Origin of the sequence: Halobaculum saliterrae, assembly GCF_009831625.1 — an archaeon.
In the GTDB taxonomy this organism is placed as follows: domain Archaea; phylum Halobacteriota; class Halobacteria; order Halobacteriales; family Haloferacaceae; genus Halobaculum; species Halobaculum saliterrae.
Genome location: NZ_WUUS01000015.1, coordinates 1 through 40,877, shown reverse-complemented (window position 1 = coordinate 40,877; position 40,877 = coordinate 1). Strand labels below are relative to the sequence as shown.

At 58.6% G+C, this 40,877-nt stretch carries 49 protein-coding genes; 22 read left to right on the top strand and 27 right to left on the bottom strand.

All coding sequences use genetic code 11. The features are described 5' to 3' along the window. Both GRX01_RS18230 and GRX01_RS18225 read right to left on the bottom strand, forming a co-directional pair. Positions 1-361, bottom strand: a 361-nt coding sequence (locus GRX01_RS18230) for a nucleotidyltransferase domain-containing protein (RefSeq protein WP_233741120.1), incomplete at its 3' end; no start/stop codon positions are given. Next, positions 358-1,032 (bottom strand): helix-turn-helix domain-containing protein, encoded by a 675-nt coding sequence (locus tag GRX01_RS18225; RefSeq protein WP_159671165.1) that lies wholly within the window; start codon positions 1,030-1,032, stop codon positions 358-360. The genes GRX01_RS18225 and GRX01_RS18230, both read right to left, overlap by 4 nt. Before the next feature lie 421 nt (positions 1,033-1,453). Between GRX01_RS18225 and GRX01_RS18220 the strand changes: the two genes are divergently transcribed. After that, positions 1,454-2,272 carry a ParA family protein gene (locus tag GRX01_RS18220; protein ID WP_159671157.1) on the top strand — a complete coding sequence of 273 codons (819 nt, stop codon included), beginning with the start codon at positions 1,454-1,456 and terminating at the stop codon, positions 2,270-2,272. Further along, the gene (locus GRX01_RS18215; RefSeq protein ID WP_159671154.1) at positions 2,269-2,676 is read left to right on the top strand and encodes a hypothetical protein; all 408 of its coding nucleotides are present in this window, start codon (positions 2,269-2,271) and stop codon (positions 2,674-2,676) included. Before GRX01_RS18220 ends, GRX01_RS18215 begins: the two co-directional genes overlap by 4 nt. A gap of 73 nt (positions 2,677-2,749) precedes the next feature. Here the strand turns inward: GRX01_RS18215 and GRX01_RS18210 are convergent, their stop codons facing one another. Continuing rightward, on the bottom strand, positions 2,750-3,793 hold the full coding sequence (locus tag GRX01_RS18210; protein ID WP_159671152.1) for a hypothetical protein: 1,044 nt from the start codon (positions 3,791-3,793) through the stop codon (positions 2,750-2,752). 350 nt (positions 3,794-4,143) lie between these two features. On the opposite strand from GRX01_RS18210, the gene GRX01_RS18205 reads away from it, so the two are divergent. Next, the gene (locus tag GRX01_RS18205) at positions 4,144-5,379 is read left to right on the top strand and encodes a tyrosine-type recombinase/integrase (protein ID WP_159671150.1); all 1,236 of its coding nucleotides are present in this window, start codon (positions 4,144-4,146) and stop codon (positions 5,377-5,379) included. 33 nt (positions 5,380-5,412) lie between these two features. Here the strand turns inward: GRX01_RS18205 and GRX01_RS18200 are convergent, their stop codons facing one another. The 3 genes from GRX01_RS18200 to GRX01_RS18190 are packed head-to-tail and all read right to left on the bottom strand — an operon-like array spanning position 5,413 to position 8,231. Beyond that, a complete protein-coding gene (locus GRX01_RS18200; RefSeq protein ID WP_159671148.1) occupies positions 5,413-6,066 on the bottom strand; it encodes a hypothetical protein in 654 nt (217 codons plus the stop codon). 25 nt (positions 6,067-6,091) lie between these two features. Continuing rightward, positions 6,092-8,011, bottom strand: a complete 1,920-nt coding sequence (locus GRX01_RS18195) for a heavy metal translocating P-type ATPase (RefSeq protein WP_159671146.1) — start codon at positions 8,009-8,011, stop codon at positions 6,092-6,094. A 4-nt stretch (positions 8,012-8,015) separates the two neighbouring features. Further along, complete coding sequence (locus tag GRX01_RS18190) at positions 8,016-8,231, bottom strand: heavy-metal-associated domain-containing protein (protein WP_159671144.1); 216 nt, start codon at positions 8,229-8,231, stop codon at positions 8,016-8,018. 198 nt (positions 8,232-8,429) lie between these two features. Here GRX01_RS18190 and GRX01_RS18185 point away from each other — a divergent pair, with 198 nt between their 5' ends. Then, positions 8,430-8,954 (top strand): ArsR/SmtB family transcription factor, encoded by a 525-nt coding sequence (locus GRX01_RS18185; RefSeq protein ID WP_159671142.1) that lies wholly within the window; start codon positions 8,430-8,432, stop codon positions 8,952-8,954. Positions 8,955-9,045: 91 nt separating this feature from the next. Here GRX01_RS18185 and GRX01_RS19305 read toward each other — a convergent pair whose 3' ends face one another. Genes GRX01_RS19305 through GRX01_RS18175 form a run of 3 tightly spaced genes read right to left on the bottom strand, consistent with a single transcriptional unit; the run spans position 9,046 to position 10,338 of the window. Continuing rightward, the gene (locus tag GRX01_RS19305) at positions 9,046-9,267 is read right to left on the bottom strand and encodes a hypothetical protein (protein WP_233741119.1); all 222 of its coding nucleotides are present in this window, start codon (positions 9,265-9,267) and stop codon (positions 9,046-9,048) included. Between the two features lie 35 nt (positions 9,268-9,302). Then, on the bottom strand, positions 9,303-10,007 hold the full coding sequence (locus GRX01_RS18180; protein ID WP_233741118.1) for a hypothetical protein: 705 nt from the start codon (positions 10,005-10,007) through the stop codon (positions 9,303-9,305). After that, on the bottom strand, positions 9,970-10,338 hold the full coding sequence (locus GRX01_RS18175; protein WP_159671140.1) for an SHOCT domain-containing protein: 369 nt from the start codon (positions 10,336-10,338) through the stop codon (positions 9,970-9,972). Before GRX01_RS18175 ends, GRX01_RS18180 begins: the two co-directional genes overlap by 38 nt. Before the next feature lie 332 nt (positions 10,339-10,670). Between GRX01_RS18175 and GRX01_RS19300 the strand changes: the two genes are divergently transcribed. Both GRX01_RS19300 and GRX01_RS18165 read left to right on the top strand, forming a co-directional pair. Then, positions 10,671-10,982, top strand: a complete 312-nt coding sequence (locus GRX01_RS19300) for a hypothetical protein (RefSeq protein ID WP_233741117.1) — start codon at positions 10,671-10,673, stop codon at positions 10,980-10,982. Next, complete coding sequence (locus GRX01_RS18165) at positions 10,979-11,665, top strand: NAD(P)-dependent oxidoreductase (protein WP_267903219.1); 687 nt, start codon at positions 10,979-10,981, stop codon at positions 11,663-11,665. Before GRX01_RS19300 ends, GRX01_RS18165 begins: the two co-directional genes overlap by 4 nt. Positions 11,666-12,039: 374 nt before the next feature. Here the strand turns inward: GRX01_RS18165 and GRX01_RS18160 are convergent, their stop codons facing one another. Next, on the bottom strand, positions 12,040-13,506 hold the full coding sequence (locus GRX01_RS18160) for an amidohydrolase family protein (RefSeq protein WP_159671136.1): 1,467 nt from the start codon (positions 13,504-13,506) through the stop codon (positions 12,040-12,042). 327 nt (positions 13,507-13,833) lie between these two features. Between GRX01_RS18160 and GRX01_RS18155 the strand changes: the two genes are divergently transcribed. The 8 genes from GRX01_RS18155 (at position 13,834) to GRX01_RS18120 (ending at position 19,506) form a co-directional block, all read left to right on the top strand. Further along, positions 13,834-15,228 (top strand): permease, encoded by a 1,395-nt coding sequence (locus GRX01_RS18155; protein WP_159671133.1) that lies wholly within the window; start codon positions 13,834-13,836, stop codon positions 15,226-15,228. Between the two features lie 125 nt (positions 15,229-15,353). Continuing rightward, positions 15,354-15,947 (top strand): helix-turn-helix transcriptional regulator, encoded by a 594-nt coding sequence (locus GRX01_RS18150; RefSeq protein ID WP_159671131.1) that lies wholly within the window; start codon positions 15,354-15,356, stop codon positions 15,945-15,947. A 25-nt stretch (positions 15,948-15,972) separates the two neighbouring features. After that, positions 15,973-16,677, top strand: coding sequence for a DUF7546 family protein (locus tag GRX01_RS18145; protein ID WP_159671128.1), 705 nt, complete (start codon positions 15,973-15,975; stop codon positions 16,675-16,677). 273 nt (positions 16,678-16,950) lie between these two features. Continuing rightward, a complete protein-coding gene (locus tag GRX01_RS18140) occupies positions 16,951-17,247 on the top strand; it encodes a hypothetical protein (RefSeq protein WP_159671126.1) in 297 nt (98 codons plus the stop codon). A gap of 56 nt (positions 17,248-17,303) precedes the next feature. Further along, complete coding sequence (locus GRX01_RS18135) at positions 17,304-17,657, top strand: SHOCT domain-containing protein (RefSeq protein ID WP_159671123.1); 354 nt, start codon at positions 17,304-17,306, stop codon at positions 17,655-17,657. A 94-nt stretch (positions 17,658-17,751) separates the two neighbouring features. Then, positions 17,752-18,171 carry a DUF302 domain-containing protein gene (locus GRX01_RS18130; RefSeq protein WP_159671121.1) on the top strand — a complete coding sequence of 140 codons (420 nt, stop codon included), beginning with the start codon at positions 17,752-17,754 and terminating at the stop codon, positions 18,169-18,171. 2 nt (positions 18,172-18,173) lie between these two features. Then, entirely contained in the window at positions 18,174-18,524 is a 351-nt protein-coding gene (locus tag GRX01_RS18125) for an SHOCT domain-containing protein (protein ID WP_159671118.1), read from the top strand. 226 nt (positions 18,525-18,750) lie between these two features. Then, the gene (locus GRX01_RS18120) at positions 18,751-19,506 is read left to right on the top strand and encodes a plastocyanin/azurin family copper-binding protein (protein WP_159671116.1); all 756 of its coding nucleotides are present in this window, start codon (positions 18,751-18,753) and stop codon (positions 19,504-19,506) included. A 133-nt stretch (positions 19,507-19,639) separates the two neighbouring features. On the opposite strand, the gene GRX01_RS18115 is transcribed toward GRX01_RS18120, so the two are convergent. The 12 genes from GRX01_RS18115 to GRX01_RS18065 all read right to left on the bottom strand — a co-directional run bounded on the left by GRX01_RS18115 (position 19,640) and on the right by GRX01_RS18065 (position 29,697). Beyond that, positions 19,640-20,392, bottom strand: coding sequence for an ABC transporter permease (locus tag GRX01_RS18115; protein ID WP_159671113.1), 753 nt, complete (start codon positions 20,390-20,392; stop codon positions 19,640-19,642). Continuing rightward, complete coding sequence (locus GRX01_RS18110) at positions 20,389-21,126, bottom strand: ABC transporter permease (RefSeq protein WP_159671110.1); 738 nt, start codon at positions 21,124-21,126, stop codon at positions 20,389-20,391. Before GRX01_RS18110 ends, GRX01_RS18115 begins: the two co-directional genes overlap by 4 nt. After that, positions 21,119-21,742 (bottom strand): ATP-binding cassette domain-containing protein, encoded by a 624-nt coding sequence (locus GRX01_RS18105; RefSeq protein ID WP_321168200.1) that lies wholly within the window; start codon positions 21,740-21,742, stop codon positions 21,119-21,121. The genes GRX01_RS18110 and GRX01_RS18105 overlap by 8 nt, the downstream gene beginning before the upstream one ends. A gap of 216 nt (positions 21,743-21,958) precedes the next feature. Next, positions 21,959-22,561, bottom strand: a complete 603-nt coding sequence (locus GRX01_RS18100; protein WP_159671104.1) for an AsnC family transcriptional regulator — start codon at positions 22,559-22,561, stop codon at positions 21,959-21,961. A 96-nt stretch (positions 22,562-22,657) separates the two neighbouring features. Beyond that, the gene (locus GRX01_RS18095; protein WP_159671101.1) at positions 22,658-22,798 is read right to left on the bottom strand and encodes a YHS domain-containing protein; all 141 of its coding nucleotides are present in this window, start codon (positions 22,796-22,798) and stop codon (positions 22,658-22,660) included. Between the two features lie 350 nt (positions 22,799-23,148). Further along, on the bottom strand, positions 23,149-24,030 hold the full coding sequence (locus GRX01_RS18090) for a class I SAM-dependent methyltransferase (RefSeq protein ID WP_159671098.1): 882 nt from the start codon (positions 24,028-24,030) through the stop codon (positions 23,149-23,151). Positions 24,031-24,037: 7 nt separating this feature from the next. Beyond that, complete coding sequence (locus tag GRX01_RS18085; RefSeq protein ID WP_159671095.1) at positions 24,038-24,409, bottom strand: hypothetical protein; 372 nt, start codon at positions 24,407-24,409, stop codon at positions 24,038-24,040. A 52-nt stretch (positions 24,410-24,461) separates the two neighbouring features. Beyond that, the gene (locus tag GRX01_RS18080) at positions 24,462-24,956 is read right to left on the bottom strand and encodes a DUF411 domain-containing protein (protein ID WP_159671092.1); all 495 of its coding nucleotides are present in this window, start codon (positions 24,954-24,956) and stop codon (positions 24,462-24,464) included. Positions 24,957-25,165: 209 nt separating this feature from the next. Further along, entirely contained in the window at positions 25,166-26,167 is a 1,002-nt protein-coding gene (locus GRX01_RS18075) for a DUF63 family protein (protein ID WP_321168199.1), read from the bottom strand. Next, positions 26,164-26,388 (bottom strand): DUF7123 family protein, encoded by a 225-nt coding sequence (locus GRX01_RS19735; RefSeq protein WP_449271458.1) that lies wholly within the window; start codon positions 26,386-26,388, stop codon positions 26,164-26,166. Before GRX01_RS19735 ends, GRX01_RS18075 begins: the two co-directional genes overlap by 4 nt. A 17-nt stretch (positions 26,389-26,405) precedes the next feature. Next, a complete protein-coding gene (locus GRX01_RS18070) occupies positions 26,406-29,012 on the bottom strand; it encodes a heavy metal translocating P-type ATPase (protein WP_159671089.1) in 2,607 nt (868 codons plus the stop codon). 94 nt (positions 29,013-29,106) lie between these two features. Continuing rightward, a complete protein-coding gene (locus tag GRX01_RS18065) occupies positions 29,107-29,697 on the bottom strand; it encodes an AsnC family transcriptional regulator (RefSeq protein ID WP_159671086.1) in 591 nt (196 codons plus the stop codon). 134 nt (positions 29,698-29,831) lie between these two features. Between GRX01_RS18065 and GRX01_RS18060 the strand changes: the two genes are divergently transcribed. Together GRX01_RS18060 and GRX01_RS18055 are read left to right on the top strand one after the other, a co-directional pair. After that, a complete protein-coding gene (locus GRX01_RS18060; RefSeq protein WP_159671083.1) occupies positions 29,832-30,029 on the top strand; it encodes a heavy-metal-associated domain-containing protein in 198 nt (65 codons plus the stop codon). Positions 30,030-30,100: 71 nt separating this feature from the next. Further along, positions 30,101-32,935 (top strand): aconitate hydratase, encoded by a 2,835-nt coding sequence (locus GRX01_RS18055; RefSeq protein WP_159671080.1) that lies wholly within the window; start codon positions 30,101-30,103, stop codon positions 32,933-32,935. 86 nt (positions 32,936-33,021) lie between these two features. Here the strand turns inward: GRX01_RS18055 and GRX01_RS18050 are convergent, their stop codons facing one another. Continuing rightward, a complete protein-coding gene (locus tag GRX01_RS18050) occupies positions 33,022-33,522 on the bottom strand; it encodes a CBS domain-containing protein (protein WP_159671077.1) in 501 nt (166 codons plus the stop codon). A 184-nt stretch (positions 33,523-33,706) separates the two neighbouring features. Here GRX01_RS18050 and GRX01_RS18045 point away from each other — a divergent pair, with 184 nt between their 5' ends. Further along, complete coding sequence (locus GRX01_RS18045) at positions 33,707-33,922, top strand: universal stress protein (protein ID WP_233741115.1); 216 nt, start codon at positions 33,707-33,709, stop codon at positions 33,920-33,922. Between the two features lie 55 nt (positions 33,923-33,977). Here the strand turns inward: GRX01_RS18045 and GRX01_RS18040 are convergent, their stop codons facing one another. Beyond that, positions 33,978-34,292: an SHOCT domain-containing protein gene (locus tag GRX01_RS18040; RefSeq protein ID WP_201289651.1), complete on the bottom strand. Its 315-nt coding sequence runs from the start codon at positions 34,290-34,292 to the stop codon at positions 33,978-33,980. Between the two features lie 112 nt (positions 34,293-34,404). Beyond that, a complete protein-coding gene (locus GRX01_RS18035) occupies positions 34,405-34,965 on the bottom strand; it encodes a DoxX family membrane protein (RefSeq protein WP_159671057.1) in 561 nt (186 codons plus the stop codon). 114 nt (positions 34,966-35,079) lie between these two features. Between GRX01_RS18035 and GRX01_RS18030 the strand changes: the two genes are divergently transcribed. The 5 genes from GRX01_RS18030 to GRX01_RS18010 all read left to right on the top strand — a co-directional run bounded on the left by GRX01_RS18030 (position 35,080) and on the right by GRX01_RS18010 (position 38,922). After that, positions 35,080-35,430 carry an ArsR/SmtB family transcription factor gene (locus GRX01_RS18030; protein ID WP_321168198.1) on the top strand — a complete coding sequence of 117 codons (351 nt, stop codon included), beginning with the start codon at positions 35,080-35,082 and terminating at the stop codon, positions 35,428-35,430. Between the two features lie 3 nt (positions 35,431-35,433). Next, complete coding sequence (locus GRX01_RS18025; RefSeq protein ID WP_159671054.1) at positions 35,434-35,709, top strand: DUF7521 family protein; 276 nt, start codon at positions 35,434-35,436, stop codon at positions 35,707-35,709. A 76-nt stretch (positions 35,710-35,785) separates the two neighbouring features. After that, complete coding sequence (locus tag GRX01_RS18020; protein WP_159671051.1) at positions 35,786-36,181, top strand: hypothetical protein; 396 nt, start codon at positions 35,786-35,788, stop codon at positions 36,179-36,181. Positions 36,182-36,310: 129 nt separating this feature from the next. Continuing rightward, positions 36,311-36,508, top strand: coding sequence for a heavy-metal-associated domain-containing protein (locus GRX01_RS18015; RefSeq protein WP_321168197.1), 198 nt, complete (start codon positions 36,311-36,313; stop codon positions 36,506-36,508). A 134-nt stretch (positions 36,509-36,642) separates the two neighbouring features. Beyond that, on the top strand, positions 36,643-38,922 hold the full coding sequence (locus GRX01_RS18010) for a copper-translocating P-type ATPase (RefSeq protein WP_159671045.1): 2,280 nt from the start codon (positions 36,643-36,645) through the stop codon (positions 38,920-38,922). A gap of 321 nt (positions 38,923-39,243) precedes the next feature. On the opposite strand, the gene GRX01_RS18005 is transcribed toward GRX01_RS18010, so the two are convergent. After that, positions 39,244-40,131, bottom strand: a complete 888-nt coding sequence (locus GRX01_RS18005) for a hypothetical protein (protein ID WP_159671042.1) — start codon at positions 40,129-40,131, stop codon at positions 39,244-39,246. A 68-nt stretch (positions 40,132-40,199) separates the two neighbouring features. Further along, positions 40,200-40,496 (bottom strand): PadR family transcriptional regulator, encoded by a 297-nt coding sequence (locus GRX01_RS18000; RefSeq protein WP_159671039.1) that lies wholly within the window; start codon positions 40,494-40,496, stop codon positions 40,200-40,202. Between the last annotated feature and the right edge of the window lie 381 nt (positions 40,497-40,877).

Genomic DNA, 40,877 nt, shown 5'->3' with positions numbered 1-40,877 from the left:
GGCTGTGGTCGTACAGGTAGTCGAACGACCACTGTGCCTCCGTCTGGCGACACCCGAGTCCGTTTACCAGGAGATCGAAGCCGATCGGCTGCTGCGGCGTGAGCCGCTTCTCGTACTCGATTACTTCGGTGTCGTAGAACCATTTCTTGGCGTGACTGTCCGTTTCCTCGAATCCCTGCTGTTCGAGGAACTCGACGAAGTCAGCCTTGGAGTCCGGCGCGACGACGATATCGAGGTCCGTGGAGAAGCGAGCATTGAACGCTGAGACAGCGTAGCCGCCAACAAGAACGTACTCGTGACCCTGTTGGGTGAGCTCCTCGATCAGTTCGATGAGCGCGTCACTTCGGTTGTTGAAGCTCATGACTGTGCCCGTTCGGTCTCTCGATACGTGACGCCGAGGTCGAGGTCCTCGTACATCCGGTCGAGCATCGCCAGCCCCGACTGGAACTGGGCGTAGTTCTCGCGCATATACTCGATTGTCTCTGCTCTCGGGATCACCGGGTACCCTTCGACGTGCTCGATATCGAGTGACGTGTGTGGCTCGAGGACGATCTGCAGCGGTCCGTCCAACTCGTCTCGGGGCTGTCGTTCGAATGCGGTCGGGAGGTCGAACCACTCGAAAAATGTCTCCCAGGCGTCGACGTCCTGCTCACGAACAGCGAGGAACAGTGGATAGTTGTCGGGCTCGCGACCGACCTGGTAGCCGCCCTGAGTCCACACGTAGACGGCGTCGATCCGCGTGAACGCGAACGGCCAGTCACTGAACTGTGGGATGACGTACGTTTCCTCGATGGAGGGTGGACTGACGCCGGCGCTGGCAGCGACGAGCTCGAGCGCTGCGTCGTGTACGCGCTCGTCGACTACAGTGAGGCCGTCGTCATAGGAAACGTAGCCTGCGTCTTCAAGCCGATTGACGGCCTGTCTCACTGTCTCGTAGGGCGTGTGGAGGTGTTGGGCGACACGGCGGATGGAGTCACCACTCTCGATGGCGAGGATAGTCTGTGCCGCCGTGTCGTCGAGCACCTCATACATCTGGTGGTTACCAATAATCCGGTAACAGTTAAAAGTCTTACTCGACTGGCCGTGAAGCACGATCTCCCCACTTGTTTCGAAGGGAGTCCAGATCCCCGTGAAAACACGCGGAACGACTATAACGAATTCAACGAGCAAAACGAACAGAACGAGAAAAATGAATGGATTGAACGCATTCTGAGAAACGAACTGGTTGAGGATGAGCTGGCCGGCTCCTACTCGATGAACAGAACGAGTGAAACGAACGTAACGAATAGAACGAATGCATTGATGGCAACGATAGTGTTTGCCTCAACGAGCGAAACGAACAATTGGTTTTAACATCGTAGTATTCCTCTCACCGAGTGAAACACCCTCACCGAACCAAACGAGCAGAACGACCAAAACGAACGGAACGAACACAACGAGGTAAACGAAAGAAATGACCGACACCAACACCGCACGAATCACCGTGGCGAATCAGAAGGGAGGCGCAGGGAAAACAACTGACGTCATTCACACTGGCGGGGCGCTAGCTGCCCGGGGCTACGACGTTCTCCTGGTCGATATCGACTACCACGGGGGGCTCACCTGCTCGCTTGGCTACAACGATCTGTACTACGATACCGACCGCACAACGCTGTTCGACGTCCTCGACTTCGACCAGATGGAGTCGGTGAACGACATAATCGTCGAGCACAAGGAATTCGACATCCTCCCCGCGAGCGAGAAGCTCGCGAACAACAAGAACATCCAGACGCTGCTTGAGGCGCCGAAGAGTCGGGAACGACTGGAGATGACCCTCGACGAGCTCGACAAGGACTACGACTATATCATCGTCGACACGCCGCCATCCCTGAACGTCCTCACCGACAATGCCCTGGTTGCGACCGGCAACGTCGTCATCCCTGTCATTCCGGAGAAGCTCAACGCCAACAGCCTCCAGATTTTCGCGAAACAGCTGAGCTCCCTCGAACAGGCGTACGGAGACATCAATCGACTCGCGATTGTCTGTAACCGTGTCGAGCAGAACGCCGAGCACAGCGACACCATCGAGGAGATCAAGTCGGCGTACTCCCTCCCAGTGTTCGAGATACCGAAGCGGACCGACCTTTCCCAGTCGATTGGCAAAGGAGTGTCCGTCTTCGGCTTCGGTAAGGAGAACCAGCGTGTTGAGGATGCACGTGACCTGTTCAACGAGATCGCCGACCTGTTCGGCGAGACGTTTGAGAAGACCGCACCTGAGGAGGTGGAAGCATGAGCGATGGCTGGGGTGATGCTTCCGGCATCGAGGGCAACTACGAAGAGGAGGACGACGAGGTCGATTCCGGCGAAACGAGTGAGGTGAGTGAAACGGTGGAAACCAGTTCATCGACCGAAACGACTGAATCGACTTCAACGAGCGAAACGATCGAAACGAGCGAAACGAAGACGAACATCAAGGATGAATGGAACGGGCGAACGATCTACATTCCCGACGATGTCCTCGACGAGATGGAGGATACCTACCTCGAATCCCAGCTAAAGCTCCGGAAGGCGGGCCAGGACGAGTTCAAGAAGAACCGCCACTTCTACCCGCTACTTGTCCAGTTCGGTGTAGAAGCGCTCTCTGATGCGGATGCTGAGGAAATACAGGCACGTCTCTCAAATCTTGGGCATGAATAGCTTCCGGCGAATGGAATTCAGAATTCATTGACGCCATTCAAATAGTCGGCACGTTAGGACTGGAGTCACTTGACTACTCTTCGTTAGCGTATTCCCCCTTTCGTGCAAGGATATCGATATCTGTGACGTGCATCTCGTGATACTCGCCAAATTCTGTATCTTGGAGATCTCCCAGTTCGATTCGTCCATCAATAAGTACCTCATCCTTTCCAATGCTCTTCCGGGAAGCGTACTCGGACTCGAACTCCTCAATGGATGGCCCACAATCTTCATGCCAAAGATCCTCAAACTCCCACTCCTCCTGCTCACCTTTGTATCGATTTCGAGTCACCACAGCTACAGCCCGAACAGCAGTGCCTGGGTCGAGGCGATGTTGACGCTGCCGCTTTTTTATAAGCTCTCTTTCCTCCGGGTGCGTACTTCCTTCAGGAAGCTCCCCAACGTGTTCACACTCGTCGAAGAAATGCGAGCACGTTAGTCCACTCATTGGATTGGCGGCATTGATCTCACCAATTACGTCGACCAAATCTCCTTCAACCATCCGCTGAATTTGCTTGTCCTCATCAGGCTCGAGATCCGGAACTTCCCACGGATCTCCATGCACCTCGGTTACATCGATATCTTGGTCTTCGTGCTGATACAGCTCTACGTCTAACGTAGGATTGATGAAGTAGGTGGAAGGCGACGAACTGGTCATTAGGGTCAGAAGAGCCTCATATATGCCCTGCATCAGCCGTTCAGAAGCCAGAGGTTCCCTCACTGGGTGGACAAGGTTCAACATGTTCATCCCGAGCGATTGAGATGGGTCATCGACATCCCGCAAATCCCACGAACCTGTTGATACTCTCTCAATCTCGAACTCTCCTTCGTGACCGTCTTGGATCGGATTTCGATTATTATCGTACGCCCGCAGGTGGGTATATCGAACCGCCTCAATTCCGTAATCACGATCGAGTCCAAGTGCTATTTCGAAAGCGTCCGCGTCTGAATTGTAATTCTCCTTCTCGAAGAAAGGGGAGAACAGTTCCTTAAATTGCGTCAGTGACATCCTTTCCAGCTGCTCGGAGGCTGCCAGGAGTTCATCACGAGTTATCTCCTCCATCTCTTCATAGCTCATAGCCTGTCGTATCCATTCAATCTCTATAGAAATTCTGTTCAGAATTCCAAAATAATCTAAGCCGGCAAAGTTCTCAGCTCTCTATTGGGTCAGGGACCGAATTGCATATAGCGATATACGATATATGGGGTTCTATAAACGCCAATATCTGGTTGTAGAGGGCTCTACTCCCCATATTCCGCCAATACGCATACTTCTGTGCTTGGTTATGATTACTCCAATAATCACGACCACTTTGAAGTACCCCGCCGCCGTCGGTGAAGCACGAATGCTGCAACCGCCTCACGACGGCGCTTCCCCCGGGGTAGAGGCACCGAGACCGGGCCGGCAGGACGGTGGAGGGCCGGTGGATGCCTGATCGAGCGCTTTCGACGCCGCTCGACGACAGCTTCGAGCGCTACCTCCAAGACAAGGGGAAAGGCCGCGGTGGCGACGGCGGAAACTATCGACGGAACGCTGCACGCGAGCTCGAGCGGTTCGCCGAGTGGGCCGCCGGCGACCGCGGCGACGACGACTGGACCGGGATCGTCCCTGACGACGTCGACCGGGAGCCGACCTTCGACGATCTCGACGAACGCGTGTTCCGGGAGTACGCCCGGCATCTCGGTGGAGATCGGGGACTCAAGCAGAACACGGTACAAACCTATTACCGCTATATCTCTGCGTGGTGTGGCTGGTGCGTCAACGAGGGATATCTCGAAGCGCATTACGCGCAGCGAGCGAGTGCGATGGCGCCACTGCCGGAGGACGACGGCCGAAAGCCCGGAGACCAACAGGCCTGGACGTCCGAACAGCGCCACGCCCTCACCCGCCACGTCGACGAACGGGCCCGCGACGCCGTCGAGGCGTACACGACACTCCCGGAGGATACTGACCCCCTCGACAAGCAGCGAGGACGCTACGCGGCGCTGAAGGCGGCTCGTGACCGGGCTCTGGTGTTCGTCCTCGCGTACACAGCTGTCCGCGTTGGGGAACTCCTTCGGGACCCAAACGATCCGCGCCGGCGTGGCGTCCGCTGGGAGGATCTGTCCCTCGACGACGGGAGTATGGACGTTTACCGAAAGAAACAGCAGTGGGACGCTGCCAGTCTCCCCGATCCGGTGATTTCACCGCTGCGAAGCTATCGGCAGCTGATGGACCCGCCGACGGAGCGGTGGCCGGTGTTTCCGACGTTCGACCAACGGACGCTCGCGGAGCTCGTCCGGGAAGAGCTAGCCGAACGAGGGGAACGCCCAGAAGCAATCACTGAACGCCGTGCGGAGTACACTCGCGACCTGCTGCTGGCACTCGATGAGGACATTCGGCCGCCGTCGATCACGACGGACGGCGCACGGTCGATTCTTCAGCGACTCTCAGAGGCTGCCGAGATCGATATCGACCACCCGAAACACGACTATCTTGCTCCGCACGGCGGCCGTCGTGGGATGGGTGAGGTCCTCGTCCGCGCGTTCGGGTACACGGTGGCGGCCCGGTATCTGGATAATTCTGAAGAAATGGTTCGAGAGCGGTACTCCCACATCGAGGCGGGAGAACTCGGTGATGTCGCTACTGAGGCGCTAGAAGAGATCGATAGCGTACGGCAGTAACTTATTCCGAGTGTGAGGGGTAGACCGTCGCGTTCACACCGCTTTGACGGTGAACAGCGAGTCGTCGCTGAGGACGACCTGCACCCGGCGGTGCCACGCCTCCGCGAAGGCCGCCCGTTGCTGGTCGCTCGCCGATCCGTCGAGAATCTCCTGAAGATTCCCGATTGCAGGTCCACCGTCAGGAACGTCACTAACGTGGTAGGTCACTTCGACGGTCTCGTCCGTGTCGGTTCGCTGGAACCGGAACGTCGGCTCCGCCGTGTCCGGATCGAACGCGTCGAAGACGAGGAGGTCGCGGCGGTCGCCGTAGCCGCCGGCGAGCCCGCTGAATCCGTCGTCTGCGGTCGCGCCAGTGACGTACGAGATGATGCGGCTCATCACACCGTAGGCAGCATCGTCCCGCGGGCCGGCCGCCTGGACCTCGATGTCGCTCCGGACTGGATAGTCGTCGGGATACAGGGCGTCGAGCCCGAGCTGGACGATCCGGTAGGCGCCCGAGGCGGTCGGACAGGAGTGGCCCGCCTCTTTCACCGCGTCCGTGTAGGTGATGACGAACGGGTCGCCCGGTTCGAGGACGCCGAGGGCCTCCGCGACGGGGTCCCGTATTTCGATCAGGTCAACGTCGTAGTCGACCTGCCAATTGGTTCTAGCCTGAGTCGCGTCGGTCGCAGTCGAGTTCAATGTCATGAGTGGTGGTGATCGTGTCTGGTGGTCAGTAGCGGAGCAGCCGCATCCCGTTGAGGATGACCGCGAGGACGCTGGCCTCGTGGACCAGCATTCCCGACGCGAGGGTGACGTAGCTGGTGAGCACGCCCGCGAGGAGAACGGTCACGGTCAGGACCGCGAGCCCGACGTTCTCGAGGACGTTCCAGCGCGTCGCCTTGCTGAGTGTGACCGCGTACGGGATGCGTTCGAGGTCGTCGGCCATCAACGCCATGTCAGCCGTCTCGATGGCGGTGTCCGTCCCCGCAGCACCCATCGCGATGCCGACATCGGCTGTCGCCAGCGACGGCGCGTCGTTGATGCCGTCCCCGACCATCGCGACGACGTGGCCGTCGGCCTGGTAGGCTTCGATGACGGACTGCTTGTCCTCGGGGAGGAGTTCGGCGCGGTACTCGTCGATCCCGACTTCCTCGGCAACAGCGGCGGCCGTCCGCTCGTTGTCGCCGGTGAGCATCACCGTCTCGATGCCGGCGTCCTGAAGCGCTGCGACGACCCCAGGAGCGGCCTCTCGGAGTTCGTCCCGCAGCGCGATTGCACCGATGATGTCCCCATCACGGACGACGTGGACGACCGTCTCGCCGCGCTTCTCGCGCTCGCGGACGTAGTCGGCGACTTGACTGGGGACGTCGATGTCGCGGTCGTCCAGCAGTGCGCGGTTGCCGACGACCACTTCGTGGGCATCGGTATGGGCGATAACCCCCTTGCCAGCGACCACGTCGAAGTCGTCCGGATCGGGGATCGACTGGCGCCCCGCGTCCGTATCGTCTGCCTGGGCAACCGTCGCCCCACCGTCCGTCGCAGCGGTCGGGCGCTCGCGAGCTGCGTCGACGATGGCGTCGGCGAGGTGGTGTTCGCTCTTCTTTTCGGCGGTCGCCGCGAGTGAGAGGACCTCGTTGCCGGCGACGCCGAACCCCTCGACGTCAGCGACGGTGGTCTCGCCCTTCGTGAGAGTGCCGGTCTTGTCGAACGCGACGAGGTCGATCTTGCCGGCACGTTCGAGGTGTTCACCGCCCTTCATCAACACACCAGACCGAGCGGCGTTCCCGATGGCGGAGACGATGCTGACCGGCGGCCCAATAACCAGCGCGCCCGGACAGCCGATGACCAACAGGGTCAGCGACAGGATCGCGTTCTGCGTGACTGCATACGCGCCGATAGCCAGGGCGATGACGGCCGGCGTGTAGTACTTCGCGAACCGGTCGATGAGGCTCTCGGTCGGCGACTGGGTCTCCTGGGCCTCCTCGACGCGGCGGATGATCCGTTCGAGCGTCGTATCCGAGCCCGCACCCGTCGTCCGGATCTCTAGTGCGCCCTCCTGGTTGACCGTGCCGGCGTAGACCTCGTCGCCGTCGGCCTTGTGGACGGGCGCACTCTCGCCGGTGACCGGCGCCTGATTGACGGCACTCTCGCCGTCGACGACGGCGCCGTCGACGGGGATCTTCTCGCCCGGCTTCACGACGACGACTTCGCCCTCCTCGACCTCGCGGGCGGGGACCTCTTGGAGTTCCCCGTCGCGACGGACGGTCGCCGTGTCTGGCGTCATCTCCAGCAGTTCCTGGAGGGCCGTCCGGGTCTTCCGCATGGTTCGGCCTTCGAGGTAGCTGCCGAGGCTGAACAGGAAGACGACGGCGGCGGCTTCCCAGTACTCCCCGATGACGATGGCCCCGATGGCGGCCAGCGTCACTAGCGTCTTGATGCCGAGCGTCCGGTTGGTGACCTCGTGGTATGCCGTTTTGGCGATGTCGTAGCCACCCACGATCGTCGCCAAGACGAGGATGGCGGCGCTTGCCATCTCGAAACTCGTGAGGTAGCCCAGGCTCCAGCCACCGCCGTACAGCAGGCCGCTCGTCGCTGTGACGATGGCCTTCCGGTGTTTGCGGTAGTACTGCGTGATCGATTGTTTGTTCATGGAATTAGGCGGGCTGGGGCGTGTAGCCCTGGCTCTCGATGGTCTGTGCGAAGGCGTCGGGATCAGCGACGCTGTCGTCGTACTCGATCTCGACGCGGCCGGTCGCGTAGTGGACTTCGACGTGCTGGACGCCGTCGACGTTCGAGAGGGCGCGTTCGACGGTACTCGCACAGGTCGGGCAGTCGAAGTCGAGTACGCGGAACTGGGTTGTGTCGCTCATTACAGATTGAGGTAGTGCCCGTATTCCAATAAGTATTTTTTAGATGATATGTTTGAGTACAGATACAGGTTATTGGAACAGTCAAACAGGTCGTCTAGGGCTTTCGCCCTCGTGATTTCGTTCGAGACTCGTTCTTTGGTGGCCGGGTCTTCGCTGGCATCCCGTGCCTTTTCCCTCGTGCTCACTCTCAGTTCCTGTATGAGTAGTTCCGATACCGACCACCGTCTCGACGACATCGCGGTGCGAGACACCCGGGTTTCGGACGCTATCGACGAGCCGATGCGGGCGATGATCCTCGATATTCTGGCCGAGGAGGCGCTGACCGCGACCGAGGTCCACGAACGCCTCGAAGATCGCGGTGTCGACAGGACGGAGAACACGGTCCGCCACCACATCAACGAGCTCCGGGACGCCGGGCTCGTCGACGTCGTCCGCTTCGAGGAGGGACGCGGTGGGACGACGAAGTACTATCACGCGAATACGATCGTCCTCTCGTACTCGCTGCCCGACTCCGCCGACCCAGCCGTCGAGGAGATGGTCGACGCCGTCCAGCCCCAGATTACGGACGCGCTCGCCACGCTCACCGACGAGTATGATGATGCGATCGAAGAGATTGTCGCGGACATGCAGCCCTGCGAGCACTGCCGGACTCAGAAGTACGAGACGTACGTGCTCCTGTCAGTCTTGCGACGTGCGTTCGTTCGTGCCCACAGAGACGCCTGAGGGAGAACCTCGGGATTGTTGGGATTCATTAGATACGATACGGAACGATTGAACCGGTCGCTGAAGGCTACGTATCTACTGACACACTCTGTCAGCAACAGTCACTTTCGTTTGGATTCCACTCACATGCATTACCCGTCGTAAGGGAATTTTCGTTGATGTACGCCGAGAGGCAGGCATAATTACAGAAGTAGATAGGTGACCCACAGTCGTCGTCACAGTCACGGACACAGATAGGGTCGTGGTCGAAGATACACGACCCACAGTACGTACACGTCTCGTCAGTGCCGGGCGTCTCGACAGTCGTGGACATACCTGTGCTAAGCGATTATCACGGAAAGAAGTTCTTCAGGTCGCCGTTCGTGCCGTCCGTCGGTATCCCTCGTACAGAGCTGGTAATCCGAGGGGGAGTGCGAGCAGTCCAAATCCGAGAAGGGCATACCCATCTGCGTCTTGGTGTCGTATGGCGAGGAGTGTCGCGACGATTCCGAACAGCCCAATCACGTATGCTGCGTTACTCCAGATCACGTCATATGAGGAGCAGTACAACCAGCAGACGAACGTGTAGGAGGGGGCATTCCAGGTTGGTGGATGGAGCTTCGGCCAGAAGAACCGACAGTATGTTGTCCAGCTGAGCATCGCCAGCGTCGGAAGCCCAGCGAGCCATATCGTTGAGCCAAATGGCGTTCGAGTATCGAACCGTCTGTAGCCAGCGAGGAACAACGCCGGGAAGCCGATGATCCACAACCAAATTCCGACCGTGTAGGTCACTGGCCAGTGCTCGATTCGAGGCTGCTCAATTGGCAATCGTACTGACTCGGGAAGCGTCGCCCACGGAAACGAGGGATCGGGAACTGGATTCGTGAGGAACGCGACTAGGCAGAGTCCAGTACCGACGAGAAGTCCATACAGTCCCAGCGTTGTGTATCGGTCAAGCCACGCTGGAAGTGACGGACGCGCCGTCCCGTGGTGATGGTCGGCTATTCTGGTCATTCTCAGCTTCGTCAAATTGGAATTAGGTATCTCGCTCAAGCGCCTCCCGTCGCTGTTCATATTCCTCGTCGGTCAGCTCGCCACGAGCGTACGCGAGTCGGAGTTCTTCGAGAGCTTGGTCCGAGGCGCTCTCATTCCCCGTAATTGCTTGGTATAGGAGGTAGCCACCGCCGACGAGGGTAGCTAAGAACAGGAGCTGCATGATGATACCAGCTATAACCATCCAAGTTGGTATCGTCCCGTCTCCCCACATATGGCCCCATGTGCCACCCATCATCGGGCCAGCTCCCACCATCCCGAAGCCCATGAAGAACATCGGGAAGAGGACGAACGCACCGATGATAATGAGAACAATCGTGATAAGTCGTGTATCGTCTGTTTTGTCGGGCATAGTTTCCCTCCGTGAGATCTGCCTTCAGTACTCATTACGGGCTCCCTATTCAATGCGATTGTGTCTTCTATTCTTGTGGTCTCCCTCGGAAATACTTTTGACATCCAAGCTTTGTACCGGTTCTACGTTCGAATCTAATCTCATTCTGGGGGCCTTCGTGCTGTCATGCTGACTCATCGGGCTGGATCGTGCTAAGAGAAGGGTTCAGTAATGGATTAAACCCCGTGCCGTGGTGCTTTTCTCTCTTCATATTGTGGCTGGTAGCAGTTCGATGTAGCCGGTTTGGTATCGTATCCACAAACTCAGTGAATTACCCGCTCGTAGTATCTGATATGAGCACACCACCTGAGCAAACCGGCGTTCGTGAAACCCCGAGCTCTAGCCGAGTATCACCGCATCTCGATCCACTTCCATTTGCTGCGGCAGCAGCTACGGTCGCAGCTGTGATCATGCTTTTACTCGGCCTCTTCGGGGCGATCGGAGTCTACGAAGGTGGGGTCGAGATGATGAAGCAATGGCATTTGTTCTTCACGCCAACACTCGTTGGGACTATCGCTGGAATCCTTGAAGCAGTGGTCATTACTGGTGTATTCACCTACCTGTTTGTTGAGTTGTACAACCGCATTACCGGTTCACTCTCATGAAACTCGCTGTATTCGGGGCGACTGGCGGGACAGGACGACGTTTGATAACGCAGGCGCTCGCAGCAGATTATGACGTTCGGGCCCTCACCCGAACCCAAGCTAAACTCCCGCCAGGTGAGCAGATTACAGCTATCGAGGGAAATGTCTTGGATCTAGGGGCAGTCTCTGAAACAGTCGAGCATACAGACGCCGTGGTTTGTCTCCTCGGGCGAACGCCGAACAACCCACCGGATGTCGTGTCGCGGGGGACTCGGAACATTATCGAGGCGATGGATGACCGGCCAGTCAGCCGATTACTCGTGCTAACGTCGATGGGTCTCGGCTCGAGCTCTGACACCGTTCCGTGGTATGTCCGAATTGCAAACGCAACCGCTCTCCACGATCTGATGGCAGACAAGGCACGGCAAGAAGAACTAGTCATGCAAAGCGACCTCGACTGGACGATCGTACGGCCCGGTGGATTGACGGACGCACCGCGAACCGGCGAATACGTCCACGGTGTCGATATTGACGCCAGTGCCCGGCCGATTTCACGGGCTGATGTCGCCGATTTTCTGCTTCAAATCGTTCAAGAGGACCTATACGTTCGAGAGACGCCGATAGTCACCAGCCAAGAGAACGCCGATATCGGATTTTTCCTAGATCAGATTGCGACGATCGCGAAGCGACTCAGAACTAACTGAGACAACAGCTGTACGAGTTCCGCCACTGATTGCGCAAAAGCGAGTTGCTCCCCGGGCGAATCACCTAAAAAGGACATCACGATACTGCCATCCCAGGACAATAACGACCAGAAGTGCCACTACACCCCCGATTAGGGAGCTAAAGCCACTTCCATCATATCCGTAGGGAACCGGCAGGTCGGTGGTCTGATCCAACACCAGCAACACTACAGCGAGACCAGCGACAACGAGACCAACCACCCGACCGAGTGGGGAATCACTCCGTTTACCGGGCATAGCTGTACATAGCCGGCGTCTCCTTGAAGAGTGTACTGCAAGACCGGCTGCTCCGTATATCGTGCTGAAGTGTGTGCGGACTGTTCTTTGCCACCCGCTTAGAATGGGAACCGGTCACGCGCGGATTGAATCGCGAGGCGAGTCAGGAGTCGCGCAGGGCCACGCTTTGGGAGGTCCCGTACTGTCTCGATGCCGGCCGGCGGTTCGCTACCGCCAACGTGTAGCTCCCAGCCCGTCTCGTCGACGAAGCGTTCGACAGCCTGATTTACTCGCTGTCGGACGTCGTCCGAATCCATTGTCTCGAGCACACCATTCCGCAGGATGACGTCGCCGTCGACGATCACTGTCTCGACGTCGGCCGGGACCGCGTTGTTCACGACCTGTGCAGGAATATTGGTCCGTGGCGTGAACTTCGGTTTGTCGACGTCGAGGAGGATCATATCCGCGCGCTTTCCCGCTTCGATACTTCCGATCTCGTCGCCCATCCCCAGCGCGCGTGCGCCCTCGATAGTGAGCATTCGTATCAGTTCCATCGAGTCGAACTGTCCGGCCGAACGCTTGAGATTTGCCGCCAACCGAGCTTGCCGCGCTTCCCCGAACATACTGTATGAGTCGTGCCAGTAGTGGTCGTCGATCCCTACCCCGACGTCGACGCCAGCGGCTCGAAGCTCGGGAACGGGTGTCCATTGTGTCTCCCCGTCTGGATTCCAGTAACAGAAGACGGACGGGCAGTGCGCAACGGCGGCATCCGCCTCGGCGGTTCGCTGGATGTCCTCTTCGTCGGCGAGGCGGAAGTGAGCAGCAATCAGTCGGTCGTTCAGGAGTCCAACGTCGTCGAGCAGTCCCACCGAGTCATCGCCGCCGTTTGATCGTGCCATCGTGTTACTCTCCTCAAGTTCGAGCAAGTGCGTGTGGACGAGCAGCTCCGGATACTCTGCGGCGAGGGACGCGGTCCGTTCCCACAGCTGCCGGGTACACGACCAGTCGTCGTGCGGGCAGATTGTCGCCCTGATTCGGCCGTCGTACGTGTCGTGGTACTCTTCGACGAACTCGCGAGCACGGGCGAACTGCTGATCGACTGATTGATCCCAAAAGAGGTCCGAAATCGCCGGGCCGAAAAATCCGCGGAGCCCCGCTTCGCCGAACGCCTCCGCACCTGCGGCAGGCCGTGCGTCCATGGAGTTCACCGTCGTGACACCGCCCAAGAGGAAATTGAGCGCTGCGAGCTCGACGCCTGCCTTGACGAGGTACTCGAATTCGCCGTTCCCTAATCTGTTGAACAGGGCCGTCCCACTCCCGAGCATCTCCGTCAGATCGAGTTCGCTAAACGCTCCGATGAGCGGTGTCATCTCCAGGTGCGTGTGGGCATTAACCAATCCTGGCATCACCAGTTTCCCGTTCCCGTCGATAACGGTGGACGCGTCTATTTCTTCGTCTCCAGTACGTGATGGCCGGACTTCTTCGATACAGCCATCGCTGATGAATACTGTGCCGCGCTCGTACAGCCGGTTCCGTTCGTCGGCGGTGAGAACGAGTGCATCGTGGATTGCCAGATCTGCAGTCATCGTGAATTAGGAATGGATGTGCCAGCTACTGTACTAGACAAACAAGCAGGCCGGCGAATACTGTTCCTCCAAGTGGTATCCCCCTCATCTGGGCTATCATCGGTTTCTATTGGTCTCATTAGCCTCTGATACGTCGGCGTGATTTAATCCGATTCTCCTTATGGAACTAAAGTCGGATTCCACGGTTCCTGAGGTGATTTACGATGCCTCGCCCCCGTTCTGGTAGCTTATTTTTGGCTATGGGTTACGATTCCATCGTTTCAGTACCCTCATAGTCAGTATATTCTAAGCAAAACCGCAATAGATGATCCCTACAATGATACACCTATGCAGGCGACGATAATCGACGGAGTTCTTGAATCCCTCCGAATCGGTGTCGGGTTTCTCTGGACGGCGGCGTGGGCGATCATCATGGGCCTCACGATCACGAGTCTCGTCCAAGTCTACGTCTCGAAGGAACGGATGGCACAGGTGCTGGGTGAGGGCGATCTAACTGGACTTACCAAGGCAACTGTGTTCGGCGCAGCGAGTAGTGGCTGTAGTTTTGGGGCCGTCGCCATCGGGAAGGGCTTGTTCAAGAAGGGGGCCCACGCTGTGAACTTCCTCGCGTTCATGTTCGCCTCGACGAACCTCATCGTCGAACTCGGATTGATGATCCTAATCCTGCTCGGGTGGGAATTCCTCCTCGCAGAGTTGCTCGGCGGACTCATCCTCATCGCCGTTATGGCGGTCATCGTTCACCTGACGCTCCCCGAGAGCCTGTTTAGCGAAGTTCGAAAAACGCTCAACGAACGCGATCACGCATCGGGAGTCACGGAAGATCCCACCTGTGGGATGGAGGGGAAAGACGAGTACACGCTCACGACCGATGGCGGTGAGACGCTGAAATTCTGCTCGGAAGGCTGTATGGAGACCTACCGTCAGGAGACGTCCAGTAGCGGCGGGTGGCGTGACGAGTTGCTGTCGTGGGGTGGCTGGTACAAGGTCGGGAATCAGTACCGCAAGGAGTGGTCGATGATCTGGAAGGACATCGTCGCCGGCTTCCTTATTTCTGGGTTCGTCATCGTTTTCGTCCCGCAGTGGGTCTGGAACACACTGTTCATCCAGGGCGACGGTCTGCTCGTGACCGCCGAGAACGCGATTATGGGCGTCGCCATCGCCGTCATTAGCTTCGTCGGTAGTATGGGCAACGTCCCGTTCGCGGTCGCACTGTGGGGCGGTGGCGTCAGTTTCGCCGGGATCATCGCGTTCGTCTACGCCGACCTCATTACGATCCCCGTGTTGAACGTCTACCGGAAGTACTACGGCTGGAAGGTGATGCTGTACATCCTCGGCGTCTTCTTCGTCACGATGGCGTTCACCGGCTTCCTGATGGAAGTGCTGTTCGACGCCCTCGGTATCATCCCGGACTTGGCCGGCGGTGAAACTGCGACCGAGCAGACGTACTTCGAACTCAACTACACGTTCTACCTCAATACTATCGCCTTCGTGCTCTCTGGATTCCTTCTGTATGTCTACCGGCGCGGACTCGGCGCACCGGGTCAGTACCGTGATCCGGTGTGCGGGATGCGAACTGACGATGAGGGCCCGAGTGCGTCCCATGATAGGACGACGTACTATTTCTGCTCGAAGACCTGCAAGCGCACATTCGAAGAAGAACCCACGGAATTTACTGATCAAAGCCCACAGATATCCAGTCACGATCATGACCACGACCACTGATGATCGTACTGTGGTTTATCCGCTGCGAGGGGGTTCATCATTACAGTCTCAATCCGCAATTGTCACACCTCATGCGCTCAAATAGACGGTATGAATAGTCACATCTCGCAACTCGGGGCCGTCATATGAATCACCGTCGAGCAGATACTGTCGTCGGTGTGCTTCTCGGGTTCGTCCTCCTGGCTGGCGGCGCACTCAGCTGGCGGGCCTATCAACAGCGTCGGGCTATCGAGCAATCGATGGGGTCAATGATGGATTCATCTATGGGGACGATGCACGGCCCAGACCCGCTCTGGTACGTGGTTGGCACCCTGCTGGTCGCAGGCGTTATTGGTGGCTCCTATTACGCGATCCGGGGAGAACTTACCGATTCGGAAGAGGCCGACACAGCGGAGTCCATCGATTCCGATCAGACATCGGAGGCACCGCCTACGTCGGTGAACGATGAAGCTACGCCGGCGACGTCTATCAATCCTGAATCGGACCCACAGGGGCGGGTTCTCGATCTCTTACCGGATGATGAACGACGTGTCCTTGAACCCGTCCTGAACTCCCCCGGAATCACGCAAATCGAACTCCGGGATCGGTCCGATTTCTCGAAGAGCAAGGTGAGCCAGACCGTGAATTCACTCGAGGAGCGCGGCCTGCTGTATCGGGAACGACAGGGTCGAACCTATCGCGTGTATCCGAGTGAGGACCTACAGAACCAACAGACATAGAATTCCATACAAACGCTGCCCTATCATGTCACAAGCAATACTTGAAGCCGATCACACTAGCCGACTTCTTAAGTCAAGCACGTTGCTCAACCTTCTCCTCGCCGCACAGTTGATCGCCGGGCTGGTGTACGCTTATTTCACAGGGGATATGGGGAGTCGGTGGACCCATTTCGTCCTTCCGTTCATTTGGTTCACCGCCTCAGTCTGGGTGATCTGGCACACTCATCCTACGACGACACGTCGAGTGTATCGTCTTGGTGCCGCACTTGTCGTTGCTCTATACCTCATCGTGATGTTTTATTTTTCAGGGCTACTTGGACCGAGCACCTCTCATTTCGGGCAGCTCACTGGACCAAGCGGCTTCGGAATAACGTGGGGTCGATCTTTGGGATGGAGTCCGGTCTTCCTCTATACAGATGACCTAATCACGGTGTCGCTTATTCCTTACCAAGCGGTGGGCCTGTTCGCGCTGGCGTATCTCGTCTACGATGCCTTGCTTGATTTCTCGCAGTCAGCAATCGGAGGAATCGTCGGGATCGTGGCGTGCCCTGCCTGCGTTAGCCCGTTGTTCGCCGTACTACTTGCAGGTGGGCTGAGTGGTTCTTCAACGATGCTATTGCTTGGTGCGTATGGCTATGAGATCGCGACTGTTCTGTTCCTCGTGGCTGTTGGGATCCTCTACCATCGCCAGCTACTCGTGAGGCAGTATCACCAGCTCCGAGCGAACTGATCTATTTCATTTGTGGTCAGCAATACTCGAACCTCCCTCGCCGCCTGAACCTGCGGTTGTTGTCTGGTTCGTCGCAATAAGGTGATCAGTCTCGACGGATCTGCTTTACCCTCATCATTTCTCCGATCCCCTCGAATTCGGCAGGTATGAACGATCCCGTCGGTAGAAAACGTTTAGATAGCGTTATAGACGTTCTCGAACGGTCTAATGTCTGAATTTACACCCACGAAGATAACTCCGAACCCACCGTACGACTACGTGAGGAGAAAGACAATGACCAACCGAAACCTCGGACGATGGCTGCTCGTGGCGCTCGCGATCGTCGGGCTCGCGTTCGCCGCTCCCGTGGTCAGCGCCCACGGCAACGACACGACTGCTGACGACGCGCCCACTGACAATGCTACCGCCGACGACTGGGCGGGCTGGATGGAGACACAGATGACCGAACACATGGGTCCCGGTGCCGTCGAGGAGATGGAGTCGCATATGGGTGTGACCGTCGACGAGATGGCTCAGGACATGGCTGACGACGACTACAACGGCGGGATGAACGGACAGGGTCACTGCTGACGCCCCTGACCGTTTCGACCGCTGCTACCGAATACCACATTCACTAGTCCACAACAATGACACAACCCACCACTGACATCGGACGCACTGCTCGGCGACTCGCGATTCTCGCTGTCCCGCTGCTGGTCACGGCGACTGAAACAGCTGCTGCCCACGGTGGTGGCAGCTACGGCGGCGGCATGATGGGCGGCGGCTGGGGCCTCTTCGGCGGGGTGATGGGGCTCTGGGGGCTCCTCTGGATGGCGCTCCTCATCGCCGTCCCGCTCTACGTCGTTAATGCGCTCCTCAACCGAGGCTCTGGCGGGAACGAGGAACAGTCGCTGTCGGTTCTCCGTGAGCGCTACGCCCGCGGTGAACTTTCGGACGACGAATTCGATCGACGGCGAAAACAGCTGGAACGTACCGGATGACCGGATCCGTTGCTGTTCCAGCTGATACATTTCACTCCCAACGCCCACCGTTGCGGCACCCACCCGTTAACCCCGTAGACGGGGTATGTAATTCATGAACTATACAATACAGACAGCAGTAACCGGCGAGTTCGACGATGTCGTCGACACGACGATCGCCGCACTCAAAGACGAAGGATTCGGTGTCCTCTGTGACATCGACATCAGAACGACTCTGAAGGAGAAACTCGATGTCGATGTCGACCAATACCGTATTCTCGGGGCGTGTAACCCGCCACTCGCCCACGAGGGGCTCGCCGAAGAGCCAGAATTGGGCGCCCTGCTTCCGTGTAACGTCATCGTCTACGAGACAGATGATGGAGACGTCGTCGTGAGTGCCGTCGACCCACAGCAACTGGTGGGTATCACGGAGAATAATAATCTCGACGAGATCGCGGTCGACGTGCACGAACGATTCGAGCGCGTCATCGCAACGGTCTCAGACGAGCTGGGAACCGTGTCAGAGGAGGTGTAACGATGTCTTCGTCGAATCAACTCGACACCACGACTATCGTCCTCCTCGTCCTCGGGGCGATCATCGTTCTCCCGATGCTCACGATGGGAATGGGATTCGGTGGCATGATGGGTTCCGGCGGGATGATGGGATATGGCGGTGCTGGTGGGTGGTGGCCGTTGGTCGGGATGCTCGTCCCGCTCATCTTTCTCCTCTTCCTTCTCGGCGGTGGCTACCTCGTCTTCCAGCGCACGAGCGAAACGCATACGTCTCAGGATCCCGCATTGGAGGAACTCCGCACGGCATACGCTCGTGGCGACCTCACTGATGAAGAGTTCGAAGCCCGCCGAGAGAGACTCGAACAGTCTGGCTGACTATCCCTTAAACCCGGATTCACCTGTTTGAACACCTCCTCATCGAATCGAGGTATCGAAGCCAAACAATCGTCAGTACATATCCTTCGAATCAAAGAGACAACCCCCGACACAGCATATGATTGCGAGTAGTAATGGGGGTAAACGACAAGCACGTATTGGATTACGTGCGGGGTCTTCCACCGGTATCACACCTAGCTAACCACTTCAGAATGATTCAGTCATCATGACACACCACAACCGACGTCAATTCTTAGGACTTGTCAGTGCTGGCGCAGTCGCCAGCACGGGCTTCACTCAGTCAGCGAACGCACAGGAGACACCCGTCGTGGAGATGGGAAATAATTACTTCGACCCAATCGGTTTGCGAGTCGATCCCGGGACAACCGTTCGGTTTGAACTTGCAGCCGGCGCACATTCCGCCACGGCGTACTCGGATCGTATTCCGGCCGGCGCTTCTACCTTCGATAGTGGTACGATCTCGGAGGGGAGCTTCGAACACACGTTCGAAACGCCAGGAACGTATGATTACTACTGTATCCCACACAAGTCGCTTGGGATGGTCGGACGGATCGTTGTTGGAAGTTCTGGCGGGCCAGCGGAGGAGAGTCCGATTCCGAATGGCGAAGTTCCATCCAGTGAGGCAATTCTTGAGGAGGGAGCAATCGCCTACGGCTCGAACAGCGGTGGGAGCGGAAATACTGGGGGTGGAATGATGGGATCGGGCGGCCACGGGATGATGAACGGTCGTAACGGAGGGGGAGTTGGGGGGCTTCCAGTCGTTGGTGGGGCGCTCGGAATGCTGGGCATTCTCGGCGGGACACTCTACTGGCTCGGAAATCGAAGTTCCCTTCAGTCGAGTACTGACCACTCAGCTAAAGAGGTGCTTCAGAATCGCTATGCCAGAGGTGAAATTGACGAGGAGGAATATAGACGTCGCCGCGAGCGACTGGACGCATCCGATGAAGACGTCTCCGATTAATTCCCACCGAGGGGGAGAACTGATCGGAGTCAAACGATTTGCGGATTGGGAGTTCTCGACATCATGCACTTCTTCTATTTCCGACCGACCCTGTGGTACTGGCCCTACTCTATATCAGTCATTTCGCCTGCGATCACTTCGCCCGTGTGGCTCGGTAGTATACGCCGATTGTGAGGACGGCCACGAGGAGGAGGTATCCAGTAGCCCACACCAACGAGAGGGCCGTATCTACGTCCGTTGTGAGTCCAGTATCGACCATCACACGGACGGGCCAATAGCCGGGGAATAGTTTCATCCACCAGTCGGGCTCGGACTGGATGAATAGCGGATCCTGGAAGAGTCCGATATCGAGCATCGGGAGAATCAGCATTAGCCACATCCCGGCTAGGCGGTCGAGGACAGCCCCCACGAGCATCCCGATGAGACCATACGTGACCGAGATGACGAGCATCGCTGCGACGAACCACCAGAGATGCTCAGGCTGGAAATCGATGAGCATTACACCGACTGAGACGCCGGTGACGATGAGCGTGATTGCTGCGAGGACCCCAAACCGGGCAGCGATTACCTGTCGTGCACGATAGCCGGCGACTGCCAGACGACCGTCCGTGTCCTTGGCTTCTCGCATCAGGAACAACCCGGCGAGTCCAGCGATGAGGGCGCTCGTAATCGGCGTCATGATCACGCCGTGGACCTCAGGCATCCCCCGCATCACCGTCACCGTCTCACCGTCGACGAGCGTCCGAACCGGCATCTCGACGTCCTGGGTGACTGCGAACGCCAACGTGATGAACGAGACCGGTAAAACGACCAGTAGAGCGACGAGGACGTAGTTTCGTGCCTGTTCTTTGATGCCGATCGAGAACGCCGTTGTCGTACGGTTCATGCGGACCACCCACCACTGGTGCGCATCGTCACTCCGAACACTGCGGTGACGAGCACGAGCAGGACTAGCAGGTATCCGGCGACGAAGCCGAGGTCACCCGTCGTATATGTCCCTTGGAACATCGCCTCCTGAAGGAGTTCCTTCGGCTGATAGAGCGGGAAGTACTCCACGAACTCGGGAACATCGGCGGCCAGCGGGCTGTCGCCACTGAGGAACGCATCCATCATCGCGAGGAACACCACGACGAGCGAGCCTTCGAACAGTCGCGGAAGGAGTGCCCCGACGAGCGCGCCGAGAAACGCATAGACGAGGCCGGCAAGGACGAGGAATACGAACGTCAGGACAGGGGCTTCCGGTGAAATCGTCAGCAAGAGAACGCCGTAGTTTACGGCAGCCACGACGACGGTGACTCCGCCGAGCGTCGCTAATCGAGTCGCAAGCAGTGTTCGGGGTGGATAACCTGTCTGAACGAGTCGCCGATCGGCCGCACGCGCACTAATCATCTGGGCGAGTCCCATCAGGCCGGCGATGATGGCGACCCCGAATATCGCGCCGAGAAGGCGACCTAGCTCGATCGGAATCGCCTCGACCGTTGGCATGGTCGGCAACCCTGCCATCGCTTGCCCCCAGCCTTCGATAACGACGACCGGGAGGAGGAGTGCCAGGACAACATTCAGAGGGGTTCTGAGGAATGTGGAGACGTTCGCCCGGATCCCCGTTCGAACCCTATTCATCGGTCTCCTCCCCCCGTTCACCGGCCGTTGTATCAGTCTCGCCTTCTTGGTCAGTCACATCGTAGACCTGGCCGTCACGAACCTCGTAAATGCGGTCGAGACGACTTTGCTCCTCGATCAGATGTGAAATCATCGTGACGGCTGTTCCGTCGGCAGCGAGTTCCTCGGCGAGATCCCAGAACGTGAGATACGTCTCCCAGTCGAATCCGGTGTAGGGCTCGTCCAGCATGAGGACGTCCGGGTCGTGCATCAGGGCGATACTGAGATTGATTTTCTGCCGGTTACCACCGCTGAGTTGGTCGATTCGGTAGTCAAGGTACTGCTCGAAATCGAGTTTTGACGCCAAGCGGTGTTTGGCCTCGTCGATTTCTTCGGCGGTCATTCCGTATCCGGCACCGAACAGTCGGAACGTCTCTCCGACCGTCAAGCGGTCGTAAAGTAGTGGGTCTTGCGGACACCAGCCAACGGTTCCCGTCCGTTCGACTGTTCCGGCATCCTGCTCAAGGACGCCGACGAGGATGTTCATGAGCGTGGATTTGCCCGATCCGTTCGCGCCGACGATTCCGACGATTTCCCCCGTCCGAATTTCGAGATCGGCACCGGTCAGGACGGTCACTGACCGCTTAAATGGAAGCCTTGATCCGTACGTTTTTTCAATCTCATTAGCACGGACGAGTACCTTGCTGCTTGTAGCTTCACCTGTGGTAGTTGTGGACGCTTCCATAGGTGTATACACACACTCCTAATTCACTGCGATTACTGTTTCAAATCCAAACTATTAGCAGCAAACCCGTGAGCAATCAGGAAATGAGTACACGGCTAATGCTAGACTCTAAGCATCAGATTTCTCTTGGCTTTCTGTGTACTGTTCCCTATATGCTGTTTCACAGCTGTCACTGCAAAACTGCCGGAGTGAACCACCGACACGGGTAGCTAGTCCGTCTTCGCCGACGGAGGATCCGCAATTTACACATTTGAGTGCGGATTCAGCCCCCTCGGCATACGCTGAGTGCGCAGCGCTCGATAGCAGTTGCACATCGTAACGCCGCACGTCATTCAGAGGTAGACTTTGCTGCGCCCAGTTTCCGACCGTCGCCCGCGGCGGCGTCGCAACAGCCACGATCTCGCCCTCCGCAGTTGTGAATACGTGTTCTACGGATGGGGTCTCGAGGATCGATTCCCGAAGAGAGTCAGTCTTTCCGAGTTCAGGCTGGAGGCGTACCATGACGCGTATCCGGTTTTCGTACTGTGTGAGGTCGAGATCTACGGTGAATCGACGAATGACATCTTCTTGCTCAAGCTGACGGACCCGTGCTGAAACGGACGGGGCTGAAAGATTTACTGCCTCAGCAATAGTGCTGTATGGCTGTCTCGCGTTCTCCGCTAAGAGACGGAGAATTTCGCGATCCGTGTCGTCAATTTCTGGTTGGGTCATCGAAAGGCGGAATGGGGGGTAAGGTGATCGGGGGAACTGGGGTGGGTGTGGGGGGAGCTACGACGCAGGTGTGGGATGCCTCAGTGGCTGTGACGGTTAGACGTAGTCTTCCGGTGCCGAGGTGAACGTCTCCTTACAACCTTCGGCACAGAAGTAGTACGTCTGTCCGTCGTACTCAGCCGTGGCCGCCGCATCACTTTTATCGACGTCCATTCCACAGACTGGGTCAGTTGCCATTCCGGTTTCACCCCACATCATAGGTACGAGGGCCTGAACCAAGCAATTTGCTCTTAGTAATCCAAAGTCGGAATACATAGGGATTCGAGCCGTACTGTACGGTTTGGCTTGTCCGACCCCAGAATCAATGATTAGTACCTCACAATACCGAACTATCGTTCGAGTATACCAACCGATTCCTGTCTGTGCCCTATATAAATACTGGAGCCCGAACCAATTCTAAATCTATGAGTCACAATCCACTACACGATAATCACGGGCGGTGAAGGTCTCACAGGTCAACCCAGTTCGGCGGACGCTCAAGCGTCGACGTGATGATTCGATTCTTCCTCGCGCTGTGCGAGTAGCAGTCACGTGGCCTCTCGTTTCGCAACGAAGAGAACGTGTCGCAGGAACGGCAGCGCGTGGTGAGCCTCCCTTACCTGTTCGGTAATCGCTGTTGGATCGAGATCATACGCGCGTAACAGTCGTTCAATGAGGGCCTGGAGCGGGCTGGTGAGTAGCTGGAGATACAACGTCGTCCACTTTCGGAAGCGTCCGACGCTGTGTTTCGTGATATCTTCGACCGCTTTGAGCTCGAAGCCCGCATCGTCGAGAGCGGCTTTGTATCCTTCAACAGTACCTAACGACGGCATGTCCCACGCGTCCGCAAATGAATCGACCGCTCTCCGCTCCGTTTCAGTCGCGTCGGATTGCATCACGAGATCGGAGATTACGAGAACTCCCTCGGATCCGAGAGTATCCGCAACCGTAGCAAAAACGCGATTCCGGTCGGGGAGGTATACGAGCGCATCGATCGCCGTACACGCGGTAAACGCGTCCCTCTTGAACGGGAGTTGAGTCGCGTCACCGATGACGAACTCGGCATTGAGGTGGGTCCCGCGTGCGTTCTCGGTCGCCATTTGGATGTTGTACAGAACGAGGTCGACACCAGTGACGTGGAAGCCGAACCGATCGGCGAGACGGAGTGCTGGACCACCCCGACCGCAGCCGACATCAAGGAGTCGCACTCCGTCCGTTGTAGGTAGATACGACGCGATCCTCGAGCCGACTTCCGTGACGAGGCGGCGCTGACTCGAACCGACAATATGTGGCTGGTACCACTCCGAGTAGCCGAGGTTGAGGAACTCGTCAGTGTCAAGCAGGAGATCGAAGCCCCGCCAGATATCAGCTCGCTCGCCACGGTAGGAGAACTGGTCGGTGATGCGCTCGTGGAGAGTACTTTGATCCATCAGTCACTTACTCGAGGTCGGAAACCTCCGAATAGCAGTACTCGGATTCGTCGCAGTACGCGAGGTCGGCACACCAACGAGGGCGCTGGTAGTCGATTCCTTTGTGCCGTCGGAGATACGTCACGTAGCCGTCGTCGACGCGGTCAAGGATGTCGTGACAGATCCACTTCTCCCCGAACCACGTAGTTCCCAGATTTCGGTACGGACACAGGAAGATCGTCCGTTCGACGGAATCGACCTGTGGCGTCTCAACGATCCGGACACCGACAAGACGATACGCAACGCGAAGACGAGTGACGACCGACTCCGGCGTATTCGCGCCGAGGAAAAGTACGTACGCGAGCACATACCCGAGGTCGTGGAGGAGTCGTCGAATCATCGTTCAGGGTGTCGACTGCCGTCCCAAAGTATCTTGACCAGGTGTTCTCTGCTCAGATTTCGGTGTACACGTCACCTGTCTTCCCGCTGCCGAGTTTGTAGACGGTGAATGTGTCGGATTTCGTCCCGCCCATCCCGGGCGATCCGGCCGGCATACCGGGCAACGCGATGCCGTCTATTGCCGGCACTTCATCGAGCATCGTCGCGATAATCTCGACAGGGACGTGTCCTTCGACGACGTACTCGTCGAGGACGAGTGTGTGACAGCTCTGTAGATCCGATGGGATACCGTGTTGGCGCTTGAGATCCGTTACGTCCTCGGTTTCGGTTTCCCCGAGCGTCGTGTCGAGATGGTCCCGGAGATACGACGCATATCGTCCACAACAGCTACAGCCTGGTGAACTGTATTGCTGAGCGTTCGTCACTGCCAGCGTTCCCTCGATGTCCCACTCGTCCTCACTCGATGATCCCAAACAGCCGGCGGTTCCGAGTACGACTGTCGTCGCACCGGCCCGTAGTAGTCCGCGACGAGTTACAGTCCGTTTCATATATTCCCAACTTGGCTTGGGGGAACCTAATGTACGTCGACCTTTCCTGCGTATTGAGGACGGATTCGGGTACGACGGGGGGTGACTTTCAGTTCCGAGCAGGAAACTAGTTTTTCGAAATGGAGTGCTATGGGGAACTGCCCGCGATAACAGTTTCAAGTCCTCATCTCGGAGACTATTCACCCGGATCCCAATTATTGAGCCTACTGTTAGGCCCCCAGCAGCATCCGAAGTGACCCGCGAACGCCCATCGGGAGTCCGATTGCCCCGATGAAGAACGTCATAAGCCACCACCAGGTGTGATTCATCTCGTCTTTCGCATCAGCGAGATACCACACGATGCCGAGAGTCACGAGGAATTTGAGGACGAATGTCGATCCGGAGAAGCCGGTCGCTTCGTATACGACATTCGTGATGACCATTTTTGGGGAGAAACCGAGGAACGTCACACCGATGAGATTCTGTGCTGCGTCCCACAGCTGCCCAAAGACGGCCAGCAGGATCAGCGGGTGTCGGAGGTGTGGGACATCGACGAAACTCGCGCCCCAGTAGTAGAGCGCTGTCACGCTGAGAGCAATTCCCGTCGTCGCGACAGGAACCCACAGGCGGAGTGGGGTCGACGTCGAGAGGCCGTGCCAAACTGCCCACCCGACGGCACCGACAGCCCAGACCGATCCGACAAGCCCGACTGTTAGCGGGATAGAACCGATATTCCGATCACGTGCGAGTGCGCCGACGCCGAGCGCGAGGACGGTGACAGCGGTGACGACGAAGTAAATCGATGGCGTGATGAACCACACCGCGTAGTCGCCGAGCAGGCTGATATCCTCGAGGGCGCGCATTGCCCCGCCGGCGATAATGATCGGAGCAAATCCGTAGGCGAGTCGTGCGTCGAACGTGACGTCGAGCTGGTCGAGATACACTCGTAGTCCAGGGAGACTGTATACGACCGCTGCGAGGTAGCTCACCGTATTCACCGCGTTGTAGCCCCGGACCCCACGAATTCCTTCGTGCGTGACTGGCTGGCTGGCCGCGTCGGCCACGACTGGTCCCCAGAGATACTGCCAGATGAACCGGTCGTAGACCACCGTCGGGAATGCAAGGAGGCCCGCGCCGACAAGCACGAGCGGGGCCAACAGGTACAGCACCCACCACTCACGTGAACCGGTCTCCGGGAGGGCGGTCTCGACGCGTCGCGTGACGGTACTCACAACTCGCGCACCTCCAATCGCCACGTCGTACTCTTCGACCGCCCCCACTGTTCGAGTGAGACGTTCGTGAGTTCGTCCTGAAGTTGGCTGAGGTACTGTGCAACGGCCTTCGGAGACCCGTCAAGGTCGCCGGCGATCTCGCAAGCCCGGAGGTAAGTCGGTTCGCTACCGGCAGTCTCGACGAGGTACCTCCGAACTGTTTGCCGGGAAATATTCGACATTGATACGGAGGTGGTGTTCAGCGAAGGAATCCGAGGAGCTTGTAGTCGTGGTCCGGAGTGTACCGCCGGAACAGCAGGCTGTTCGTCAGCACCGAGACCGACGAGAACGCCATTGCCGCCGCAGCGAGCACCGGCTGCAGGAGGCCGAGCGACGCCAGCGGAATCATCGCCGTGTTGTAGCCCAGCGCCCACACGAGGTTCTGCTTGATCTTCTGGAGTGTCGCGTCCGAGATGCGGATGGCCTTCACGACGTCCAGCGGGTCGTCGCGCATCAGCGTCACGTCCGCCGCCTCGATCGCGACATCCGTGCCGGAGCCGATGGCTGTCCCGACGTGTGCGACTGCGAGCGCCGGCGCGTCGTTAACGCCATCGCCGACCATCATCGCCTGCCGGCCCTCGTCCTGAATACTGTCGACGGCGTTGGACTTGTCCTCGGGAAGGACCTCTGCGCGGACGTTCCCCGGATCGATACCGACCTGTTCGGCGACGGCACGGGCGGTCCGCTCGTTGTCACCCGTAATCATCATCACGTCGACGCCGCGCTCCTGAAGCGCGCTCACTGCGTCCTTCGCGCTCTCTTTGACCGTGTCGGCGTCGGCGACGACGCCCACGAGCTCGCCCTCGTAGGCGACGAGCATCGCCGTCTTCCCTTCGTTTTCCAGTCGCTCCATCGTCTCAGCGGCCGGTGACGGGTCGATACCGTTATCCCGCATCAGCTTCCGGTTGCCGACCAGCACTTCGCTGTCGCCGACCGTCGCCCGGATTCCGTGGCCGGGGACATTCTCGAAGTCGTCGGGCTCAGTCACGTCGAGGCCGCGCTCTTCCGCGCCCTCGACGATAGCGCGAGCGAGCGGGTGTTCACTGCCGCTCTCGGCCGTTGCGGCGAGCCGAAGCACGTCGTCCTCGGAGAGCTGTTCACGAGCGGTCAACTGGCCACCGTCCGCCGCTGGCCCGCCACCATCGGCAACCGGATCGCCGTTGGTATCGAAGGCGACGACGTCGGTCAGCTCCATCTCACCCTCGGTGAGCGTGCCCGTCTTGTCGAAGACGACCGTGTCGACGTCCTTCGCGCGTTCGAGGATGTCGCCGCCCTTGAACAGGACGCCGTTCTGCGCGCCGATAGTCGTGCCGACCATCGTCGCGGCAGGCGTCGCCAGTCCGAGTGCACAGGGGCAGGCGATCAGGACGGCCGACGCGAACACGATGATCGCGAATTCGAAGACGGTGACCGTCCCGCCGGCGGGGGCGGGGCCGCCGGCGACTTGCCCCCACAGCGGGAGCCAGTCGACGAAGCCAGCCAGCGCCTCGGGGAACAGGAACCAGACAACGCCCCACAGGAGCGCGTTCGCGATGACAGCAGGGACGAAGTACGCGGAGATACGGTCAGCGAGGTTCTGGATCTCGGGCTGGCGGGACTGTGCCTCCTTGACGGTCTGGACGATCTGCTGGAGGGCGGTGTCTTCTCCAATCTTCGTGGCCTCGACGACGAGCACGCCGTTCTCGTTGATGGTGGACCCGACAACCTCGTCACCTTCCCCTTTCTCGACGGGGACGGACTCGCCGGTGACCATCGACTCGTCGACCGCGGACTGTCCATCGACGACCACGCCGTCGGTCGGAATCTGTTCGCCGGGCCGGACCTTCATCCGGTCGCCGACGTCGACGTCCTCGAGCGGAATCTCTTCCTCGTTGCCGTCCTCGTCGACGACAGTTGCCGTCTCGGCCTCCATCTCCAGCAGTTTGCGGAGCGCCTCGCCGGCCTGCCCTTTCGAGCGGGCTTCGAGGTAGTTGCCGAGCGTGATGAACACGAGGATGAGCGCGGCCGTGTCGAAGTACAGTCCGCCCGCGATCAGCCCGGAGAGGACGGCCACGGAGTAGACATACGCGGTGGTCGAACCCAGCGCGATGAGCACGTCCATGTTGGCGCGGCCGTTCTTTACGATCGCCTTGTAGGAGTTCTTGTAGAACGGCCAGCCAAGCACGGCCTGGACGGGCGTCGCCAGCAGGAACTCAACCCAGCCGAACTCAATACCAAAAACGCTCTCGGGGATGAGTCCGCCCCCGAGGAAGAACTTCTCGACGAGGAAGAACAGCAAGGGGGCGGACAGCACCGCGCCGAACAGGGTGAGCCGGAGCTGTTTCCGGATCTCGGCCTGCCGGGCAGCATCACGTGCGTCTTGGCCCGAGTCCTCGTCGGAATCCTCTTCGCGAACGGGCGAATAGCCAGCGTCCTCTATGGCATCGTACAGCGCATCGAGCGACACCTCTGCTGGATTGTAGGTGACTTGTGCCTCGTCGGTCGCGTAGTTGACCTCGGCGTTGATGACGCCTGCTGTCTCCTCGAGGGCTGTTTCGTTTGTCTCGGCGCAGTTGGCACACGTCATATCGGAGATAGTGATCGTCACCGTCTCCGAGACGGCACCATAGCCAGCTTCGTCGATCGCCTCGTAGATTTCTTTGAGCGATACCTCGTCGGGATCGTAGGTGACGGAGCCCTCGTCGGTGGCGAAATTCGCGTCTGCCTCCGACACCCCGTCGAGGGATTCGAGAGTGTCCTGGATCGTCGCCGAACAGTTGGCACAGGACATCCCCGTGATATCGAGATGGATTGTCTGGCTTGTCATACTTAGTCTACTATACGGGGTCTAGGTTTAGGCGATTTGCTGCTTCGAGGGGTGGGTTCTCGACCGGTGAAAATTTTGGATTCCAAAGAGCGCGTTATGCTCCCTCTTCGAGTCGCTGATACCGGTCTTCGAACCGCGCGAGACAGGATGGACAACAGAAGTGATAGATCTCGCCGTCGATTCGCGTCGTCTCACCCTCGTTATCGACGGTGTTGTTACATTCGGCACAGGTGAGGGCAAATTCGACGCCATCGACGGACGGCGTCCATTCGATCTCGTCGATTAGCGTGACGGTGTAATCCGCTACATCGACCTCGTTGAAGAGCCCATCTACCCACTGACGAACGTTCTGGGCTTCGACACGGGCATAGAACCAAAGATCCCCTTCTGAGGTCGTGAAAACGTGTTCAACGCCATCGGATTCCCGAACTTGATTGCAGGCGGTCTCCAGCGATGCTGAGCCGATTTCGGCCTGGATAAATACCGGAACGCCAGCCCGGAGATGGGCCCGGTTGACATCAATCGTGAAGTTGTTGATGATGCCAGCTTCCTGTAATCGCTTGACCCGGTCGGAAACGGCTGGCCCCGACAGGCCGACCTCCTCGCCGATGTCGCTGAACGGGCGGCGGGCGTCATCGGCGAGTAACGAGAGGATTTCCAAGTCGGTTTCGTCCAGATTGCGCATACGACCGCTTCGTCTCGCAGGATACATTATTGTTGTCCACGATATACCTTCGAAATCGGTGATCTTGGACTGCGATGACATTGGATTCCAAGCAGAAAACCACATAGAATACTCGCCCCTATCTACGAATGGATATGACTCAGACAATCATCGTCGAAGGGATGACCTGTGAACATTGCGAGCAGAGCGTCGAAGAGGCACTCGAAGAAGTTGAGGGGGTTACTTCCGCTACTGCGGATCGCGACGCAGAATCCGCGACCGTGGAGGGGTCCGTTGAACCGGACAAACTCGTGACTGCGGTCGAAGACGCTGGATACGATGCCTCTGTGTAACAAATCTCGATTCTCGTCGAATCGGATTCGGGGAGAGGTTGATACGACTGCCAATCCTAGGTGTAGATACTATGACTGATACACTTCCGTTCGATGCCGTCCGCGAGCTCGACGTCGACGGGACGACGTACAAGATGGCCGATCTTCGAGCACTCGAAGAACGGGGGCTCTGTGACCTCGATACGCTCCCGGTGAGTATCCGTATCCTTCTCGAGTCAGTGCTCCGGAACGCCGACGGCGAAACTGTCACTGCGGCGGACGTCAGGAATGCTGCTGGCTGGGAGCCAGACGTACCGGACGCGGAGGTTCCGTTCTCTCCATCACGAGTCGTCCTGCAGGATCTCACCGGTGTGCCCGCAGTCGTCGACCTGGCGGCCCTTCGATCCGAAGTCGACCGCAAAGAACGGGACCCGACCCTGGTCGAACCGGAGATTCCGATTGATCTCGTAATCGACCACAGCGTCCAGGTCGACTACTTCGACTCCGAGGACGCCTACGAGAAGAACGTCGAACTGGAGTACGAGCGAAACGCCGAAAGGTATCGCGCGATCAAGTGGGCGCAGAACGCCTTCGAGAACTTCAACGTCGTCCCACCGGGCACGGGCATTGTCCATCAGGTGAATCTCGAGCATCTGGGTCGGGTCGTCCACGCCCGCGAGCAAAACGGCGAGAACTGGCTCCTGCCGGACACGCTCGTCGGCACGGACAGCCACACCCCGATGATCGGTGGCATCGGTGTGGTCGGGTGGGGCGTCGGCGGCATCGAAGCGGAAGCGGCAATGCTCGGTCAGCCGGTCACGATGAAACTCCCCGAGGTCGTCGGCGTCCGTCTCGAAGGCACATTACCCGAAGGCGCGACGGCGACAGATCTCGTGCTCCACATTACCGAACGGCTCCGCGAGGTCGGCGTCGTCGACCGGTTCGTGGAGTTCTTCGGCCCCGGTGTACAGAACCTCACCGTGCCCGACCGGGCAACGATCGCCAATATGGCGCCCGAACAGGGCTCGACGATCAGTATGTTCCCGGTCGACGAGCAGACGCTCGAGTATCTCGAACTCACCGGGCGTGACCCCGACCACGTCGACCTCGTTCGCGAGTACCTCGAAGCGCAAGGGCTGTTCGGAGAACAGGAACCGGAATACACCGAGGTCGTCGAGTTCGACCTCTCGACTGTCGAACCGAGTCTGGCCGGCCACAAGCGGCCACAGGACCGGATTCCGATGGGAGACGTGAAACAAAGCTTCCGGGGACTTCTCCACGGGGAGTTCGAGGACGACCTCGACGATGTCGACGAGGACGCCTTGCAACGGTGGCTCGGTGAGGGTGGTGCAGCTGGTGCGGAGACCGACGGCGGTATCGAGAGCGGAGCGACCGATGCCTCGTCGAACCACCGGTCCGACGGCGGCGTTCAGGTCGAACCCGAATCGGAATTGTACCCGTTAACCAAACGCGTCGAAGTCGATCTCGACGGTGAAACGGTCGAAATTGGACACGGAGATGTCCTCGTCAGCGCCATCACGAGCTGTACGAACACGTCGAACCCGTCGGTGATGATCGCTGCTGGACTGCTCGCCCAGAACGCCGTCGAGAAAGGGTTGGACGTCCCGCCGTACGTCAAGACGAGCCTCGCACCGGGTAGCCGCGTCGTCACGCAGTATCTCGAAGAATCTGGGCTGCTTCCGTATCTCGAAGAGCTCGGGTACGCCGTCGTCGGCTACGGCTGTACCACCTGCATCGGTAACGCCGGACCGCTTCCCGACCCCATCGAGCAGGCGATCGACGACCACGACCTCTGGACGACGAGCGTCCTCTCCGGGAACCGGAACTTCGAAGCGCGTATCCACCCGAAGATCCGCGCAAACTACCTCGCGAGCCCGCCGCTCGTCGTCGCCTACGGGCTCGCAGGCCGAATGGACATCGACCTCGAGAACGAACCGCTAGGCACCGACGAGGAAGGTGACCCGGTGTATCTGGCGGACATCTGGCCCGACACAGCGGACGTGCAGGCAGCAATCCACGAGAACGTCTCTCCCGAGATGTTCGAGGAGAAGTATGCCTCCGTATTCGAGGGCGACGAGCGGTGGGCTGCTCTCGACGCGCCAAGTGGTGACGTCTACGAGTGGGACGACGACTCGACATACATCCGAGAACCGCCGTTCTTCCAGGACTTCCCCCTCGAGAAACCCGGCGTCGCCGATATCGAGGACGCACGCTGTCTGCTGACGCTCGGGGACACCGTTACAACCGACCATATCAGTCCAGCCGGCCCGTTCGGTCCCGACCTCCCCGCGGGTCAATGGCTGCTCGATCACGGTGTCGAGCCACACGAGTTCAACACGTACGGCGCGCGTCGGGGCAACCACGAGGTGATGATGCGGGGGACGTTCGCCAACGTCCGCATCGAGAACGAGATGCTCGACGACGTCGAGGGTGGCTATACGATCCACCACCCGACCGACGAGCAGACGACCGTCTTCGAAGCCAGCCAGCGCTACCGCGAAGAGGGAGTCCCGCTCGTCGTGATGGCGGGCGAGGAGTTCGGGACCGGCTCCAGCCGGGACTGGGCGGCGAAGGGGACGGACCTGCTCGGTGTTCGCGCAACCATCGCCGAGAGTTACGAGCGCATCTACCGCGACAACCTCGTCGGCATGGGTGTACTCCCCCTGCAGTTCGATGATGGCGACTCGTGGGAGTCTCTCGGTTTGGATGGGTCGGAGGTTTTCACGATCCACGGCCTCGATGACGGACTCGACGTGATGGACAAACTGACCGTTATCGCCGAGCGTGCGGATGGGTCGACTGTCGAGTTCCCGGTCACGGCACAGGTCGGTACGCCGGCCGCCGTGACCTATATCGAACACGGGGGCATCCTTCACTACGTCCTTAGGAGGCTCCTCACGCGATAATCTCTCTCAACTGGGTCTATTTCTGGAACCGCGATTTCATAGAACTATGAGCGATACGAATAACTTTGAGTCAGCAAACTAGCGTTTCAATCGTGCGTAGACTCTGTTCGGATGATGCCTGCTACGTTATCCATCTGAGCTGAAACGTGTGCGCTCTCGCCAGCAACATGCGTAATTAAATCGTCCAGAGTGATCATCCCGATAACGCTCCCGTCCTCAACAACCGGGACGTGTCGAGCACCCGCTTCGTTCATTTGTCTAAGGACTTTTGGAATCTCAGCATCTGCTGGGACAGTGAGTGGATCAGGTGTCATCACGTCAGCAGCTCGTATGTCGTCTCCACTCGTCTCGGCTGTGAGCACGCTTAACTCGCTCTCCTCGGTGAGCAGGTCAGCAATCAGGTCTCGATCGGTGATGATGCCAGAGATCTGATCGGATTCTTCGACCACCACGTACCTGGCACACCGCGATTGGGAGATCATCGTATGAGCGATCTCGGCAACCGTGGCGTCAGGTGCGACACGGGCGACCGACTCGTCAGCAATCCGTCCGATGTCCATCCGGAGATCAGTTGGCCTGGTGCCCATGTTAATGAGTACGATTCATTACAGGAAATAGCTTGGCATCAGTTGGTCGTCATAGGAATCCTCCACTATCCAACCCTGAGAGACGACTATCTCCAAACTTTGTGAAGTTACAAAAGGTGTTACCAGCTACGCCACTAACCAAGAGCGATGGTTATTATGAGTTAGTCTCTCCGGGTGAAGAGGAATGTACGACGGGATATTGCTCTCGACTGACGGGGCCGTTGCTTCTGAGGAGGCTGAATCTCACGCCATCGCGCTAGCAGAGGCCCGCCGACCGGCTGAGGCGATTGTGCAGTATGCTGACGCCGAAGATATGAATCTACTTGTGCTCAGGACGAAACACCGACCGGAAGAATATCGGGCTTTGCTCGAAAGCGTGACCGACTACGTCCTCGTTTGACGATCCGCCCAGCGACCGTCGTGAAGACGGGAGTCGACGAGTAGCGGAAGAACAGTCAGTAACGGCCGCCGTCAGGCGTGAGTCGAGCGCGCCGGCGTTCGAACTCCTCGTCGTCGATCTCGCCGCGAGCGTACCGCTCCTGAAGGACAGCGAGTGCGGTATCCTCAGTGGAGCTGTCCGATGGCGACCGCGTTGTCAGCCAATAGACGACGTAGACAGGGAGGGCGATCAGAAGTGCCATCCACAGCATACCGATCAATATCATCCCCCAGCCCCATATTCCCCATCCGGCCATGTGACCATCATTCCACATGCCGTCGTGCCAGTCCCACATCACTGTATCTGGAACAGCAGCGTGCGTCAGCGTCATTCCGACGATGACGGCTAGCGTCAGTGCTCCGATAACGATGAGTCCTAGCGAACGGATCCCGCGTGCTTGAATTGGATTTTGCATTATTGTACTCCTAAAAAGCTCGGCGTGGTTAGCCGAGGATGTATTCGAGGGCGGGGTAGCGCTCGACGAGCGCCTCGCCGCCGACCTCGTACTGTTCGATGTACTGATCGAGCCCGAGGATGCGGCCCGCAGCGAACGCGGCGACCGCGAGGAACACGAGCATGTACGCGAAGTCCCCATTGATGAACCCGTGGCCCATGTCCCAGTTCCCGAAGTAGAACATGAGCATCATGAGCGCGCCGAAGAACGCCGCGAGGCGAACGAACGCGCCGACCAGGAGGCCCAGGCCGATGAGCAGCTCACCGTACGGGACTGCGACGTTCGCGAACTCGACGAACCACGGTGTCGACCCCATCCATGCGAACAGGCCTGCGAGCGGGTTGCCGTTCGTCGCCGCGACGTTCGACAGGTAGCCGCCGGCAGCGAATTCGCCGGTGATCTTCGTGAACCCGGAGTACGCGAACGCGTACCCCATCATGAGACGGAGCGCGAGCACGAACCACGCGCTGAGGCTGTGGACTTTCCCGCCGACGGTCAGGCCGCCGACTTTGCTCTCGAGCTGGTTCATGCCGGAGTCGAGTGTGGACATAATTATTGCACCTTCAACTATCAGTAGGCCGGGGAAGACGATATAACGGCGAGCCGGCGTTCTGAGTCAGAAAACCGGCGGGCTATATTACGCTCCTGTCGCGAGTAGGTGAGTGTGACTGAGGAGCCCGACCCGCCGGAGGTCTTCGCCACGCTCGACGACGAGTACGCTCGCGACATCCTCGTGGCGACGACGACCGACCGGCTGTCAGCGAACGAACTCAGCGAGGAATGCGACATGTCACGCCCAACCGTCTCGCGCCGTGTTACGCGCCTCGTTGAGCAGGGCTTCCTTGAGGAGTATACGCACGTTGACCCCGGCGGACGGCACTACAGCGAGTACGAGGCGCGCCTCGAACGCGTCGAAGTCCTCCTGCAGGCCGAGGGATTCGATGTCAGCATCGACGTCCGGCCGGACCCCGCCGACCGGATCACGACCATCTTCGAGGAGATGCGGGGAGACTGACTCATGGAACACACGTTATTCGTCATCGGGAAACTGTTCACGACCGCGTTAGCACTGGTCATCGCATATCAGGCCTATCGCGGGTACCAACGACATCACACGCAGTTACTCCTGTATGTCGCCGCCGGCTTCGCGTTGGTCGGGCTTGGCGGTCTCCTCGAAGGCGTCCTCTTCGAAGTCCTCCAGGTGTCGATCTTCGAAGCGGGATTCGTCGCAGCACTCGTCACCGCAGCCGGGATGCTGTCTATCCTCTATGCTCTCTATGCTCCGAACCCCTGAATATTCGGGACTCCGTCGTTCTCAATAGTGAAGGTTCGTAGTGAGTATTTTATCCGCATCGGTCGTACTATCCTGTATGATTCGAACAGTCGTGGGTGTTCTCGGCGCTGTTACTGCACTGTTCCCGGACGAGATCGTCGACCTCTTCGAGAACCTCGCGATTGCCAATCCAAGAGAGGGAACGGTGAGGGGGTGGGTTCGTCCAGCAATCCGGTCGGAGGGTGTTCTGATTGCTGCGATTTCCCTCTTTGACGGCCGGGCGTATGCGTGGCTGATGAATCTGACCGGTGTGTTCGGTGCTGTCGTGCTCCTGTTTCCCGATCTGTATCGTAAATTTGCCACCGCATTCCTGTACGAGCGACCGGAGTCGATAGAATGGAACGAGCGATTCCGCTCGGGCATTCGGGCTATCGGCGCACTATATGTCTTTTTAGCGGCGAAGACGTACAGGGATCGCCATACCGATACTTGAGACTCCTCGACCCCGAGATCTGGTTCGTTGTGGCACAAGCTTCACTTTGAATCTAAAGTTTGATCCCCACGATACCAGTATGATCGAAGGGGAAATCCGCTAAAGAGAGGCAACCGTATGTCTTCCTGTGTGTCGACAACTATCACCGTGGAAGGCATGTCGTGCGGCCACTGGGAGCAGACAGTTGAGGAAGCACTCCAAGAGATCTCCGGCGTGACTGACGCGACCGTCGATAGGGAACGCGGCCAGGCGAGCGTCGAGGGTGAGGCAGATGTCACAGCTCTCGTAGAGGCCATCGAAGACGCAGGCTACACCGCTCACGCCTGAGGATAGCGCGGACTGCTTCGAGATAACGGCCTACAGTTGCCTTCGGAGTTGTTGCCCACGTTGGTCCTACAGTACGGTTTCGGGGGCGAAGATTCAGGATGCCAGCGACTCCACCTCAACAGAGACGATGATCTATGGACGACCACAACAATACAAATGAGAATCCCCCGGGAGGGGAACATCAGCAGGACGACAGCAGTCACCAGCACGAACACAGCGAGCACGATGAAGCGGTCGCCCAGTCAGACGAGCAACGGGTAGAACAGGAGTTACTGGAAGAAGAGGCGCAGCCTGCTGCGGAGAGCGAGACGGTGCCCCACGACCAGCACGAGCACGCTGGACACGAGGGAGACCACGATCACGGTTCCCACGAGGGCCACGGTGAGGGGCACGGTGGGATGCACGAGGGCCACGAGCAAATGTTCCGCCGGCGGTTCTTCGTCTCGACGCTCCTGTCGATCCCAGTCCTGCTGTACAGCGAAATGCTACAGGCGTGGCTCGGGTTCTCCGTGCCCGCGTTCCCGGGGAGCGAGTGGATCAACCCCGTCTTCGCCGTCATCGTCTTCGCGTACGGTGGGGTGCCGTTCCTCCAGATGGCAGTCCCGGAGCTGAAAGACCGGTCGCCGGGGATGATGACTCTGATCTCGATGGCGATCACCGTCGCGTTCGTCTACAGTCTTGCGAGTGTGGTCTTCCCAACGCAGTCAGCGTTCTTCTGGGAGCTCGTGACGCTGATCGACATCATGCTGCTCGGGCACTGGATCGAGATGCGGTCCGTACGCCGGGCCTCCAGCGCGGTGGACGAACTGGCGAAGCTGATGCCGGATACCGCCGAGCGAATCACCGCCGATGGCGACACCGAAGAGGTTCCTGTCAGTGAACTCACCGAGGGCGACCTCGTGCTCGTCCGGCCCGGCGCGAGTGTCCCTGCTGACGGGATCGTCGAAGAGGGTGATTCGGACGTTGAGGAGTCGATGATCACTGGCGAGTCGAAACCGGTCTCGAAGGAGCCCGGCGACGAGGTCATCGGCGGGACGATCAACGGCGACGGGAGTCTACGGGTGCGCGTCGGTGCGACTGGCGAGGAGACGACGCTCGCGGGCATCATGCGACTTGTCGAGGAAGCCCAGCAGAGCAAGTCCAAGACGCAAGTGTTGGCCGACCGCGCGGCCGGCTGGCTGTTCTATGTCGCGCTCGGGGCGGCAGTCGTGACCGCGATTGCGTGGACGGTCGCGGTCTCGTTCGGCGCGACCGTCATCGAACGAGTCGTGACGGTGCTCGTCATCGCCTGCCCACACGCCCTCGGGCTCGCTATCCCACTGGTCGTCGCGATTAACACCTCCCTCGCGGCGCGCAACGGGATGCTCGTTCGCGACCGCATCGCGATGGAGGACGCACGGAATCTAGACGCCATCATCTTCGACAAGACAGGGACGCTTACCGAGGGCGAACACGGCGTCGTCGACATGGCGACCGTTGACGGCGTCGACGAGGACGATGCGCTCGGGCTGGCGGCAGCCGTCGAGAGTGACTCCGAACACATGATCGCCCGAGCGATCCGTGAGGCCGCCGGCGAGCGAGCCGTAACTCCTCCTGACGCGACCGCCTTCGAGGCGATCAAAGGCCGAGGAGTTCGTGCGAACGTCGACGGAAACGAGGTGTACGTCGGCGGGCCGAACCTGTTGACCCAGCTCGATAGCGAGATTCCCGATCATCTCCAGCACTTCGCTGATGAGGCCGGTGAGAACGCACAGACAGTGGTGTATCTCGTTCGCGACGGAGAGCTGATCGCAGCCTTCGCAATGGCTGACGTGATCCGCGAGGAAAGCTACGCCGTCGTCGACGCGCTCCACGATCTCGATATCGAGGTGGCGATGTTGACGGGCGACTCTCAGGACGTTGCTAACGCTGTCGCGGACGAACTGGGCATCGACACGGTGTTCGCGGAGGTCCTCCCCGAGGACAAGGACAAGAAAGTCCAGGAGCTCCAGGATCAGGGGAAGCTCGTGGGGATGGTCGGCGACGGCGTCAACGACGCGCCGGCGCTGACACGGGCCGACGTCGGCATCGCGATCGGGAGCGGCACCGACGTGGCAGTCCAGTCGGCCGACGTTATCCTCGTCCAGAACAACCCGATGGACGTCGTTCGGCTGGTGAAGCTCAGCAAGGCGAGCTACCGGAAGATGCAGGAGAACATCGTCTGGGCCGCCGGCTACAACGTCTTCGCGATTCCGCTCGCAGCTGGTGTCCTTGCGCCGATCGGGATCTTGCTGTCACCCGCCGTTGGTGCGCTCCTGATGTCGTTGAGTACAGTAATCGTCGCGATCAACGCCCAGCTGCTCCGCCGCGTTGACCTGTCCATCCCCGAGATTCCAGGTGTGAAACCAGCGACTGACGCTCAACCTGCAGACTGAAACGCTCCCGATCGCTTCGGAGCTTCTTCCAATTGAGTTCGGTTGGTGGACAGTAAATGGTGACACTGCGTAATTTTGGCGGATATCGCTATGCGGTCACCGATTCCACAGTTATCCCGAGGGGTACGTAGTTCGGTATACACAGACGCTTCCTCTGATGGGCTACATTGCTGCGCCAGCACTAGGTTTATACCGTTAGACGGAGTTCTTTCTAGTATGAGCCTCGAAGAGACGGTTGACTACCTCGCCGAGGAACTCGACCTCGAGCGAAGTGAACACGTCCGTGAGGTTGGTCAGTCAGTCGCCGAGCTTCGCGACTGATTAGAACATTTCTCTGAAGTCCCGTTCGACGAGTCCGTCCTCCAGATACGTGGTGAACTCTTGTTTCGTTGGTCCTTGACGGTCGAGCAGATCGTCCCGTCCTGCTCGTTCGAGAACTGCGTGCGCAAAGTCCGTACAGTGGGATTCGTGCCGCTCAGCGTACTCTGAGAGGGCTTCTCTCCAGTGCATATCCAGCTCGAACTCGGCTAATCGGATTTGGATCCCGTCTTTCCGTTCGACGAGGTCGACGTCCAACTCTTCGAGTTGCTTGAAACGGAGGTTGTTCCGGCGGACCGTGATGAGCCGCTTGGAATCGACGATGTAGGGGTCGACCCACTCTCGCCAGGTATCGTCGTCGACGTGTGTTCGTGGCATCTCAAAATCCGGGTCCACACTCTCAATACAGAACTGCAGCATCGCGATGCCAGTTCGGTGATTCGCATTCGGGAGGGAATGTCGGAGAATTAAATTCGACATCACCTCTCCAGCGACGTTCGGGAGTGGTGCTTCCCAGGATACGTGATCGAGTGCCTGCTGGATCTTTTGTGGTTCGAACTCCTTGTAGAGTCGAAACTCATCCTCTTCGCGAGCATCGACAGCTGCTTCGAGCAATTCCACTAATCGGAATGTGACAACTTGTCCAGGACGGGGAAGGTCACGAATACGGTCGCTCAGCCATTCCTGATCGAAGTCGATATCTTGGGCTGATTCGATCTCTGAATCGCTTTCGTAGAGCACATAGACCGGTGTCTCGAAAGGGTACCCGATGAGCTTTGTCGACTCGTCGGATTGCTCTCGCTGAGACAGGATTTCTGCCACCGATGCCGAACTATATTTGAGTGAGAAATTCTCGGCCTGTGGGTGGTGATAGAAAACGAGCCGAGCCATCTCACTGTGTATTCGTGGGAAGTGGGTAAAGCAGTCCCGCTTTTATATTGAGTTCTACTTGCCTGGTTCTACGACGTCGTGGGTGCGTTCACGTCCTCTAAATATTGGCTTTCCCACTCACGTCGCGCCTTGATTTCCCGCACCCCGCGTTGTGTGACCGTGTACACGTTCGTTCGTTTGTCGAGTTCACCCTTCTCGAGCAGTCCTTTGTCGACGAGGTCGTCGAGGTTCGGATAGAGCCGCCCATGATTGATCTCCTGTTCGTAGTAGTCGTCGAGTTCGGCCTTGATTGCGAGCCCGTGTGGTTCCTCGAGCCCAGCAGTTACGAACAAGATGTCCCGCTGAAACCCAGTCAGATCGTGCATCCGTCTGTTTTCAATTTTTGAGGGGTGGTATATGTTCTCTCTGGTCCTCAAAGGCGGAGATTCGGACCAAGGGTATCTACTAATATACTCGTCACCGAATAGCGTTTAATATCGAGGCATCTGTATCTCCGGTAATGTCCTTTCGGCTGAGGTCGCCGTTGAGGCTCCGTGGCTGTGATCGGCCCGCTGTCAGCAGGTGGTAATCAATTGTGTCTTCATCTCAATCACTATCTCCCCCGTGCGCGCTTTGTGGTAGGGCTGTCCCCGACGATCGAGTCGTGGCTGAGGACGACATCGTCTTCTGCTGTGATGGTTGTCGAAACGTCCATCGAGGGCTCGGTAGCGATGGGGTTCACAGTCAGATGGCCCCGACAGACGGCA

What these genes read in the sequence shown, in the direction of transcription:
- GRX01_RS18160 (WP_159671136.1), bottom strand. Translation starts at nt 13,506, where the DNA reads ATGACTGCAGATCTGGCAATCCACGATGCACTCGTTCTCACCGCCGAC.
- GRX01_RS18195 (WP_159671146.1), bottom strand. Translation starts at nt 8,011, where the DNA reads ATGAACAAACAATCGATCACGCAGTACTACCGCAAACACCGGAAGGCC.
- GRX01_RS18135 (WP_159671123.1), top strand. Translation starts at nt 17,304, where the DNA reads ATGACACAACCCACCACTGACATCGGACGCACTGCTCGGCGACTCGCG.
- GRX01_RS18140 (WP_159671126.1), top strand. Translation starts at nt 16,951, where the DNA reads ATGACCAACCGAAACCTCGGACGATGGCTGCTCGTGGCGCTCGCGATC.
- GRX01_RS18205 (WP_159671150.1), top strand. Translation starts at nt 4,144, where the DNA reads ATGCCTGATCGAGCGCTTTCGACGCCGCTCGACGACAGCTTCGAGCGC.
- GRX01_RS18070 (WP_159671089.1), bottom strand. Translation starts at nt 29,012, where the DNA reads ATGACAAGCCAGACAATCCATCTCGATATCACGGGGATGTCCTGTGCC.
- GRX01_RS18115 (WP_159671113.1), bottom strand. Translation starts at nt 20,392, where the DNA reads ATGAACCGTACGACAACGGCGTTCTCGATCGGCATCAAAGAACAGGCA.
- GRX01_RS18220 (WP_159671157.1), top strand. Translation starts at nt 1,454, where the DNA reads ATGACCGACACCAACACCGCACGAATCACCGTGGCGAATCAGAAGGGA.
- GRX01_RS18210 (WP_159671152.1), bottom strand. Translation starts at nt 3,793, where the DNA reads ATGAGCTATGAAGAGATGGAGGAGATAACTCGTGATGAACTCCTGGCA.
- GRX01_RS18010 (WP_159671045.1), top strand. Translation starts at nt 36,643, where the DNA reads ATGGACGACCACAACAATACAAATGAGAATCCCCCGGGAGGGGAACAT.
- GRX01_RS18190 (WP_159671144.1), bottom strand. Translation starts at nt 8,231, where the DNA reads ATGAGCGACACAACCCAGTTCCGCGTACTCGACTTCGACTGCCCGACC.
- GRX01_RS18130 (WP_159671121.1), top strand. Translation starts at nt 17,752, where the DNA reads ATGAACTATACAATACAGACAGCAGTAACCGGCGAGTTCGACGATGTC.
- GRX01_RS18040 (WP_201289651.1), bottom strand. Translation starts at nt 34,292, where the DNA reads ATGACGCTGACGCACGCTGCTGTTCCAGATACAGTGATGTGGGACTGG.
- GRX01_RS18120 (WP_159671116.1), top strand. Translation starts at nt 18,751, where the DNA reads ATGACACACCACAACCGACGTCAATTCTTAGGACTTGTCAGTGCTGGC.
- GRX01_RS18050 (WP_159671077.1), bottom strand. Translation starts at nt 33,522, where the DNA reads ATGGGCACCAGGCCAACTGATCTCCGGATGGACATCGGACGGATTGCT.
- GRX01_RS18080 (WP_159671092.1), bottom strand. Translation starts at nt 24,956, where the DNA reads ATGAAACGGACTGTAACTCGTCGCGGACTACTACGGGCCGGTGCGACG.
- GRX01_RS18025 (WP_159671054.1), top strand. Translation starts at nt 35,434, where the DNA reads ATGGAACACACGTTATTCGTCATCGGGAAACTGTTCACGACCGCGTTA.
- GRX01_RS18045 (WP_233741115.1), top strand. Translation starts at nt 33,707, where the DNA reads ATGTACGACGGGATATTGCTCTCGACTGACGGGGCCGTTGCTTCTGAG.
- GRX01_RS18155 (WP_159671133.1), top strand. Translation starts at nt 13,834, where the DNA reads ATGCAGGCGACGATAATCGACGGAGTTCTTGAATCCCTCCGAATCGGT.
- GRX01_RS18100 (WP_159671104.1), bottom strand. Translation starts at nt 22,561, where the DNA reads ATGACCCAACCAGAAATTGACGACACGGATCGCGAAATTCTCCGTCTC.
- GRX01_RS18060 (WP_159671083.1), top strand. Translation starts at nt 29,832, where the DNA reads ATGACTCAGACAATCATCGTCGAAGGGATGACCTGTGAACATTGCGAG.
- GRX01_RS18185 (WP_159671142.1), top strand. Translation starts at nt 8,430, where the DNA reads ATGAGTAGTTCCGATACCGACCACCGTCTCGACGACATCGCGGTGCGA.
- GRX01_RS18150 (WP_159671131.1), top strand. Translation starts at nt 15,354, where the DNA reads ATGAATCACCGTCGAGCAGATACTGTCGTCGGTGTGCTTCTCGGGTTC.
- GRX01_RS18180 (WP_233741118.1), bottom strand. Translation starts at nt 10,007, where the DNA reads ATGAACAGCGACGGGAGGCGCTTGAGCGAGATACCTAATTCCAATTTG.
- GRX01_RS18065 (WP_159671086.1), bottom strand. Translation starts at nt 29,697, where the DNA reads ATGCGCAATCTGGACGAAACCGACTTGGAAATCCTCTCGTTACTCGCC.
- GRX01_RS18055 (WP_159671080.1), top strand. Translation starts at nt 30,101, where the DNA reads ATGACTGATACACTTCCGTTCGATGCCGTCCGCGAGCTCGACGTCGAC.
- GRX01_RS18225 (WP_159671165.1), bottom strand. Translation starts at nt 1,032, where the DNA reads ATGTATGAGGTGCTCGACGACACGGCGGCACAGACTATCCTCGCCATC.
- GRX01_RS18110 (WP_159671110.1), bottom strand. Translation starts at nt 21,126, where the DNA reads ATGAATAGGGTTCGAACGGGGATCCGGGCGAACGTCTCCACATTCCTC.
- GRX01_RS18095 (WP_159671101.1), bottom strand. Translation starts at nt 22,798, where the DNA reads ATGGCAACTGACCCAGTCTGTGGAATGGACGTCGATAAAAGTGATGCG.
- GRX01_RS18090 (WP_159671098.1), bottom strand. Translation starts at nt 24,030, where the DNA reads ATGGATCAAAGTACTCTCCACGAGCGCATCACCGACCAGTTCTCCTAC.
- GRX01_RS18020 (WP_159671051.1), top strand. Translation starts at nt 35,786, where the DNA reads ATGATTCGAACAGTCGTGGGTGTTCTCGGCGCTGTTACTGCACTGTTC.
- GRX01_RS19735 (WP_449271458.1), bottom strand. Translation starts at nt 26,388, where the DNA reads ATGTCGAATATTTCCCGGCAAACAGTTCGGAGGTACCTCGTCGAGACT.
- GRX01_RS18145 (WP_159671128.1), top strand. Translation starts at nt 15,973, where the DNA reads ATGTCACAAGCAATACTTGAAGCCGATCACACTAGCCGACTTCTTAAG.
- GRX01_RS19300 (WP_233741117.1), top strand. Translation starts at nt 10,671, where the DNA reads ATGAGCACACCACCTGAGCAAACCGGCGTTCGTGAAACCCCGAGCTCT.
- GRX01_RS18000 (WP_159671039.1), bottom strand. Translation starts at nt 40,496, where the DNA reads ATGCACGATCTGACTGGGTTTCAGCGGGACATCTTGTTCGTAACTGCT.
- GRX01_RS18085 (WP_159671095.1), bottom strand. Translation starts at nt 24,409, where the DNA reads ATGATTCGACGACTCCTCCACGACCTCGGGTATGTGCTCGCGTACGTA.
- GRX01_RS18165 (WP_267903219.1), top strand. Translation starts at nt 10,979, where the DNA reads ATGAAACTCGCTGTATTCGGGGCGACTGGCGGGACAGGACGACGTTTG.
- GRX01_RS18200 (WP_159671148.1), bottom strand. Translation starts at nt 6,066, where the DNA reads ATGACATTGAACTCGACTGCGACCGACGCGACTCAGGCTAGAACCAAT.
- GRX01_RS19305 (WP_233741119.1), bottom strand. Translation starts at nt 9,267, where the DNA reads ATGTCCACGACTGTCGAGACGCCCGGCACTGACGAGACGTGTACGTAC.
- GRX01_RS18125 (WP_159671118.1), top strand. Translation starts at nt 18,174, where the DNA reads ATGTCTTCGTCGAATCAACTCGACACCACGACTATCGTCCTCCTCGTC.
- GRX01_RS18035 (WP_159671057.1), bottom strand. Translation starts at nt 34,965, where the DNA reads ATGTCCACACTCGACTCCGGCATGAACCAGCTCGAGAGCAAAGTCGGC.
- GRX01_RS18175 (WP_159671140.1), bottom strand. Translation starts at nt 10,338, where the DNA reads ATGCCCGACAAAACAGACGATACACGACTTATCACGATTGTTCTCATT.
- GRX01_RS18005 (WP_159671042.1), bottom strand. Translation starts at nt 40,131, where the DNA reads ATGGCTCGGCTCGTTTTCTATCACCACCCACAGGCCGAGAATTTCTCA.
- GRX01_RS18215 (WP_159671154.1), top strand. Translation starts at nt 2,269, where the DNA reads ATGAGCGATGGCTGGGGTGATGCTTCCGGCATCGAGGGCAACTACGAA.